This window comes from Akkermansiaceae bacterium (genome assembly GCA_017798145.1).
In the GTDB taxonomy this organism is placed as follows: Bacteria; Verrucomicrobiota; Verrucomicrobiia; order Verrucomicrobiales; family Akkermansiaceae; genus Luteolibacter.
Genome location: CP059069.1, coordinates 3,511,251 through 3,567,952 on the forward strand (window position 1 = coordinate 3,511,251; position 56,702 = coordinate 3,567,952).

Consider the following 56,702-nt stretch of genomic DNA (forward strand, 5'->3'; position numbering starts at 1 on the left):
CGGAAAAAAATCGCGGTTTTCGATCTTCGGGATTGGAGGATGGGTTCCCTTTGTTCAATCTCCCCCCCAGATGCCAACGCCTCAGAAAGACCCACGCCCCTTCAAACGAGCCGTCCTCAAACTCAGCGGCGAAGCCCTCCGCGAACCGGGCTCAACGGATAACATCTCCCCGGAAATCGTCCAGCGCATCGCCTCAGAGATCAAGGAAGCCGTCGAGGCAGGCCTCCAGCTCGCCATCGTTGTCGGCGGCGGGAATTTCTGGCGCGGTGCCGCCGCATCCGCGCGCGGCATGGATCGCGCCACCGCAGACTACGTGGGGATGCTCGCCACCGTGATGAACGCCCTCGCCATGGAAGGGGCTCTCTCCCACATCGGCGTCCGCTGCACGGTCATGTCCGCCATCGAGATGAAAAACGTCGCCGAGCCCTTCATCCGGCGCAAGGCCGAGCACCAGCTAGACAAGGGCACCGTCATCATTTTCGCAGCAGGCACCGGCAGCCCCTTCTTCTCCACCGACACCACCGCCGCCCTACGCGCCAGCGAGATGGGTGCAGATGTCATCCTGAAAGCCACCCAGGTGGACGGGGTTTACGATTCGGATCCCCGGAAAAACCCCGCTGCGAAACGCTTCGAGACCGTCACCTTCCAGCACTGCCTTGAGAACCGCCTCAGCGTCATGGACGCCACCGCCTTCTCCCTCTGCATGGACAACGACATCCCCATCGTCATCTTCGACCTCGGGCCGGCAGGGAACCTCTCCCATGCCCTCCGCTCCCTGCCCATCGGCACACTCGTGCACGGCGAGTGATCGAAATTTCGGCTTTTCAGCTTTTCACTATTCCGGCATTTTCCTCCCCATGTCAGATCCAGCCAAATCACTCAAGGAAACCGAAGCGAACATGCAGGCCGGCATCGAGCACCTCGTCCAGGATTTCCACGGCGTGCGCACCGGGAAAGCATCGCCCGCACTCATCGACAACCTCGATGTGTATGTCCACGCATACGGCGGCGTGCAGAAGCTGAAATCCCTGGCGGTCATCAACTCCCCGGAGCCGCGCATGCTAAACGTCCAGCCCTTCGACCCCTCCACCACCCGCGACATCGAGAAGGCCATCCGCGAGTCCAAGCTGGGCCTCAATCCCGCAGCCGCCGAGCGCTCCATCCGCGTCCCCATCCCGGAACTCTCCGAGGAACGCCGCCGTGATATGGTCAAGCTCATCAAGACCCTCGCCGAGGAAGCGAAGGTGCGCCTCCGCGGTGCGCGCAAATCCGGCATCGACGAAGCGAAGAAGATGAAGGCCGACAACATCCTCACCGAGGATACGCTCAAGGACCAGGAAAAACAGATCCAGGACCTCACCAACAAATACACAAAGCAGATCGACGAATTGGCGGCGGCCAAGGAGGAAGACCTGATGAAGATCTGACCTCCGATTCCCAAGCTCCGGTTCCCGGGCGAGGTGCCTTCGGTGCGAAACACATCCTTCGGAATTTGAGATGAAAAATTGAAAGTTTGGCTTGCGCCTCATCCGCTTCCTCGCCTAAACCTTCGCCCCGCCGCTGCTCCAGCGGCCACCCGGAAGGGGCGTTAGCTCAGTTGGTAGAGCACTTGCATGGCATGCAAGGGGTCAGCGGTTCGAATCCGCTACGCTCCACTTCACGGCGCTGCAGCCTGCTTCGCACAGATGGGCATTTTCACTTCGCAGCCGTTCTCGCGCCGTTGCCATGGGCGGCGTTCCCGGTGATTTTCTTGGCACGCGAAAAACCGGATTTTTTTTGGCCCGGCTAGACATTCAAGTTGATTTAACTATAAATGAACAAAGAAAATAAATCTCTCGTGAAAATTTTACAAAAAACTCTTGTCGGGAGGGGGATTTTCGGTCATAAGACATTCGTTCACGCTACACACCCCCCCAAAAAACATACACCCATGAAAAAGTCAGCTACACCCGGCGTGACGATTTCGATCATGCTACTCGGCATCGCTTCGCTGCCGGCACAAGTGTTCGATTCGTCAGATGTCACCAAATCCGGCGGAAACAAGCCCACCGATCTCGGATTCAACACCAAGGCACCTTTCGCGGCAGACCGCTTACTGAGCGGAGCCCACGAGGTTCCGGTTGTCACGAAAAGCGCCGCCGAACCCTCGGATGCCGCTCCGGTATTCGTCAGCCAGGACGCACTCACCCTTGGCGCTCGACGCAGCGTCACCCACAATGTGGAGAGCATCCTTGATCTTTCCGTCCTGCGTGAGACTTCCGCCTACCGATCTGCGGACCGCATCAAGATCAAGGTTTCCGATGAGGAGGCCTCCGGCATCCAGGCCGGCCTGGCCCAGTTGTCCGCAGCATACCAGAAGCCCGGACAGGACTCCGCCGATTGCGGTTCTGTCTCACTTTCCGTGGAGCAGAGGGTGAAGATGGATTCCTCCAAGGTTCTTGAAATCATCGAGTCGGAAATTTCCGCGAACCCGAATTGCGCTTGCGAGATCGTCAAAATCGCCATCAAGGCCTCCGGTGCGGATGAAAGCCTCGTCGGTGACATCACGGAAGTCGCCATCACTGCGGCGCCTGAATCAATGCGGATGATTTCCCAATGCGCCATCGCAGCCATGCCTGATGCATTGGCTTCCGTGCAAGCGGTCATCGCCAGGCTCGATCCGAATAGCGGCGATTCCTCCGCGAGCTCCAAGAGCGCGAAAAGCGGCAAGGATGCCAAAGCGGCCATCGCCTCAGTGCTGACGCCGCCAGTCGAGCCGCCGAACCCTCTCGATCTGCCGACGCCACCGTTCCTGCCGTTGCCACCACCGCCGCTACCACCTCTAGTCACCAATCCGAATCCCTGATCTGGATTATCCGGCAGATATTTGCGCCCGCCCATGCAAGACATGTGCGGGTGTTTTTGTCTTCGCCCATGGTGATTGAAAAGGTGCCGAATGTTTTCCGCTGAAATCTTGTCGAATGCGGGAAACAGGATACTGTCATACCATGAAGTTTTTAGTAACCGCGTTGCTCACAGCCGCCGCTGCCATCTCCCCGCTGCAAGCACAGGCTCCCGATCCCCAGCAGATCCTCGAAGGCGCGCGTCTTTCCGCGACACTTGTCGAGATGAAGGAAGGACTTAAGGGGAACCTCGTCCAGGGTCGCAAGAAGGTTCCCATCGTCATTTTTCTCAAGGGGAAGGACATCCAGTTCCAGTTCGAGGAAAACAGCAAATGGCGGGTCTTCCACATGCGCCTGGCAGATGACAGCTATCAGCTTTTTGAAATCATCGACGGGAAAACAAGGGATTTTCCCCGCGAGAAACTCTTGGAACCCATCGCCGGCACAGACCTGACCTACGAGGATCTCGCCCTGCGTTTCTTTTACTGGCCGAGCCCTAGGCTTGAGGGCAAGGAAAGCGTTGGCGGACAGGATTGTTACAAACTGCGCCTCGATAAGCCCAAGGGAGCCGCTGGCCGCTACGAGGCCGTCTATGTATGGGTCCATACGAAATTCGGAGCCTTCATGAAGATCCGTGGCCACAATGCCAACGGTGTGCTCGTGAAGGAGTTCCAGGTGGAGGATGTGATGAATGTTGGGAACGGAGTTTACGTTCTGGAAAAAATGCAGGTCGCCACCCACGATTCCAAAACAGGACGCCGCGCATCCATAACCGATCTGACATTCAGCAAGCCTTCCAGCGGCGCTCTCAAGGGCTTGCGCTGATCCGCAATGGCCTATTGATCTTGGGATTTGAAATTCCTGCAAAGCGGGAGAGGCACAATTCCTGCTTGTTCACAGCGCACCCATGTTCTTAATTCCCGCCCCCTTCCCATGATGAATCCGTTCTACCATTCCAGCACTCCGCTTGTCCCCGGCTCGCTCCACAGCCTGTCGAACGAACATGACAACTGCGGCATGGGCGCGATCGCCCACCTGGAAGGGAAACGCTCGTTCACTGTCCTCGACCACGCCCTTACCTCCGTCTCCTGCATGACCCACCGCGGCGCCGTGGATGCGGACATGAAAACCGGGGATGGCTCGGGCATTCTCTCCCAGATCCCCTTCCCTCTCTTCGCGAAAGCCGCGGAGAAACTCGGCACCAAGGTCGCCGACCCGGCGGACATAGCCGTTGGCGTCTTCTTTTTCCCCGAAGGAAACGAAAAGCAGACGGCCTCCATCAAGGAAATCACTGCCAAAACCATCGCCAAGCGCGGGATCTCCGCGATCGGCTGGCGCGAGGTGCCGGTCAACATCGACGCCCTCGGAAAAATCGCCCAGAAGTCCCGCCCGGACATCGAGCACCTTCTCATGCTGCGCCCCGAGGGCATGGAGAAACTGGAGTTCGAACGGAAACTCTACCTATGCCGCCGCGAGATCGAGCACGCGACCAAGGACATCCACGGCTTCTACATGCCGTCGTTTTCCAACCGCCTCATCTCCTACAAGGCGCTGGCCATGCCCGCAGCCCTGCGTGCGTTCTACGGCGATCTCACCGACCCGGATTTTGAGACCGCGATCTGCCTCTACCACCAGCGTTTCTCCACCAACACCTTCCCCGCCTGGCCCCTCGGGCAGCCCTTCCGGATGATGTGCCACAACGGCGAGATCAACACCGTCGAGGGCAACCGCAACTGGATGACCTCCCGCGAGGAGTTCTTCGAGTCCCCTGTCTGGGGTGATGAGATCGACATCGTGAAAAACCTCATCCGCCACGGTGAGTCGGATTCCGCATCGCTCGACCACTGCCTTGAGCTGCTCATCCTTTCCGGCCGCTCGCCGGAGCACGCGATGTGCATGCTCGTCCCCCCCGCCTACCGCAACGATGAGGAAATCTCCGACGAGCTCCGCGCCTTCTACCAGTACGTCCGCTCCTTCTCCGAGCCATGGGACGGCCCCGCCGGACTCGTCTTCACCGATGGCACCAAGCTCTGCGCGTCACTCGATCGCAACGGCCTGCGCCCATCCCGCTACAAGACCACTTCCGACGGATTCCTCTACATCGGTTCGGAAACGGGAGCCGTGATTTTCGACGATGCCCTCGTCACCCGCAAGGGACGCCTCGGCCCCGGCCAGATGCTTTCCGCAGACACCTCCACCGGGATCCTGAAGCACGACACCGAGATCAAGGAGGAACTTGCCCGCCAGAAGCCTTACCGCCGCTGGATCGACGAGAACCGCCTTGAGCTTCGGAAGTTCATCTCGCCCTCCGCCCACGTCCCGGAAATCGAATTCGACTCGCTCGATCTCTCGCGCCGCCAGGTCGCCAACGCAATCTCGCTGGAGGAGATCGACATGGTGTTCCCGCCCATGATCAAGGGCGCCCAGGAAGCCGTCTTCTCGATGGGCGATGACATCCCGCTTGCCATCCTCTCAAGCTACCCGCGCCTGCTCTACACCTATTTCAAGCAACGCTTCGCGCAGGTCACCAACCCGCCCATCGACCCCATCCGCGAATGGGCCGTCATGTCGCTCGCCGCCGGCCTCGGCCCGGAGCGCAACCTGCTCGATGAAAGCCCGGATCACTGCAAGTCCATCTCGCTGGACTCCGCGATCCTCTTCGAGCACCAGCTCGAGAAAATCACCCACATGGCCGAGCACGGCTACCCGTCCCATATCCTCGACTGCACCTGGGATGCCTCGTCCGGCAAGGACGGGCTCAGGGCGCGCATCGACGAGCTTTGCTCAGAGGTGGAGGAGGCGGTAGACCGGAAAATCTCCATCATCATCCTCTCGGATCGCGCCACTTCCCCGCAGCGCATCCCCATCCCGGCGCTGCTTGCCACGGGCTCCATCCACCACCACCTCAACCGCATCCGCAAGCGCTTGCGCGCCTCCCTCGTCGTGGAAACCGGCGAGGCACGAGATGTCCACCAGATCGCCTGCCTGTTCGGATTCGGGGCGACCGCCGTCGTGCCTTACCTCGGCTACGCCACCGTCCGCCAACTCGTCGCCGCAGACAAAGGCAAGGACAGGCTCGGCGATGGCATGACCCCGGAAAAGGCCATGACAAACTACCGAAAGGCGCTTGAAAAAGGCCTGCTCAAGATCATGTCTAAAATGGGGATTTCCGTCCTCAACTCCTACCAAGGCGCACAGACCTTCGAGGCCATCGGCATCGGGAACGAGGTCGTCGATTTCTCCTTCACCGGTGTCCCCTCGCAGATCGGCGGGATCTCCTTCGCGGAGATTGCCGAGGAATCCATGATCCGCCACCAGGCGGCCTACGGCGTGGAAGTGCCGGAGGGCGAAACGCTCGACCTCGGCGATCCCGGCTACAACCGCTACCGTAAATCCGGCGAGCGCCACTCCTTCACCACGGAAGTCATCAAGAATTTCCACCAATACGTGAAATCCGGCAAACCCGAGGACTACGAGGAATACGTCAGGGTCAGCCTGGAGTCGAACCCCGTGGCGATCAAGGATCTGCTTGATTTCGTGCCCTCCGCATCCGGCCCTATCCCCATCGATGAGGTGGAGCCCGTGGAGGACATCCGCCGCCGCTTCACCACCGCCGCGATGTCCCTCGGCGCTCTTTCCCCGGAGGCCCATGAAACCCTCGCCATCGCCATGAACCGCATCGGCGGGAAGTCCGATTCCGGCGAGGGCGGCGAGGATCCCGTCCGCTTCCAGCCCTACCCGAACGGCGATCACGCCCGCTCCTACATCAAGCAGATCGCATCCGGCCGCTTCGGCGTTTCCGCCCACTATCTGGTCAACGCGGACGAGCTCGAGATCAAGATGGCGCAGGGTGCAAAACCCGGCGAGGGCGGCCAGCTGCCCGGCCACAAGGTCAACGCGCTCATCGCCCGCCTCCGCAACACCCAGCCGGGCGTGCAACTCATCTCCCCGCCCCCCCACCACGACATCTACTCGATCGAGGATCTCGCCCAGCTCATCCACGACCTCAAGGAAGTGAACCCGACCGCCAGGATCACGGTGAAACTGGTGGCCGAAGCCGGGGTCGGCACGGTCGCCGCGGGAGTCGCGAAAGCTTCCGCCGACAACATACTCATCTCCGGCCACGACGGCGGCACGGGTGCCTCCCCCCTATCCTCCACCAAGCACGCCGGTTCCCCATGGGAACTCGGCCTTTCCGAGGCCCAGCAGACACTCATCATCAACAACCTCCGCGACCGCGTGATCCTCCGCACCGACGGTGGCATCAAGAACGGCCGCGATGTCGTCACCGCCGCCATCCTCGGCGCGGAGCAGTTCAACTTCGGCACCACCGCCATGATCGCCATGGGCTGCGTGTATGTCCGCAAGTGCCATCTCAATACCTGCCCGGTCGGCGTCGCCACCACCGATCCCAAGTTCCGAGCCAAGTTCAAGGGCACGCCCGAAATGGTCATCAATTATTTCAACGCCGTCGCCCACGAAGCCCGCGAGATCATGGCCAGGCTCGGCATCCGCAAGCTCGACGACCTCATCGGCCGTCCGGAATTCCTGGTCCAGCGCGAAGTCCCCACCCATCCGAAGGCGAACACCCTCGATTTCTCGCGCCTGCTCAAGGACGTCGTCCCGGCGGTTGCCGAGGCCATGGAGAAAAAGGAATCCGAGATCGCCCGCATCTGCACCAAGGGGCGCAATGACGGCATCGCCAAGATCGCCCTCGACATCGAGATCCTCAGCGACCTCGCCGCTCACGCGGGAACCGGAAAATCAGAGACACCGGAATACGGCGACGGAGCGATCACGGCTGAAATGCTCGAAGCGATCCGCGTCCTCCCGGATCGCGCACCCGCCAAGCTTGCCTACGAAGTGGTCAACACCGACCGCAACATCGGCACCCGCCTCTCCGGGCGCATCGCCCAGGTATACGGCAACCACGACCTCCCCGCAGGCACGATCCACATCACTTGCCACGGCACCGCCGGGCAATCGTTCGGCACCTTCCTCGTCAACGGCATCACCCTCGAACTCATCGGCGAGGCGAACGACTACGTCGGCAAGGGCATGGCCTCCGGCGAGATCATCCTGCGCGTCTCCCCGGGCGCGAAGTTCGAGGCCGCGAAAAACTCCATCGCCGGCAACACCTGCCTCTATGGCGCCACCGGCGGTTTCCTGTTTGCAAACGGCCGCGCCGGCGAGCGCTTCGCCGTCCGCAACTCCGGCGCCACCGCCATCGTCGAGGGCGTGGGCGACCACGGCTGCGAATACATGACCAACGGCACCGTCGCCATCCTTGGCAAGACCGGGAAAAACTTCGGAGCAGGCATGTCCGGCGGCACCGCTTTCGTCTATGACGTCGATGGGAAATTCTACTCCCGCGTCAACACCGAGATGGTCGTCGCATTGCCCATCACCCGTCCGCAGGACATCGCCGAGGTGAAAGCCCTCATCGAGCTCCACGCCGCGAAAACCGGCTCCAAGCAAGCCGCCGCCCTTCTCGCCGACTGGGAAACCACCGTCCGCAAGCTCGTCCGCGTGATCGCCAAGGAACGCGCCGACCTTGAGGCAGCCGAGGAGAAGCACGAAGCGGCATCGACCCCGAAGTGACTCGTTGGCCAAAGGCAGGATCTCACTCCTTCCACCAGTCCCCGTCCTTCTCCCAGGCCTCCCGCTTGTCCTCCGTGCGGCTGGCCGCCTTGACCTGTTTGGCGGATTTCTCATCCCTTTCCAATTCATCGAGCAGGTTGTCCACGCCGGCATCCCGCCTCGAGGCATTCCGCGCCATGCAGGCAAACAGTATCAGAATGACGCTGAAGCTGAGGAAAATCGTTCCCAGCATGGCGACCGCAAACACATCGGCAACTGTCATTCCCGGCGACATTCAGGCCGGATGGTTGCACAGCCGGTTGCAGTGCACAAGCGGCCTGGCCCGCATTTCCTGAAAATGACGGTTGCACCGGTTCCGCCGCCGCCCTACCACTTTCCCATGAGCACACTACTCGAGAAAACATCCATCGTTTCCAAGACCAAGGAACTCTGCGCCCAGATCGCGGAAGACTCGCAATTCATCAAGCTCCAGGCCGATGTCGAACGCTTCCTCTCCGACGATGCCGCGAAGCTGCAATACCAGTCGGTCCACGAGAAGGGCGAGGAGCTGCACCACAAGCAGCACGCAGGAGTGGAACTCGGTGCCGCCGAAATCAAGGCTTTTGAGGATGCCCGCGACGCACTGTTCGATAACAAGGTCGCCGCTGACTTCATGGACGCCCAGCGCGCGCTGGAGAGCATCCAGAAGCAGATCGGGAAATATGTCAGCATGACCCTCGAGCTCGGCCGCGTCCCTACCGACGAGGAAGTGGAGGAAGCCCAGAACGGCGGCGGTTGCTGCGGTGGCGGCGGCGGCGGTGGTGGTTGCTGCGGCTGATCCCTCGCTCCGCGAAATACGTGTCTCTGGACGCCGCATACCTGACTTTCCTCGGCACCGGCACCTCCGTCGGAGTCCCCGTCATAGGATGCAACTGCCCGGTCTGCAAATCCCCCGACCCGCGCAACAACCGCACCCGCGCCTCCATCCTGGTCAGTACCGGGGAAACCACTGTCCTCGTCGATTCCGGGCCCGACCTCCGAGAGCAGGCGCTGCGGGAAGGGATTTCGATGATCGACGCGGTCATCTACACCCACTCCCACCTCGACCATGTCGCGGGCTTCGATGAGATGCGCGCCTTCTGCTGGGGGAAAGATGAGCCGCTGCCGCTTTATGCCACCGTATCCTGCATCGGCGTCCTCAAATCCATGTTCGGCTGGGCTTTCCTCCCGGACAACACGCACAGGGGCTATATCCGCCCGGCACCGCACCCCATCTCCGGGGAATTCCGCATCGGCGATCTGACAGTCCGTCCTTTGCCAGTGCTCCACGGCTCCGTCGAGACCATAGGCCTGCTTCTCGAAACGGATGCCGGTTTCCGCCTCTCCTATCTCCCGGATGTGAAATCCATCCCGGAGACCACCATGGCGATGATGGGAAACCTGGACCTGCTCATCATCGACGCCCTCCGGGACACACCCCATCCGACGCATCTTTCGCTCCCGGAGGCGATCGAGATTTCCGAAAAGCTAGCTCCCCGCAAAACCCTGCTCACCCACATCAGCCACGATCTCGATCACGCAAGCCTTGCCGCAATGCTCCCGGAAGGGGTATCACCCGCCCATGACGGCCTGCGCGTGAAACTCGGGCTGCCCTGAAGCCTATGAAACTCATCTCCTGGAACGTCAACGGCATCCGCGCCGCCCTGAACAAGGGCTTGGCCGATTTCCTCTCCGCCGAAAACCCCGATATCCTCTGCCTGCAGGAAACCAAGGCGCGCGAGGAGCAGGTGGAGCTGCCGCTGGAATTCGGCGCCTACAAATCCTACTGGAACTCCGCCGAGAAACCGGGCTACTCCGGCACCGCGATCTTCACCAAAGCAGCTCCACTTTCCTGCACCCACGGCTTCGGCATCGCCGAGCATGACAAGGAAGGCCGGGTCATCACCCTGGAGTATCCGGATTTCCACCTCGTCAACGTTTACACCGTCAACGCCCAGGACGAGCTGCGCCGCCTGCCCTACCGCCTCCAATGGGACGCCGCATTCCGCAAGCACCTCATCACCCTTGCGGAAACCAAGCCGGTGATTTTCTGCGGAGACCTGAACGTCGCCCACAAGGAGATCGACCTCGCCCGCCCGAGGGAAAACCGCAAGAGCGCCGGTTTTTCCGACGAGGAGCGCGCCAGCTTCACCGAGCTGCTCGAAAGCGGCTTCATCGATTCCTTCCGCCATCTTTATCCCGACAGAACCGAGGCCTATTCCTGGTGGTCATACCGGGGCGGGGCGCGGGAGCGAAACGTCGGCTGGAGGATCGACTACTTCGGGCTCTCACCCGCCCTGATCGACCGTCTTGCGGAGGCCACGATCCATCCGCATGTATTGGGATCGGATCATTGCCCGGTGGGGCTTGTACTGAAGTGAGCGGGACGCGAGATATTCCCTCTTGCATGCGTATGGGTGAGGGCTTTCCGGGTTCATTTCCCCGGGTGTCGGCAGGTATGCTGCATGTCGGTGCCGGAAACGCATTGAAAGTTGACGCCATGCGTGCAAGTTTCGCCCGTGATTCCGCCTTCCGCAGCCGCCTCCAAACCCGCCAAGACCAAGCCAGCCAAGGGCTGGTCCACCGAAAAATCCGCCGAGCTCTACGGCGTGGAGGCTTGGGGGCATAAGTTTTTCCATGTCAACAAGGACGGTCACGTGACCGTGAAGCTCGAGGACGGCGAGAACAGCGCCAAGGTTTCCCTGCACGATGTCGTCGAGGGCTTGCGCGACCGGGGCACCCACCTGCCGGTGCTGCTCCGTTTCCGCGATCTCCTCCATTCCCGCATCACCGAGATCAACGAAGCCTTCCGCGAGGCGATCAAGGTCACCAAATACCATGGCAACTATCGCGGCGTCTATCCGATCAAGGTCAACCAGCAGCGCCAGGTCATCGAGGAGATCGCCGAGTTCGGGAAAAAATACCACTACGGCCTCGAGGCCGGATCGAAGCCGGAGCTTATCGCCGCGCTCGCGCACATGCACGATCCCGAGGCCTACATCATCTGCAACGGCTACAAGGACGAGGAGTTCATCGACCTCGCCCTGCACTCCCAGAAAATGGGCATGAAGATCATGCTTGTCCTGGAAATGCCCAGCGAGCTCGGCCTCATCCTGGAGCGTTCCCGCAAGATCGGCGTGCTGCCCAACCTCGGCATCCGCATCCGCCTTTCCACCAAAGGATCCGGCCACTGGCAGGAATCGGCGGGCGACAAGTCCGTCTTCGGCCTCAATGCCGCGCAGGTCATCGAGGTCGTGGATTCGCTCAAGGAATCCGGCCACCTCGCCTGCCTGAAAATGCTCCACTACCACCAGGGCAGCCAGATTCCGAACATCGCCGCCATCCGCGAGGGTTGCACCGAGGCGGTGCGCATGTATTGCGACCTTGTCAAGGAAGGCGCACCCATGGGCGTTCTCGACATCGGCGGCGGCATGGCCGTGGACTACGATGGCTCCCACACGAACTTCGCCTCCTCCTGCAACTACTCCATCCAGGAATACTGCACCGACATCGTAGAGGTCATCGCCCAGCAGTGCGACCGCGTCGGAGTGAAGCACCCGAACCTGATTTCCGAATCCGGCCGCGCCGTGGTCTCCTACTATTCGGTGCTGGTTTTCAACATCCTCGATGTCACCTCCGCCCAGACCACGGACAAGGAGCCGGTCATGCCGGAAAAGGCTCCGCAGAACCTGACGAACCTGTTCCACGTCAACAAGACGCTGAGCAAAAAGAACCTCCAGGAATCGATGAACGACGCGGTCTATTACCGCGACCAGGTGCGGGCCATGTTCCTCTACGGCGCCGCCACCCTCCGCGAGCGCGGCCTTGCCGAGGCGTGGTACTGGCACATCCTCACCCGCATCTCGAACATGATCTCCGACATGGACGACGTGCCCGAGGAGCTCACCGAACTCTCCAACAGCCTCGCCGATTTCTACTACGGGAATTTCTCGCTCTTCCAGTCCCTGCCCGACTCCTGGGCCATCGACCAGCTCTTCCCCGTGCTCCCCATCCACCGCCTCGACGAAAGGCCGAAACACCGCGCCGTCCTCGCCGACATCACCTGCGATTGCGATGGCAAGATCGACCGCTTCATCGACAAGGAGGATGTCGCGAAAGTCCTGCCACTCCATGACCTGAAACCCGACGAGCCCTACTACATCGGCATCTTCCTCGTCGGAGCCTACCAGGAAACCCTCGGCGACCTCCACAACCTGTTAGGCGATACCAATGTCGTCGGCGTCCATTTGGAAAAAGGCAAGCCCGTCTACACCCACGAGGTCGAGGGCGACACCGTCGCCGACGTGCTATCCTATGTGGAGTTCGACCCCAAGGAACTCGTCTCGAGATTCCGCAACTTCGCCGAAAAAGCCGTGAACGACGGCCGCATTTCCCCGAAGGAGCGCAAGGAGATCATGGATCTCTACCGCGACGGGCTGGGCGGATACACGTATTTCGAGAGCTGAGTCGGGGAGATCGCGATGACGGCCATCGCCCTCAGCCACTTCGCCGGAATGCGAGTTGCCCTTTGGGGTGCGGGTGGGGTCATTCTGACGCTGCCGCCATATCGAGAATCGCGGCGGGGGGCAGGCCGCCTTGGCGGAGGCTGCGGATGGATTTCGCGGCATCGCGCTTGGCAAGGCGGATGCCGTTCTCATCGCGGACGAGGGCGTGGTGCAGGTAGGTGGGCTCCGGGAAGCCGAGGATGGCCTGGAGCTGGCGCTGGACGTGGGTGGCCCCTAACAGATCCTCGCCGCGGGTCACGTGGCTGACTTTTTGGAAGGCATCGTCCACGACGACGGCCAGATGGTAGGAGGTGCCTATGTCCTTGCGGGCGAGGACAACATCCCCGTTGACCATGGTGCTGACCGCTGTGGTGGTGCCGTGGCGGAGATCGTGGAATGAGATTTCGCCGTGGAGGGCGGCGGCTTTCGCGGAGTTGAGCCGCCAGGTGTGGGGTTCGCCGGCGGCGATGCGTGCCTTCGTTTCCAAGCCGTCGAGGTCACGGCAGAGGCCGGGGTAGAGCAGCGCTTCGCTGCCATGGGGGGCGGCGAGGATTTTCCCGATTTCCGCCTGGATGTCCTTGCGGGTGCAGAAGCAGGGATAGGCGAGGCCGAGTTCGCGGATGCGATGCAGGGCGGCGGCGTAGGCTTCGAGGCGGTTGCTCTGGCGGATCGGCTCACCGTCCCAGGTGAGGCCTAGCCATTGGAGGTCCTGCTCGATGCGGGTGTAGCATTCCTCCTTCACGCGGGTGTCATCGATGTCCTCGTGGCGGAGCAGGAAGGTGCCGCCGGATTTCCTGGCGAGTTCGCGGGCGACCTTGGCGGCCAGGATGTGGCCGAGGTGGAGATCACCGGTGGGGCTGGGGGCGAATCTGGTGGTGACGATCATGTCAGGAATGGTGCTCCCACGAAGACACGAGGGGAAGAGGATGCTATTTCGGGAGGGCTTCGATGGCAGCCTTGATGGCGGGGTCTGTCCATGCGCCGAGGGCGGATTTTTCGGCGGGGGTGAGGGAATCGGGATGGCCGGATTGCTGGAAGAAATCGCGGTCGCTCTGCGTGAACCCGATGGCGATGTCCGGAGCGATGCCCTTGAGGTGTGGGGTGTTTCCGGAAGGGGTGTGGTAGGTGGCGATGGTGAGGCGGAGGGCGGTGCCGCTGCCCATGGGGATGATGTTCTGGACGCTGCCTTTGCCGTAGCTTTTCTCGCCGATGACAGTGGCGCGCTTGAGATCGTGGAGGGAGCCGGCGGTGAGCTCGGAGGCGGAGGCGGAGTTTCGGTCGATGAGGACGGCGATGGGATAATCGCGTTTGCGTCGCTGGCGATCCGGGGTTTTGAGGAATTCCTCGGGCTTTCCGCGCTCGCGGACGGAGACGACGGCGGTGGCGGGCGGGACGAAGAGGCCGAGGATTTTCACGGTCTGGTGGAGATCGCCGCCGCCGTTCTCGCGGAGATCGAGGATCAGGGATTTCATGCCCTTGTCCTCAAGCTCGTCGAGTGCGGCTTCGACTTCCCGGCTGCACTTGGCTCCGAAGGAGGCGAGCCGGATGTAGCCGGTTTCGGCGTGGCCGGGGAGGGGGGCGGCGATGGTGACTGACCTTTCCTCGACGTATCGGTGGGTCAGTTCCATCTCGATCTCGCCGGGGCGTTCGGGGTTGCGGAGGGTGAGTTTGGTTTTCGCCCCGGGGACTCCTTGGAGGCTGGCGAGGGTTTCGGAAAGACCGGCTGCGCCGGGCTCGGCGCCGTTGATTTTCAGAATGGTGGTGCGCGGGACGATACCCGCCTTGGCGGCCGGGCCGGATGGGGCGACGGAGGAGACGAAGGTTTTTCCGGAGTCCATGCCGATGCTGAGCCCGAGTGACTTGATCTCGTTGTCGAGTGTGCCTTCCCCGGTGATCATCTGCCTCATCTCGGGGTGGATGAAAGAGGAGTGCGCGTCGAGGCTGGAGAGCATCCCGTCGAGCGCTTGGTTGATGAGCTGGTCGTAGGTGAGCTTGTCGAGGTCCGGATGGCGGGCGCGGACGGTTTCGAGCACTTCGACGAAGCGTTCGAGGGCGGGGTAGGCAGCTTCCTTGGGATCGGCGGGCGCTGTTTCTGCGTTGGCGGAAAGCAGCGAGGCGAGGAGGATGGATGGCAATCTCACTGGGAATGGAGTACCACCGAAGGGGCGTGTGTGGGAGGAAAATTTCCGGGCGGGATGTTTGCTCGGTGATCCCATCTTTCCGAATGGCTTGCCCTGCGGCGGGATGCGGGTAGCCTCACGCATGGTTGAGCGGCTGAGAGAAGCGGTAAGGGATGTGCAGGGTTTCCCGAAGGAGGGGATCGTTTTCAAGGACATCACCCCCATCCTTGGCGACGGGGAGCTTTTCAGGCTTTCGATCGACATGCTATGCGCGACGGCGGGGAACGAGAAGGTGGACAAGGTGGTGGGGATCGATGCACGCGGTTTCATCTTTGCTGCGGCGGTTGCGGACAGGCTGGGTGCGGGCTTTGTGCCGGTCAGGAAAAAGGGCAAGCTGCCATGGAAGTGCAGCGAGGCGGCCTATGCGCTGGAGTATGGCGAGGCGGTGGTGGAGATCCACGAGGATGCGGTGAAGCCCGGGGAGAAGGTGCTGCTGGTGGATGATCTGCTGGCGACGGGCGGCACGGCGGCTGCGGCGCTGAAACTCCTCGATGGGCTCGGCGCGGAGATCGTGGCGGTGTCTTTCCTGATCGAGCTTTCTTTCCTCAAGGGGCGGGACAAGCTTGCGAAGCATGAGGTGCTGTCTATCCTGGACTACTGAGCCCCGGAGACACGTTTTCTTGCTTTCCAACGCGCACGATTCCTGCTTTCAAGAGCATTGATGGCAGCTGTTCGCAAACCACGCACGTCCCCTCCCGACAACGAACACCCGCTCCGGGATCTACTGCTTGTCGCCGGAATCGTGCTCGCCGCGCTGCAGGTGATCCCTGTCTATGTTTCCTCAAGGACGACCGTGCTGGTGATCGTGGCTGCGGTGGTGGTGGCAAGCGGCTTCGCCTATTTCTTGCTCCGGGTAAGGGGAAGGGTGGAGTTCCCATGGAAGAGGGCGGCACTGCCGCTGGGTGTGGTGGCGCTTTTCGGCGGGGCGACGTTCTTCGGGCAGTACTCGCTGCGCACACAGCTGAACGCCATCGCCGATGCCAATACAGCCGCGAGCATGGAGCCAGATCCGGATCTCAGGAGGTATCTTGATGCGGCATTCGACGAGCACTCTTCCCAGTGGAACGGCCAGTTCGAGCGGCTCTACGCCCGCCCGACGCTCTATCTCCTGACTAGGGTGGGGACTGATGCCAAGCCGACCGAGGTGCAGAACTGCATCTTGCTCTGGCGGTCTGGCAGCGCGGGGATAGGCAAGGAATTCGTGGGTGTGGCGGGGATCGCCGGCGAGACGTTGCCACAGACCGCCAACGACATCGATCACACGGCCCAGCGCTATCTTTCCTACGTGCAGCGCCCCATGGCGGACAGCGACCTGCTGAACCGCAACACGAAGGGAGAGGGGGATTCGGTCTCCACGGTAGATGACATCCCAAGGTGCATCCTTGTGTTGGGTGACCCGGCTTCCGGTAAATCGAGCATGCTGGACCGGATCGACATGATCCAGGCGCGCCGTGCGCGGGGCAGCATGACCGAGCCGATTCCTGTTTTGATCCGACTCAAGGGACTCGCCGGGCCGGATCCGGATCTTCTCCACAAGATGGTATCGGAGCGTCTCGGTGCCTGTTCACCCAAGGTGCTAGGCAAGAGGAACCTCGTGCTTCTGGTCGACGCGCTGGACGAGACGGTGAATCCGGTCGCGACCTCAGAAGCGATCGCGAAGCTGATGAGCCGGGAACCGTATTCAAAAACGGTGGACCGGATCATCGTCACCGGGCGTGTGCTCAACTACACCTCCACGATCCATGGGTATCCGCAAGCCCTCCGCTACAAGGGATTCACGACGGCCATACTTTATGGGCTGGACCAAACCGCGATCGAGAAGCGTATCCTTTCCAGCTCGCTTGCGAGCGACCAGAAATCGAAGATCATGCAGAAACTCGCGGACGATAGCAGCCGTTCCGCGTGGCTGCAGTTCCTGCGCATGCCGATGAACTTCGACCTGATCTCGGAAATCATGGGCGAGCTGGAACCTGGCGACATCGGCCACGGACAGACGGAGATCCTGCGGCGCTTCGTCAAGAACCGCTTCGAGCAGAAGAACATCGTCGGAGCGGAGCGGGATGCAGGCATCTCGCTACTAAGGACGATCGCGCTGAACACTCTTTCGGATGGGGTTTCGGCACGCAGCCGGGAGTTCGGGCTCAAGGATGGGCTCGCGCGCGGAGGGGCGTACGGGTCGATTGATGTGCCGGGTGCGGAGCTTGATGCCATCCGCAGGCGACTCTCCGACCTGCTTCTCACGGGGTTGATCCAGGACAAGGGTGGCGACCGCTACAAGTTCTGCCACCTGAATCTGCAGGACTTTTTCATCTCCGAGGCTTTGCATGACCTTTCGGAAGTGGATCCTTCGGACGTGGCATGGAGGCAGATTATTCTTTTCTTCGCGGGCAGGTCTGATGGGGATCTGGCGCTAAAATTAGTGAAGGAGCACCGGGATGCGAACGCCACGCAATACCTCGAGGAACTACTAAGGCAGGTGAACGGGATACGCGAGAGCCTGCACCAAAACCTTCCGCTTTCGTACGGGGCGAAATGACGGGCGCGGAGGGTTCAGGACCCTTTTTCGCTTGGTTGGCGGCGGTGCGGCGGTCACATTATCCATGCAGGCAAGAATGAAGCCTAGCAGTCGGTCGTTCATCGGCCATGTCAAAATATGAGCTGGAAAAGTTACAACGAGAGTTTGGTGCGATACGATGATCTGGGCTTCACCCTGGATCTCTCGCTGATGGATGTGGATCAGGGATATCGGGATGGTTTGGCGGGAAAGGTTTCCAAGGCCTTCGCCGACATGGTCGCGCTTGAGGGCGGCGCCATGGCAAATCCCGACGAGGGGCGTATGGTGGGGCACTACTGGCTTCGCAACGCGGATCTGGCTCCTTCGCCGGAGATCAAGGCGCAGGTGACCGAGCCGATCAAGGCGCTGAAAAAATTCGCGGAAAAAGTTCACACCGGAAATGTCCGCGCCGCGAACGGCAGCCCTTTCAAAAGCATACTCCTCATCGGCATAGGCGGCTCCGCGCTTGGTCCGCAGCTGGTTTCCCAGGCGATAGGGCAGAAGGCCAAGATGCCCATCCATTTCCTGGACAACACGGATCCGCAGGGCATCGACGACACGCTGGCGGCCATTGAGCTTGAGCGGGCGCTGGTTCTGGTGATCTCGAAATCCGGCGGCACACCGGAGACGCGCAACGGGATGCTTGAGGCCAAGGCGGCCTTCGAGAAGGCCGGGATCGACTTCGGGAAGCACGCGGTGGCGGTGACGGGTGTGGGTTCCAAGCTGGACAAGTTCGCCGTGGAGCAGGGATTCATCGCCCGTTTTCCGATGGAGGATTGGGTGGGCGGGAGAACATCCGTGCTTTCCACGGTTGGACTGGTGCCTGCCGCGTTGCAGGGGCTGGACATCGACGCGATGCTGGCCGGTGCCGCCGTAATGGATGAGAGGACGCGCCAGCAGGATGCCGGGAAAAACGCGGCGATGCAGCTCGCCATCGCCTGGCACAAGGCTACCAACGGCAAGGGCGAGAAGGACATGGTGGTGCTGCCCTACAAGGATTCGCTGGTGCTGTTTTCCAAATACCTCCAGCAGCTGGTGATGGAATCCCTGGGCAAGGAAAAGGATCTCGATGGCAAGGCCGTCAACCAGGGCATCGCGGTCTATGGGAACAAGGGCTCGACGGATCAGCACGCATACGTCCAGCAGCTCCGCGACGGGGTGAACAATTTCTTCGCGACCTTCATCGAGGTGCGCCACGGGCGGAAACGGAAATCCATCGAGGTGGAGCCGGGCAACCTCAGCCAGGATTATCTTCAGGGCTTCATGCGCGGCACCCGCAGCGCCCTGTATGAGAATGGCCGGAAATCGCTCACGATCTCGGTCTATGAGGTGACGCCCCATACGTTGGGCATGCTGATCGCCCTCTTCGAGCGGGCGGTTTCCTTCTATGCCTCGCTCGTCAACATCAACGCCTACCACCAGCCGGGCGTTGAGGCGGGGAAGGCCGCCGCCGCCACCTTCCTCAATCTCCTGGGACAAGTCCGCAGCCGCCTCGTCTCGGAAGCGAAGAACGCGGAGCAGGTGGCCTTCGAGGTCGATGGCGATCCGGAGGCGGTCTATCACTGCCTCGTCCACCTTGCCAACAACGGCGAGGCGCAGATGTCCATGGGCAAGACTCCGGCGGACGATCTCTTCCAGCTCTGAATCGCGGAACTTTAGGGTTTCATGTTCGGGGTTTGGGGGTAATTTTCCGGCGTGGCCATCATGGAAATTTCGGAAAAGGCTCAGCGGGAGCTTGCCTCTTTGCTGGCGGTCAAGGCGTCATCCCCAACTGCCGGGCTGCGGCTCGGCGTGAGCAAGGGGGGCTGTGCGGGCTGGCAGTACGAGATGAAAGTCGCGGAGCCTGAGGCGGGCGACGAGGTCGTGGAGCGGGGTGGGGTGCGGGTGATCGTCGCGGCGGACAGCTTGGAGAAGCTGCGCGGCTGCGAGGTGGATTACACCGATGATCTGACCGATTCCGGATTCAAGATCAACAATCCCAAGGCGCGGCGCTCCTGCGGCTGTGGGACATCCTTCGAGCCGGAGGATGAGCCGGAAGGCAGCGGTGCGGAGGACGGGGAAGTCTGTGGCGGGGGAGGCGCAGCGTAGGGCGTGGCTGCGAACCGGCGTAGGAAAAATCCGCTCGACGACGAGGCGCCACGCAGGCCCGCGTATTTCTGGTGGTTCCTTGCCAACATCCTTGCGCTCTGCTTCGCGATCTTCAGCTGGGCGATCTGCCTGAACATTTTCGGCATGCCCGAGAACCCGCGCAACTACGCCATCCTCAAAAAGCTCGACCGCCTGCCAAAGCTCAAGCGCTACACAGTGCTCGATGTTCCGAACGGGAACGCCCTCAACCCCAGCGAACTCTACGGAAAATACTTCGGCCTCGATGAGTCGAAGCGCGAGAGCCTCAACTCGCTGCTGATGCGCAACTACATGCGCAACTTCGACAAGGATCTGCTGCTCACCTACGTGGAGGGGGATTTCCAGGTCATCGAGGTCAGGAAGCTTGGCAAGGGCAGCTTCATACAGCCGGGCTTCGCGATCCGCGCCCAGGCCATGGTGAGGCCGGACGATTTCACGGAAGCGGTCGGCTTCCCCGTGGTCATCGAGTACATTTTCCCCACGGATAACGCCGATGCCGCCGATAGGTTCAGCCCCGGCGACATCCTGGAGGTCAGCAAGAACCCGAACTGCGCGGCGGTTGTCAACGTATCCAAGGTCGTCGTGGACGAGGAGCCCGCGCTGCAGCTCACCGTCATCCCCATCGCCTACGGCCCTTACCGGATCGGGAACGAGAAATCGTTTTCCATCGAGCCTCCGGAGGAACTCAGTCCCGCCGCAGGGCTTCCGCTCTGGAAGTGAGTTTTGTTGGGTTCACACGTTCACCTTTATCCCGCCGTTCTGTGCGGATTGGTAGATTGCGCGGATCACCGCGACAGCCTTGCGCGCCTCGCCCGCATGGGTGAAGCACTGGCGGCCTTCCACGATGGATTGGACGACCTCCTCGAAGTTCCGCTGGTGCTGGTAGAAATTGATCGCCGAAGGGTCGTTCGCGCCGAGTCCCGCCCCCTGGCCTTTCATCAGGGTGGACTTGATCTCGGCATCCTCCGGTTTCTCCTCCCGGAAATCCCATAGCTCGAAGGACTCGTCGGCAAGGAACACCGATCCGTCCGTCCCCGCGAGCTGGACGCGGGCGGGATGGCCGTCCTTGGACCAGGTGCAGGTGGAGCATTCGATGACTCCGAGCGCACCGTTCTCGAACTCGACGGTCGCGACAACGATGTCCTCCACCTCGATGCGCTCGTGTGCGAGGCATGCGGTTGTGGCCTGCACGGATTTGATGGGGCCGGCGAGATAAACGAGGGCGTCGACGGTATGGACGGATTGGTTCATCAGTGCTCCGCCGCCATCCAGCGCCCATGTGCCGCGCCAGCCGGCGGAATCGTAGTATGCCTGGTCGCGGTACCATTTCACGTAGCAGGATGCGGAGGTGAGTCTTCCGAAACGGCCTTCGTCTGCGGCTTTCTTGAATGCATCCATGCCCGGGTGGAAGCGGCGGTTGAGGACTGCGGAAAGTGTCCTTCCGTTTTTCTCCGCAGCGGCGATGAGCCGGTCGATGCGCTCCGTGGTGATTTCAAGCGGCTTCTCGCAGATCACGTGCTTGCCGGCGTTGAGTGCGGCGAGGGCTGGATCAAGGTGCGCGCCGGAGGGCGTGCCTATGGTGACGATCTCAAGTTCGGGATCGGCAAGGAAATCCTCCATGTTCGAAAACGCTTTCCCGCCGTATTCCGCAGCGAGTTTTTCCGCAGCCTCACCGCGCAGGTCGAAGACGGAGTGAAGATCCCCGCCCGTCATGGCGGTGATGGCCTTTGCATGGAAGTGGCCGATCATGCCGGCTCCGATGATTCCGAATTTCATGTGGGAAATGGTGTTGTTAGGTTTTCGGGGGCTGATTTCCTCCGCAGCCATCCTTGGCCAAGCTGGGTGGGGCTGGCAAGGGTCTCTTTCCGGGAAAGTTTCATTCCTCGGTGGGGAAACGCTTCCGGGAATGACCCAATCCCGGCTTGCATCGGTGGCTGCAAAGCGTTCATCTCCCCCGTATGGAATCGCACGAATGGAATGAGCGGACGGAGGAGGGGAAGCGGTTTTACCGCGCCAACTTCCATGGCAATGAGTGGAGCATCATCACCACCCTCAAGACCGATCCTGACTGGGAGCCCATCGATCAGCCTTCCGAGGAGCTTTGGCGGGAGCTTCGCGACATCGTCTGGAAAAAATACCAGCGCAAACGCTGCCCTTGGGAGCGCGTGGCGTCCATCGACAAGATCCTCGGGGACGAGGTGCCTGAGTGATCCGTTCCCGCCGTCCGGATTCAAGCGGGGGCAAGCTGCGGCCGCTGGCCCGGGTTAGAGGACATCGTCCATCGCATCGATGAGTTCCTGCATGGTGGCTTCGGTTTCGTTGCCCATGTTGGAGATGCGGAAGGTGCTGCCCTTGATCTTGCCGTAGCCGCCGTTGATGAGGAAATTGTGTTTCGTCTTCAAGGCCTTGATGAAGCCGGAGAGGTCGAAGCCGTCCGGGGTGGCGAAGCAGGTGAGGGCGAAGGAACGGTTGCCCTCCGGCGCGAAGAGCTGGAAGCCGTGCTGCGCTCCCCAAGCATGGATCATCGCGTTGGTCTTAGCATGGCGCGCCTTGCGGGCGGCGAAGCCTTCCCTTGCGATTTCGCCGAGGATGTATTGCAGGCCGAAGAGGGTGGAGATGGCCGGTGTGGTGGGGGTGTTGTTGGCCGCGTGGTTTTTGGCGAACTCGATGAAATCGAAGTAGTAGCCGCGGTTCGGGGTTCCCTTGACGCGCTCCATGGCCGCCTCCGAGACCGCGAAGAGTGCGAGGCCAGGGGGGAGTGCCAGGGCTTTCTGGACACCGGCGAGGCAAACATCGATGCCGTGCTTGTCCATGTCGATATCCACGGTGGAGAGCGAGGAAACGGTGTCCACGATGAGCATGGTGTCCGGGAAGGATTTCACGGCGGAGCAGATTCCTGAGAGGTCGTTGAGGACGCCGGTTGAGGTTTCCGAGTGGATGAAGGTGACGGTGTCGAAGCCGCCTTCGGCGAGTTTGGCACGGACGGTTTCCGGATCGATGGCCTCACCCCATTCCACCTGGACGGCCTCGGCTTCGTAGCCGCATTTCTTGGCGACATCGATCCACTTGTCGGAGAATGCGCCGCAGCAGAGGCAGAGGACTTTTTTGCGGGCGAGGTTGCGCAGTGCGCCTTCCATCACGCCCCATGCGGAGGAGGTGGAGAGAAAAACGGGGCGCTCGGTGCCGAAGATTTCTTTCAGGCCGGGCTGAAGCGAGGCGTAGAGTTCTTCGAAATCCTTTCCGCGGTGGCCGATCATTGTGTGAGACATCGCCGCGAAGGTTTCCGGCGAGACATCGACGGGGCCTGGGTTGAAAAGTTTTGGGGACATAAGGGTGAAAGCTGAAATGCTGGAAAGCTGGAACTAGATGAGGTTGTAGGATCTCAGGAGGGCGCGGAGGGCGACGAGGTTGTCGTCGGACATGGGCGCGAGGGGGAGGCGGAGTTCGTCGGAGCAGTGGCCTTGCATGGAGACGGCGGTCTTGATGGGGACGGGATTCACGTCGAGGGACATGAGGCCGCGCATCAGCGGGTAGTATTGCTTTTGGATGGCGAGGGCTTCCGCGAACTCACCGGCGAGGCAGTGTGCGAGGAGCTTGGACATGACATCCGGGATCAGGTTCGATGCGACGGAGACGAGTCCGTTTGCGCCGCAGGATACGAAGGGCAGGGTGAGCGGATCGTCGCCGCAAAGGATGCCGAAGCCATCCGGCAATGCCTGGACGAGCTGGTTGACGCGATCCACCGAGCCGCCCGCTTCCTTGATGGCGGTGATGTTCTTGCAGTCGGCAGCGAGGCGGGCGGCTGTTTCGGGGGCGATCTCGATGGATGAGCGGCCGGGCACGCTGTAGAGCATGATGGGAAGCGTGGTGGAATCCGCGATGGCCTTGAAATGGAGGTGGAGCCCTTGCTGCGAGGGCTTGTTGTAGTAGGGGCAGACCTGGAGGGAGCCGTCCGCTCCAAGATCTTCGGCGGCCTTGGTGAGCTCGATGGCTTCGGCGGTGGCGTTGGCGCCGGTGCCGGCGATGACCTTGACCCGGCCTTTCGCGAATTCCACGGCGAGGCGGATGACCTCGATGTGCTCCGCGGTGTCGAGTGTCGGGGATTCACCGGTGGTGCCGACCGGGACGATGCCGGTGACGCCTCCGGCGACCTGGCGCTCGATGAGCGCTTCGAAAGCCGGGACATCGACCTTGCCGTCGCGGAAAGGGGTGATGAGGGCGGTGTGGATGCCTGTGAAGTTCATGGGAAGGGCTTAGTGGGAGGGGAGTGGAAAGTAAACAGTGATCAGTGATCAGTGGATTTAAGAACGGCATCGAGGACTTCGAGGGCGCGGGCGTTTTCCTTTTCTGTGCCGATGGATATCCGCACCCAGCCGGGGAGTTTGTAGCCGCCCATGGCGCGGACAATGACTCCCTGTTTGAGCATTTCGGTAAAAACCATATTGCCGTCGCCGACCTCGACGAGGATGAAATTCGCGACCGAAGGGACGAATTTCAGGCGGCGTTGGTCGAAGGCTTTTTCGTAGAAGGCGAGGCCTTCGCGGTTCGCCTGCTTGGTTTTTTCGATGTGGTCGGTGTCATCGAGCGCGGCGAGTGCTGCTGCCTGTGCGAGGGCGTTGGTGTTGAAAGGCTGGCGGGCTTTCTGGAGCAGGGCGGCAATCGGTTCCGGAGCGATGCCATAACCGATCCGAAGGGCGGCGAGGCCGTGGATTTTCGAGCAGGTGCGCAGTACGATGACGTTTTTCCCGGCGCGGACGTGCTTGAGGACATCCGGCGGGGTGTCGAGGAACTCGAAGTATGCCTCGTCGAAAACGGCGATCACATGCGGCGGGAGTTTTTCCACGAAGGTGTCGATGGCCTCCTGGGTCACCTGGGTGCCGGTGGGGTTGTTCGGGTTCGCGATGAAAACGAGGCGGGTGTTGTCCGTGATCGCGGCGGCCATCGCATCGAGATCGTGGATGAAATCCGGGTCATCGACCTCGACGTATTTCGCGCCGAAGAGGGTGGCCATGAGCTTATAGACGACGAAGGCGTGTTTCGCGGCGATGAGTTCCGCATCGCGGTTCAGGAAGGTGTGGCAGAGCAGTTCGATGATCTCGTTCGAGCCATTTCCGAGAATGATGTTCTGGATCCCGAAACCGAGCCTTTCCGCGATTGCGGTGCGCAGCTTGAAGCCGCCGCCATCCGGATAAATATGGGCGGACGGGATGGCATCGCGCATCGCCTGCTGGGCGAGGGGCGAGGGGCCGAGGGGGTTCTCATTGGAGGCGACTTTTACGATGGATGCCGGGTCGAGGCCAAGCTCGCGGGCGGTTTCCTCGATGGGTTTTCCGGGTTCGTAGGCGACGAGGTCGCAGACGAAGGAGTTGGCGAAATCGGAGATGGGCATGGCGGGAAGGTGGGATGGTGGGCAAAAGCTGAAAAGCTGAAACACTGAAAAGCTGAAATCATTTCAGCGCAAGGCGAATGCCAGCCATGGGAGCACGAGAGCCATGCCAGCGGCGGCGAGGAGGCCGGGGAGGAGGAAATCGCCGGAGCTTAGGCGCTCGGTGCTGTGGGCGATGGCGTTGGGAGGTGTGGAAATGGGCAGGGCCATGGCCGCCGAGCAACTTATGGCGATGGAGATGATGATGAGCGAGGGATCGGCGTCGCCCGCGAGGCTGGAGGCCAGGGGGATGAGCAATGCGGCGGCGGCGGTGTTGCTCATCAGGTTTGAGAGAAAGAGCCCGAGCAGGCTGAAGACGGCCGCGATGGAGAGGATGCCTAGATTTCCGGGGACAAGGCTGGCGAACCATTGCGCCAGCCCCGTGACCTCAACGCCGACCCCGAGCGAAAGCCCTCCCGCGAGCAGCAGCAGCACATCCCATGGCAGAACCCGCATGTCGCGCGCACCGATGACGCCGGAGACGGCCAGCGCGACGATGGGGATAAAGGAAACGACGGGCGAGGGGATGCCGGTGAGCGACTCTCCCATCCACATGGCCACGGTGACCGCGAAGACGATCATCACGGTGATGCGGTGGCGCTTCTGGCGGGCGTCGCCTTCGAGGGAGGAGTCGAGGTTGATCGCGGGTTTTTCGCCGCCGCCACGGAGGTAGATGCGCCAGATCAGGAGATAGACAGCCGCCGCGAGAAGCAGGGCGGGAGGGAGTGCGATGGCCATCCATTTCATGAAATCGATCTTGCCCTGGAGCTGGCCCGCCGCGATGGCGTTGGGCGGGGTGCCGATGATGGTGCCGATCCCGCCGAGGTTCGCCCCGGCTGCGACGGCGAGCACCAGGCCTTTCGCGAGGCGGCTTTCCTTCGGCAGGCCTGCGAGGACAGGGGCGGTGACGGCGATCATCATCGCGGCGGTGGCGGTGTTCGACATGAACATGCTGAATAGGAAGGTGATCGCCATCACGCTGGCGACTAGCTTCGCCGGACTGGTGGCGAAGCGGCCCAGGACCATGCCGGCGAGCCATTTGTCGAGCTGTGTCTTCGAGCAGCCGTGGGCGAGGACGAAGCCTCCGAGGAAGAGCCACATGGTGGGGGATGACCATGGCTCGACGAAGGTCGTCCATGCCTTGGTGTCGCCCTCCGGAGCCCATACGCCGCCGGGATTCCCGAGGATTGCGATCTGCAGGCCGATGACGAGGAGAGCGACCGCAAAGGCGGGCATGGCCTCGGTCACCCAGAGCGCGGCGGCAAAGACCATGATGCCCAGCGAGGCCATTGCGCCGGGCGGGAGCGTGGCGAAAATTTCCGAGCCGAGGATGCCGGGCAGGAAAACGACGGCCAGCGCGAGCAGGGCGCAACCGAGCGTTTTGAGCATTCCCTGGCGCTCCGTCCGCTCGAAGGATCCTAACAGTCGCTTCGCCTGTGCCCGCGTGTCCATGAACATGGTCGGGATGATAGGGGTGCGGGGCGGCTTTTCCCAGTCCGTTAGATCGCGAGCGCCTGCTTCCAGGCACCGGGATCGAAGCCGGTGAGCGCCGTTTCGCCGGAAACGAGGAAAGGCCGCTTGATCAGGTTGCCGTTGGAGGAGAGGAGTGCGATGGCCTCTTTTTCGGAAAGGGTGGGCAGGCGTTCCTTCATGTTGAGGGAGCGGTAGTCCTGGCCGGAGGTGTTGAAGAGCTTGCGGATCTCGCCGGTGGCGGCAAGGGCTTGGCGGAGATCGGCTGCGGAGGGCGGGTTTTCCCGGATCGGGATTTCCTCGAAAGGGATGTCGTTTTCCCGGAGGAATTTCGCTGCCTTGCGGCAGGTGTCGCAGCTTTTGAGGGTGTAAATTTCAACTTTCAAAATCAAACTTTCAAGGAAATGGGGAGGCTGGCCGGCTGAAGTCAGCGCTCCTTTGGCCGGAGGGCGCGGAGGCGGCTTTCCTGTGCCCGCTCGGATGTGCCGTCGGGGAGGGAGGCACCCTTGGTATGGATGCGGGCGTAGCCCTTTTCGACCAGCAATTCGTGGAGGAAGCGGGTTTTGCCGTTGTAGCTGAGCTCGATGAAGCCGTGGTAGCGCTTGTCGTTGAACGGGCTGTCCCATTCGGTGTGGAGGGTGAAAGGTGCTTTGCCGAGATGGGTGAGGGTGAAATCCTTGGCTTTTTTCCCGATCTCGACGGCCTGTTCGGAGGTGATGCCGCCCATGTCAGCCGCCTGGTCGGCGATGCGACCGTGGTTGTTCCGCCCGCCCCCGTAGTTCTTGAACGCGCTTTCGGGGGTGTCCACGAAATAGAGCCGGATGATCTCGGAGCGACCGTCCGGGAGCTTCACCCGGAAACTGTCGCCATCGTTTCCACGGTCTGATACGAGTGTGCAGCCGGCGTAGGTGTCGTAGAGTCCGGTGCGGCTGCTTGCTCCGGCAGGTTCCGAGGACTGAGCCTGCGGGCTCTGCGTTTTTTCCCGCAGACTCCCGAGATCGCCCTGCCTGTAGGCATCGAAACCCCATAGCAGGACTGCCGCGACGAGGATCAGGATGGGGACGATGGATTTCGATTTCGAAGGTTTGCGGGACATGATGGCAGAAAACCCCAAACTCCGGGTTTTACATCCAAGTGAACAGGGAGAGCCTCAAACGTATTTCTTGCTTGGGGTTTGAAGTTTGGGGTTTGAAAGTTTCAAAGGCCTTTGAATCCGGCGTATTCCTTGTAGGTGCCGGTGGGGACGGATACGCTGCGCCACTCGCGGTTCAGTCTGCGGTATTTGTTGATGAACTGGGTCGGATCCGCCCAGTTCGCGAGATCGGACGGCACACCGCTGCGTTGCATTCCGATGGTGATGTTGTGGCGGATCTCGAAGTGGAGGTGAGCCGGATACATGCCGAAGTTGCTGCCTATCGTGCCGACCTGCTGGCCGCGTTTTACGGTCTGGCCTGTCTTGACCATCAGGTTGTGCAGGTGCCCGTAGAGCGAATCCACATACTTCACCTGGCCGCTGGCGGGATCCCGGTAGGCGTGGCGGATGAGCACCACGTTTCCCCAGCCTTTGCGGACATTGTGGGCAAATGTGACGATGCCGTTCGCGCAAGAATACACGGGATCGCCCAGATCCGAATCGCCGCCGCCGCGCCCGTTCCAATCCTCCCCGAAGTGCTGGGGGGAACGCAGGCGGAGTCCGCGCGCCTTGTAGTAGCCCGCCGCATCCGGTTTGCCGACCGGGAAGTCGAAGCCGTCCGCGATGTTGACCTTGGCGGCGGCGTGGGCGGGCACCGACAGGATGAACATGCACAGGGCAAGGCAAGGGAGCGCGACATGCGACCCCAGATTCCAAAAGCCGTGCGGTTCATCGGTTTTATCCATCCGCGCCCATTTCAGTACCGCAGCGCAAGCCGAGGCAAGGGAAAAGAGCAGTCCGGCCAAGGTGGGCGATCATTCGCGGGTTCCTTTCCCTGGCTTGATCGCCGTGCCCGACCCGGGTGTGTCATGGTAGGGTCACCGATCCGATGGGATGCAGTTTGCCGTCCGGATCTCGGTATCTGAGCTCATAGGTGCCGCGAGCCAGCCCCTTGGCCGGGATGTATCCGGGGTAGCTTTTTTTACCAATCAGGCCGTAGTCGGCAGTGATGTGGATCTCATTTCCCTTCACCGAGACATGGACTTTCTTGTTCATCAATGCGGAATGGACGATGTCGGTCTCGAATTTGATCGGGATCCTGAGCTCACCGTCCCCAGCCACGGCAGGGGTGCCCACCACGATTCCTTTTGGAGCGAAGAAATTCCTGGGTTTCTTTTCCGCGAATGCGGTGGCCGGGATGGATGCGGCAAGCATGCAGAGCAGCAGGGTTGCGCCGCTGCGGGGGAATGGGGATTTCCGGTTGGTCGATGTCCTCGGTTCCATAGGGTGCCATTCTTCGGCGCAACCGCCGCGATGTAAGTAAAGGCAATGTAAAAACGATCTTGCCCGTTTCGATGGATTTCCGGATTCGGCTTGGAGATGCGGTGGGTTTCTGGAAAATGGGGCGATGCAAAGCGATTGGGAAAGCAGCAGGGGGATCGCGAAGGCCATCCTCCGCGACCGTGGCATGCGGCGCAGGTGGCTGGGGCGCTTGCTGCTCTTCACCATGGGATGGATGGCGGTCGGGCTATGGGGGATCGCCTCCTGGCTCGGCCAGGAGGCGTGGAGGTTTCTTCTCTGGTGGGGGGGCTGTGCCGTGCTGGCCATGATCCTGATGCTTTTTGCGCTCTATGATGCGCTGGCGGTGGTGCGGGAGGAGAGGGGGAAGATCGATGAGTGATGAAAAAGCGGCGGAACGGGCGGTGATCTATCAGCTGCTGGTGCGGACTTTCGGAAACACCAATCCGAATGGGAAACCGGGCGGGACGATGGGGGAGAACGGTTGCGGGAAATTCAGCGACATCAATGCGGCGGCGCTCGCTTCGATCAAGGCGATGGGTTTCAACCACATCTGGCTCACCGGAGTGATCGAGCAGGCAAGCGCGACGGCGTATCCGGGACGCCCGGCCGATGCTCCGGACATCCTCAAGGGCATGGCCGGCAGCCCGTATGCGATCCGCGATTACTTCGATGTTTGCCCGGACTATGCGGTGGAGCCGGAGAACCGCATCGCCGAGTTCCGCGATCTTGTGGACAGATGCCGGAAGCATGGCTTGCGTGTGATCATCGATTTCGTCCCGAACCATGTGGCGCGGAGCTATGCATCGGATGTGCGGCCGGAGCTTTCCTTCGGCGAGGGCGACCGGAAGGATGTTTTTTTCGACCGCGACAACCATTTCTACTACCTCGGTGAGTCCGATCCGGGAGGCGGCCCGCCGCTGAAAATGCCCACAGCGGACATGCCCGGCTGCACCGGGCTGTTCGCTCCGGAGACGGATTTCGGGCGTGTGACGGGAAACAACGCAATCACCTGGTCGCCCTCGATCCACGATTGGTATGAGACGGTGAAGCTGAACTACGGCCACGATTTCACGAAAGGCAGGGCGACCGGTCATCTCCCGGCGCCGGATACGGCGGAGGACGAGGTGCCGCGCACCTGGCGTACGATGGACAGCATTCTGGCGTATTGGCAGGAAATGGGGGTGGATGGCTTCCGTGCGGACATGGCGCACATGGTGCCGATGGAGTTCTGGGGCTGGGTGGTGAAAAGGGCGCGGAGCCGGGATGCGGATGTTTTTTTCATGGCCGAGGCCTATGACGGCGATCCGGCGAAACTGACCGATGGGGATGTGCTGGACGAGCTTTTGAAAGCCGGTTTCAACGGTGCCTATGAGCACCCGGCCTACAAGGTCCTGCAGGGCATCCACGAACAGGGGAAATGGGCGAACGACCTCGACCCCGAGACTTTTGGCGGCGAACGCTTCCACCGCTGCATCCGCTATCTGGAGAACCACGACGAGGTGCGCATCGCAAACCCCCAGCATTGGGGCGGGGCGGGGATGGATGCGGGAAGGGCGGCGGCGGCGGTGATGTTCGGCATGAGCCGGGCGGCGATCATGCTCTACTCCGGCCAGGAAGTCGGCGAGCCGGCGATCGGCGCGGAGGGTTTCAGCGGCGACGACGGGAGGACATCGATCTTCGACTACACCAGCATGCCTGAGTTCCGGAAATGGGTGAACGGCGGCAGATATGACGGGGCCGGGCTTTCCGCGCAACAGAAGTCCCTGCGTTCATTTTACGCGGAACTGATCTCCATCCTGAGGGAACCGGCCTTTGCGGACGGCGAGTTCTACGGACTGAATTTCGCAAACCGGGGGAATCCGGACTTCGGGCGCATGGCGGGCGAAACGGTTTCCGGCCACTGGCTCTATGCCTTCCTGCGCTACGATGGGAGAAGCGGGCAGGGGTTTCTCTGCATCGCGAATTTCCATGCCTCAGCCACCCTCAGGAACGTGAAAGTCATCATCCCGGATGATGCTCTCCGTTTCATCGGGAAAGGAAAATTCAAGTCGATCGATTGCAGGGGGCGCCTGGGCGATGGCTCCGATATCGAGATGATCTGGGACGGCGAGCCCTCCGCAGAACTCTGCATCGGCGATGTCCCGCCCAGCGGTGTCCGTTATTACGAGTTGAAATGATCGCCGCCTCAGGTTGGACTGGCGGCCATGGATTTCGAAGAAAAGGCGAGGGCTGTCATCGGCATGGAGGCGGACAGCCTGCGGGACATGGCTTCGCGCATCGGCCCCGGTTTTGGTGAGGCCGTCCGGCTGATCCAGGAATCGCTGGAAGCAAGGGGCAAGGTGGTCATCGTCGGCGTCGGGAAATCCGGGAACGTCGGCCACAAGATCGCCGCGACCCTCAACTCCACCGGCGCGACCTCCGTCGTCCTCAATTCCCAGAACGCGCTCCATGGCGATCTCGGCCTGCTCTCCGACGGCGATGTGGTGCTGGCGCTTTCCTATTCCGGCGAGACCGATGAGTTGCTGGGATTGCTGCCGTTTCTGCGCAGCTTTGATGTCAAGGTCATCGCGCTCTGTGGCAAGGCGGACTCCTCCCTCTCGCGCTCTGCGGATGTTTTTCTCGATACCTCGGTCTCCCGCGAGGCCTGCCCGATGAACTTGGCCCCGACCTCCTCCTCCACCGCGATGATGGTGATGGGCGATGCGCTGGCCATGGTGCTGCTCGAAGCGCGCGGTTTCACCGAACACGATTTCGCCCGCTACCACCCCGGCGGTTCGTTGGGCCGGGCGCTGCTGCTCAAGGTGGGCGATGTGATGCGCCGCGAGGAAAAAATGCCCACCGTCCCGCTTTCCGCGCAGGTGATCGATGCCGTGGCGGAAATGAACCGCAGCCGCGCCGGAGCCTGCCTCATCCTCGGAGAGCAGGGCACCCTGGCCGGGATTTTCACCCACGGGGATTTCGCCCGCGGCTACGAGAAAAATTCCGGTCTCGGCGCATTGCCCGTGGCCGATCTGATGACGCGCGACCCGATCTCCCTCACCGAGGATTCGCTCGCGGTGGAGGCCGTGAAAAAGGTCGGCGAGAAACGCATCGACGATATCGTGGTCGTCAACGCCGAGGGCAAACCCGTCGGCCTGATCGATGCCCAGGATCTCGCCCGGCTGAAACTCGTCTGAATGGAAGGGATCGACATTGCCATCATCGGCGGTGGCCCGGCGGGGCTGCGTGCGTCCGAGGTGGCGGCGGAAACGGGGCGAAAGGTCGTCGTGTTCGACGGCAAGCCCTCGGTGGGCAGGAAATTCCTCGTGGCCGGAAAAGGCGGGCTGAACCTAACGCATGAGGGGGGCTTGGAAGCTTTCGTCGCGAATTATCAAGGGGCAGGGGATTGGAGGGGCATGATCGCGAATTTCGATAACACCGCACTGCGGGCATGGAGTCACGGGCTGGGGCTGGAAACATTCCAGGCATCCAGCGGCAGGGTCTATCCGAAGGCTCTCAAAGGGGCGCCCGTGCTCCGCGCCTGGCTGGCGAGGCTGAGGGAAAAGGGGGTGGAAATCCGACCGCGGCACCTCTGGACGGAGCTTCTTCCCGGCAACGTGCTCCGCTTCGCGAACGGCGCGGAAGTCCGGGGGACGGCTGTCGTTTTCGCCCTCGGCGGCGGCTCCTGGCCCAAGACCGGATCGGATGGCGGATGGGTCGAGAAATTCCGGGAACTCGGGATAGGTTGTTCACAATTGCTCCCATCGAACTGCGGATGGGAGTGCGGCTGGATGCCCGAAACCCTTGCCGCCGCCGAGGGATTGCCGATCAAGAATATCTCCGTGAGCGCCGGAGAAACGACCGTTTCCGGCGAGCTTTTGCTTACCCGGTATGGCCTGGAGGGCGGAGCCATCTACGCCCTGGGTCGCGAGCTCAGGGCGATGGAGCAGCCGCGTATCCACATCGACTTCAAGCCGACCTTCCGATGTGAACAACTTGTGGAGAAACTTGGCGGCAACTCCGGGGATTTCCTGGAGAGCGCGATCCGCCGCTGGAAACTCGGCAAAGCGGCAGCAGCCATTCTTTCCGAAAAGCACCCGGAATCCCCGGCCGCCCTCGCAGCTTTGGCCAAGTCCTGCCCCATCGCCTTCACCGGATCCCGCCCCCTCGCCGAGGCGATCTCTTCGGCCGGGGGGATTTCATGGGAAGAACTCGATGCGAACCTCATGCTGCGGAAATTTCCCGGAGTCTTCGCATGCGGAGAGATGATCGATTGGGATGCGCCGACAGGAGGATACCTGCTCCAGGCCGCCTTTGCCACCGGAACAAGAGCCGGAACGGCGGCGGGCGTGTTCCCAGGGTAGCCTGCGCGGAGCTCCCTCCTCCGCGCTCCGCGGCTTCGGAGGGCACCCCTGCAAGCCTGGGCCGAATGGCATAAGCCGGGTTGGGCTTGGTCCGGCCATGCGTATTTCAGAAGGACATGAGCGGGGTGCAAGGATGCGGGTCGAAACCCGCATCCCTTGGTGGGCTTAATCCCGCTCTCCATCATCGGCGAATCGGGTTCACCAGCCGAGCAGCCTTGTTACGGCGGCTCGGAGGGCGGTTTCGAGGATGGCTGCATCCGCGTGGCTGAGTGGGATGGTGACTTTCCCGACCGTTTTGTCGCCCGCGTCCTGCCGGGAGAGGGAGACGAGGTAGGGTGCTCGTTCCGGATCGTCGCGGCGGGAGAGGTTGAAGGCGCTGTTGGATTTCTCGGTCTTGTGGAAGAGTTTCGCCTCGTCCTCGCGGCCTTGGAGGACAGAGAGTGCGGCACCGAGATCGGGCATGCCCCATTTCATGATGATCTTGTTTTCCCAGTCGAACTGGCGCTCGCCGGTCTGCGGGGCGGCATCGACGAAGACCGCGCCCTTGGAAGGGTTCAGTCCGAAGCGGATGACCCCGCCGTTGCCGCGGGAGTTCGGTTTGTAAATCGCATGTTCCGGCAGGCGCTCGTAGCCGTTGTTCTCGGTGCGTGTGCTTGTTGGCGTGGTTTCGGTAGGTAGTGCGTTCATGGCTGTGTTTGGTGTTGTTAGGAGTAATCACATGAACATCTTTTTCCGGGGATGGCAAGGAAAATGTTCGGATGAACATTTTTTGGGGATCGCCTAGCCCAGATCGCGCACAAACGGCATGGCCGCGCGGAAGATATCCGCCCCTCAGTCCAGCGCTTTGGCGAAGGCGGCGATGATGGTGTCAACCGGCTCGAGTCCGACGGAGATGCGGAGGAGGTTGGTGGGGACGCCACAGTCCTCGGTCCAGCCGAGTTCCTCGTAGTGGGCGAGGAGGGTGTAGGGGCAGACGAGGGTGAAGGCGGTGCCGAAGGATGGGCCTTTGGAAAGCTCCAGGGCGTCGTACACCTTGGGTGCCTTTTTCGGGTTTGCGAGGGCGATGGAAAGAAGCCCGCCGTGGCCGCCGTTTTTGCGCATCACCGCCTCGTAGCGCGGGGTGTTGGTGAGGGACGGGTGCCAGATGTTCCCGATGGCGGGGTGATCCTTGAGGAAGGCGACGAGGGCGAGGGCGTTCGCGTTGATGGCCTTGTTGCGCTTTGCGTAGCCCTTGAGGTTGGAGAGCAGCACCTCGGCATCGGCAATGTAGAGCGGGGCGCACTCGGCGGCGTCTGTGGAAATGGACTCCGTGAGAACCTCGGCCAACGGGGAATCGGCGGAAACGGTGGCGGCGCCAGCCATGACATCGCCGGCCCCGGAGACCCATTTCGTGAGGGAGGAGGTGAGGATGTCCGCAAAGCGGAGGGCGTCCACATTGAGCGGGCCGGTGGCGGAATCGTCGAGCACGAGGGGGGTGCGGGAGAAGCGGCAGGCTTCGTGGACGCGCTTCGCGTCGATGGTGCGGAGCAGGGGGTTGGATGGGATTTCGGCGAAGACTCCCGCGAATTCGCCGGCGCGGATTCGTTGGAGCGCTTCGTCGAAGGACTCGCCCTCGGCCTCGTTGAGATAGACGACGCCGTTGCCGAAGCGTTCCTGGATTTTGAGGGAATCGACGTAAGGGAACTCGAGCTGGAGGGTCTTTTTGCCCTCCCTGAGGCCGGGTAGGGAGCGGAGGGCGGAGAGGGCGGCGGAGATGCCGCTTGAGAAAAGGAAGGTTTTATCGGGGTCACCGCCGTTGAGCTTGGCGATGGCACGTGAGAGGAGGTGGGATTTCGAGCCCAAGCGGAGCTCGCCGTCCAGGTAGTCCTGGGCTTGGCGGGAGGAGACGCCTTCGCCGGAGAAGCGCCAGTATTGGCTGGCGAGGATTTTGGCTTTTGCGGGGAAAATGAGCGCTTGGAAGCCGTTGTAGGAGGTGCTGCGCACGGCGCTCTCGGAATGCCTCTCCAGCCAGCGGTGGGCGCGCTGTGAGGAGAGTTTCGTTGGCAGAACCAGGACGTCCTCGCCATCGGAGGCGAGTTCGGCGCGGGCGTTGTCGATGAGCCGCTCGACGGTGGGATGTTTGAAAAAGCGGGGGTAGCCGGTGCGCAGCCTTCTGATGATTTTTTCACGGCCTTCCTCATAGCCGACGACCGCCTCCCAGGACGGGAGGCAGACGGAGCAGGCATGGGTGGAATCCGGCAGCGGAATGCCGAGATCCTCCTCTTGCCACGCGGGGTTTGCCAGGAGATCGCGCACAGGTGGTAGATGAACCGGGAGGGCGGCTTGGGCAAGCCTGTTTCGCGACTACGGGCACCTCACCTGCCTGCGGCGGCCAGGGCTTCGGCGACGATGAAATCCGTTAGAGGCTGGGATTGGAACCAGTGGGCGCCCATATCGTGGCCGCCGGCGGGGACCGTCTCAAGCATCCATGGGCCTCCCAGTGCCTTGTAACGTTTCATGAGTTCGCCCGAGTTCGCATCCAATGGAACGGTTTTGTCATTGTCGCCATGGATGTGGAAGAGCGGCACCTTCGCTTTCGCCAGCGGGGCGAGCCGGGAGATGGGATTGTGTTCGCCGAGTTTCGCCTCGAGTTCCGCCGCAGTCATGTGGTAGGCACCGGCCGCACGCCCGACGCCCGGGTAGCTGACGATGTTGCAGACCGGATAGATCCCGGCGATGGCGGCCACCGATTGCGGTTTTTCCACCGCCCAGTTGTAGAGCATCAGGCCACCGCGGCTGCGGGCGAGAAGCACGGGTTTTGCGGAGAGCTTCCGTTTCCCTGTCAGGTAGGCGTGGTAATCGTTGTAGGTTTTCCTCCCATCGGGGCTGCCGTAGGACTCGCCGACATCGATGCCGGCGATAGCGATGCCCTTGGCGAGGAAGCGGCTGAACATCCAGACCTCGGCCTTGGAGGGAAGCCCTTCCAAGGTAGGCGCATACCAGACCCATGGGTTGCCAGGGAAGGGTGTTTCCGGGGAAATCAGGAATGCCTCATGGCCATCGAAAACCAGGCTCTCTCCGGGCAGGGGGAGCTGTTTTGTTCCCGGGGCGACTTCACCGGAAAACGCGCAAATCATGGTGGACGCAGAGAACAGGGCTGCGAGAGGGAAGGGCTTCATGGGCTGGATGCTCTTGGGATGCGAGGGGGTGATGTGAGACGCGGAAAGGGGGGCTGTGCGGGGCGTTTTTCTGGCTGCGGGGTGGGTGCCTACGGGTGCGCTTGGTGGACGGTGACCTGCGTGAATGGGATGACCCAGCCGTTCTCGTTGCAGACCTCCACGCAGATGGCCTGGATTTTCCTCTGGAGGGCATTGTAGCGGTGTGCCACGGAGCCGTCGAAATCGGCGAGCACGGTGTAGTCCAGTGAGGATGCGGATGCGGAAGAGAATTCTGTCTTGATTGAGCGTATCGCATCGCGGCCATAGTCACAAAGCAGACTTGCTTTGAGCGCTTCGCTGAAAACCTCCGGGATCGTGGTGGTGCAGTCCGCCTGATGCCGGTAGTCGATGCCAAACACGATGCTGAGCCGGAAGCCTTTGGAGAGGTTTTCCGGGGCGAGCTCCAGGAAGTCTGCGGTGGGATAGGTTTTCATGCTGCCGCCGAGCCTGAGGACAACCACCTGATCCGGCGTTTGGGTGATGGTTTTGCCATAGGTGCCGTCGGAGAGGATCACCCAATCATCTTCTTCTGTGGGGAACCACACCTCTTTCTGGGTGACCGGGCGCGAGATCATGCCCATGACATCGCGGATGGGGATGCGCATCATGCCACCCTTGAGGTTCGGGTTGGTGAATGTGGTGAAAAACCCGAGGGAGGAGACCTTCCATGGCAGGCCTTGGTAGATGACGCGCTCGCCCTCGCGGACGGAGCCGAGGTTGAGGATCATGCGGATCTGTTCAAGGTAGGGCGGGATTGCGGTTTTTCCCGCCCATGCCACGCCGATGAGGAAAATGACGACGAGGGTGAGCAGCAGCCAGTCGCCACGTGCATAGAACGCGAGGATCACTGCGGCGAGTGCCACGAGGCCGGCGGTGGCTGCCGCGAGGACATCGGAAAGGCGGCTGGTGAAGTTGTTGGCATCCTTTTTGTGGACGGGGCTGATGCGCCGTATCCATGAGTAGATTTTCCGGGTGGCGAGGAAGCCGGACACCCCTGCCAAGAGGGCGATGAGCAGGTTCATTCCCCTGCTCTTGAAAAATTGGCTCAGACCCGTGGAAAGGGTTTCCCAGAGCGAGCGCTGCTCGCGGGTTCGGTTCTCGATCTGGACTTTGCTGACGGCGATCTGGCTGAGAGCCTCCGCCTGGCGGCTGGCCCAGAGGGCGCGGGCGGACTTTAGCTCGGAGGACAGCACCTCGCTGCTGCTGTTTTGGATGAGGGAGTCGATCCGTGCCAGCACGGTGTCCGCCTTGTTTTTCCTATCCTGCCATTTTGCGTTGAGTTTGCGCAGCGCATCCAGCTCGCGGGGTTTTGAGGTGGCATCCCGGATTTCGCTCAGCACCGGTTGCACCAGTTCGCTGATCTGCTCCTGGATGCCCGTACCGGCAGCCGGCTCGCCCTCGTATTCCGCCGCCTCCGAGCCTCCCACGATGTCCCTGAAATTGTCGCGAAGCTGGCCGACCCTCTCGCGCTCGGCATCGATGCGGGACTGGATTTCCTGGCGCGCATCCTCCGTGTCCGCGGCCTTGATCTCCTCCTGGAGCTTGTTCAGCTCGGCGAGCGCGGCGGATAGGGGTTCCGCGATGGTCTTGAGCGATCCGAGGCTCCTCTTGGTCGCTGCGGGCTTGGCGGCTTCACCGGACTGGGTTTCCTGGGCATGGACGGAACCGGATGCCGCCAGGGCAAAGGCAAGAACTAGATACCATCGCATGCCACGAGCATGGCCCGATATCCGGGTGCGTGCAACGCGGAGTTTCCCGGTGTTGGTCAGAGCAGGTTTTGCGGGAGGATCTCGGAGAGTTTCTTGATGGCATCCGCCTGGTGGCGGTTGGCGATGAGCAGGGAGTCCCCGGTTTTCACGACGATGAGATCATCGACGCCGAGCAGTGCGATGTGGATGTCCGGGGTTGCGTTGAAAACGATGTTGTTTTGGGAGTCGATCTGGGAGACGGCGCAGTTGGTGCGGTTGTCGCCGTCCTTTTCCTGGAGGTATTTTGCGATGGAGACCCATGAGCCGACATCGTCCCAATCGAAGGTGGCCTCGATGTTGAGCACGCGGTCGGCGTTTTCCATGAGCGCGTAGTCGATGGAGATGGGGGTGAGCGCGGGGAACTGGGCGGAGACGGTTGCGGATAGATCGGAACTCCTGCGCAGCTCGGAAACGAAGTCCGCCAGCTCCGGCGAGTGTGCGGCGAGCTGCCCGATGACGGTGGGCAATGACCAAACGAACATCCCTGCATTCCAGGAAAATCCGCCTGACTCGAGGAACTGGGCGGCCAGCTCGGGGTTGGGTTTTTCGCGGAAGCGTTTCACCTCATACGGCGGGTGCTGGCCGGTGAACCCGGCGATTACGGCTTTGCCGCCGCGCTCGATGTAACCGTACGACGGGCACGGCCAGGTGGGGCGTATGCCGATGGTTACAAGGCCATCGGAGCCGGCGGCGATGGCGAGCGCATCACGCATCACGGACTGGTAGGCGGCGGTGTCGGTGATGAGCTGGTCTGCCGGCAGCACCATCATCACGGCTTCCGGGTTTCGCGCGGCGACGATGCCAATGCCGAGGGCGACGGCGGGTGCGGTGTCGCGCTTGGCGGGCTCCGCGTAAATGTTTTCCGCAGGCAGCATGGGTACGGCGGCGCGGACGGCATCGACTTGCAGCGAGTTGGTGAGGATGAGTATGTTTTCAAACGGCACAAGCCCTTCGAGGCGCGTGACCGTTTGTTCGAGGAGTGTGCCGGTGCCGAAAAGATCCAGCAGTTGCTTGGGCTTGTCGTTGCGGCTCAGGGGCCAGAAACGGGTGCCGGAGCCGCCGGCGAGGATGAGTGCGTAGGTGTTTTCCGGAGAGGTCATGCGGGCGGAGGCTAGCGGAAGCTGCGGGATGGGAAAGCCACAATTCCAGGGCACATGCTTTTACGAGTTGTCGTCCGTGAAAGGGATGGCTATGATGGCGGCATGGCAGATGCGCACATAGATACGACCCCGGTATGGGTGGAAGGCAGCGCCCTGGCGGCTCCGGTGATCCTTGGGGCGGCAACAGGGCTTTTGGTGGGCAACCTCATGAACTCCGGCGCAAGGCGGGGTCTTGGCGTCGGCCTCGGAATCCTTGGCCTCGCGGCGCTGCTGCCCTTTGCGGCGGATGGTGTCGCCGCCCTCATCACCGGGCCGCGCAGCAAATTCGGGGTGCGCCGCAAGATCCAGAAAATCCGCGATATCGGAATCGGCTCCCCCTTTCACGATGAGGTGGACGAGGAGCTGCGCGAGCGCGGCGTGATCTGATATCGCCCGGGTGACAGAAAGTCCCGGTGCGACGTTTTTGTCACAATCCGTTGTGACAATCCCTGCTTTCCTGCGCTGGGTTGCATTCGCGGAGCACTCATTATCAACGGGTTGGGTCTTAGGTATGGAGTATGCTATGGCATACGTACCTGGATTCCAAGCAGTTGGCCTTTCCGCGAAATCAAAAATAACCAGACGAAAATGGGAATAAAAGACCTCCCTGCGACGTTTACTAGGTAGATACTAACCACTGATAAACCATGTCCTACGAATCCGACTCCAGCCTGAAGCTCTATTTGCGCGAAATTTCCAAGACTCCGCTCCTGACCATCGAGGAGGAAATCGAGCTTGCCGAGCGCATCAAGGATGGCGATGGCGAAGCCCGCGCCCACATGATCCGAGCGAACCTGCGCCTGGTCGTGAAAATCGCTCAGGACTACTCGAACTACGGCCTGCCCGTCATGGACCTAATCTCCGAAGGCAACATCGGCCTGATGAAGGCGGTGGAGCGTTTCGACCCTGAAAAAGGCGGAAAGCTTTCGACCTATGCCGCATGGTGGATCAAGCAATCCATCAAGCGCGCCCTGGCCAACCAATCCAAAACGATACGCCTGCCCGTCCACATGGTGGACAAGATCGCGAAAATGCGCCGCATTTCCTCGATGCTTGCGGAAGCCCTCGGCCGCGAGCCGACCGATGAGGAGCTTGCCGAGGAGGTGGGTCTCCCGCGCCGCAAGATGGCCATGCTCAAGCAGGCATCGCAGCGCCCCACATCCCTGGACGCCCCGATCAATGACGGGGAATCCACGGCCTACGGCGAAATCATCAGCGACGAGCGCGCCGAGAATCCCCTCGATATGCTCGCCGACAAGAACCTTCACGGCGAAATCGACGGCCTGCTCTCCATCCTCGACGAGCGCGAGCGCCGCATCATCGACGAACGCTTCGGCCTCAATGGCAAGAAGCCGCTGACCCTCGAGGAGGTGGGGCGTGAGTTCGGTGTGACCCGCGAGCGTATCCGGCAGCTCCAGAATTCCGCGCTCACCAAGATGCGTCGCGCCCTGCGCAAGAAGGAAAAGCCGGCTCCCAAGCCGGTCACTGGCCTTGCCTGAGTCTCTTACCATCCGAGAAAGGTCGCAGGATTCGTCCTGCGGCCTTTTTCCGTTTTGTCCCTAAAGCCCTGTGCTCTCGATGAGGGCGCGGAGCTGTTTCTGGAATTCCTGGATGTCCTCATTGCTGGGCTGGTAGCCGGGGGTGTTCGGATCGAGGCTGGGGCGTCCGGTCTGATCCAGCATCCAGATCGCCGTCTCCCCGTCCGAGAACTCCGCCCTGCCGCTCACGATGGCTCCCGGAATGGCCACGTTGTCCATGGTGACGGTGACCTTTCCGGTTGGAATGGCCGCAGCCATGGCGGGCTGGGCTTCTTCCTTTTTCTCCTCCAGCAGCTCGATGCCCAGATCGAGCACCAGGAAACGGGTGTCCATGTAAGTCACGGAAATCCCGAACTCCTCCCTCATCCTAAGCTGTATGGCCGGCAGCTGCGCGCCTTCCGCAGCCCATGCGCGGATTGAGGCGACCTGATCTTCCGAGAGTTGCTTGGTGCTGAACATGCGCCGATTCTGCCGAACATTCCGGCTTTGCCCAGACTAATGAGCATGGCGTCCCCACGAAAAAACCGCCGCCCCCACGGACGACGGTTTTTACCGAAACACAACAGACGGATTACTACGAAAATCAATATTTCACGCCGCAGCCATAGGGCTCGTTCTTGGCGTTGGCCACTTCCTTGCCTGCGAGGACGGCGTCAAGCGCATTGGCGAAAAGCGGATCCGCGCCTTCGATGTCTGCGGCGTTGGTGGATGGCTTTGAGTCGATCGCGCCCGAGTAGGCGAGGGTGCCGTCCTTGGCGACGATCATCATGTGCGGGGTGACCTTTGCTCCATAGGCCTTGCCTACGGCACCATCGGCATCCACCAGGACCTGGGTGGCCTTGCTGCCTTCCGCATCGATTTTTTCAGCGAGCTTGGAGGCTTCCATGTAGCCTTGCTTGCCCTCGGCGGAGGAGTTCACCGTGATCCAAACGACATCCTTGCTGGTGTAGTCGGATTGGAGCTTCTGCATGTTCTTCGATGAATAATGTTTCACCACGAACGGGCAACCGAAGTTGAGCCATTCCAATACCACGACTTTGCCCTTGTAGTCCGAGAGGCTGACCTTCTCGTTCTTGACGTTGGTCGCCGTGAAGGCCGGCGCTTCCTTGCCGATTTCAGCGGCATGGCTGAATGCAAGGCTGAATGCTGCTGCGATGGTGGCTGTGATGGAGTATTTCATTGTTTTGGGAAGTTTGTTTTACAGGGACAATAAATCAGCGTCCCCAGCGAAGCGTCCTGTCTCGAAAAATTCGTTTTTTCCGGAAAATGATTTCCGGGCGGCGGACACTCCCGGTTTCTTCAGCGGATGAAGGTGCAGAGCAGTCCGATCGCGGCCTTGATTGAGGCAAGCGATGCGGTTTCCTCCGCAGTGTGGTAGCCGGTCGTGGGGATCTGGAGGGTGGTGCCGTTGATCTGCCCGCCGCTGGCCGCCACCAGCCTGCCGAGCTCCGTTCTACCCAGCGATGAGGGTTTTTCACGCAGAAGGTTCTGCTGCTCGATCCACTCGTCCTTGAAGGTGTGGGAGATGCCCAGCACATCGCAGCGGTTCGCGATCTCCTCGGTGAACCTGGGGTCGAACTCCGCGGACGCGTCCTTGCGGCGGAGCACCAGATCCTGCGCGGCCGCTGCCTCAGGCGTAGGGTAGGGGCTGGTGTCCAGCACCAGGAGGCGGTTGGTGAAAATACCCTCCCTCTGCAGCCAGGCCAGCGCATAGCGCCAGCTCCTGCCAGCCTCTTCCTGCGCCGTGAACAACGCAGTGCCCTTGAACCCGATGCGGTAGAGATAGATGATGAGCGCCACGCTCACGACGTTGTCGAGCTGCGCGGAGATATGGCTCTCCGAGAGGCTGAGCCGATCCAGGAAGGCCACCGGCGTGCCCGGCTCCAGGTAGTCGAGTCCGTCGAGCTCGAAGATCAGGTTCGAGCGCTTCGGGCACAGATAGCCGGAGGAAATCGTGCCCTGGCCGATGTAGGTGCCGGTGTAGGGCAAGTGCGCCTGCACCCGCTGGCCGGTGAAACGGTCCGCGATGGTCGCCACCATCTGCTCGGATACGGAATCCCCCGTCAGCTCCCCCCGGTTCCCGGCGATGAACGCCGCATACTGGAACTCGTTCGGGCCTGTGCAAACGAGGCCGTTCCTGTCGATGTGCGCGGAGAGGATCACGCTATCCGGATCGCTTCCGCGGGCCACGAGGATCCCGCTGTGGCGCTCCACCGAGATGTCGATTTCCTCAAGTTCCCGCCGCAGCACCCGGAAAAAGGAATCCTCCGCGCCCACCACGGAAGGCTCCCGGATCAGGTGGCGCAGAGTGATGAGGAACGCGGAGAGGTCGGCGGTTGGCGAGGGATGCATCTCTGTGCGGGGATCTTTAGCAGGAAATGCGCCGCACCATGCAGGGAAAAATATTCCTCAATCCTCCCCAACCGTCCATGCCGTCCCGTCCTGGGACAGCAGAAGCAACGCGAACTTGCCCGCACTCCCTTCGAGATACTCGCTTTTCTTCGCGGTGGCTTCCCATGTGTTTTTGGCTCCCTTGTGCGGCCCGAAGCTGGGCTTGGATCCCGGGTCGATGACGTTCCGGGTGATGGGAAAGAGCTCGCAGCTTGTGGGGTCGAGGGGATGCCCCGGTGGCAGGGTGAGGAGGATGGAGATGTCATCCGCCGAGTTCCGGGCAACGAGCGAGGAACCCTCCAGCTTCCTTGGGAGCCTTTGGTGGGCGGCATCGACCAAAGCCTTGTCCGGTGCAATGGCAAGCTTGAGCGTTTGCTCTCCGGGGATGCAGCTTTCGTCATTGCAGGCGAGCCATGACAGCGTGGCACTCATGGCAGGCAGGGCACCTGAAAATCCGGCTGGAGGTGTGATCGTGAGCGCCAGGTCGATTTTCCCCTCGTATCCAAAACCGGGCAAATCACCCGTCATGAAACGCTTCGGCGCTGGATGCTGGATTTCCCCGGCAGACCAGCCTTCGGGCAGCGCTGCCTGGAAGGCAATCGGCATTCCGCCCTCGCCCGGATTGACCCAATATGTGTGCCAGCCCTCATCCACGGTCATGCGGATGACGGTGCGGACGGGGGAACCAGCGGTAACATCGCTTTTCTCCGCATGCCAAACCGCGCTGGCATGGCCACCGCCACGGGCACCGGCAATTGGAATCAGGAGCGCGACCAGGAGAGGGATCTGTTTCATGGATCTCACCATGAAGGAGGATGCCGCCCCGCGCAAGCGGTCGCACAAACAAAGCCATCTCGGAAATCATCAAAACTCCGCTTGCCGTGCCCCGCCGCTTTTGCTTCCCTTCCCCCCTCGCACAAGCCATGCGCCGCTGTAGCTCAGGGGTAGAGCAGCTCATTCGTAATGAGCAGGTCGTCGGTTCAAATCCGACCAGCGGCTCCACTTATTTTACGGGATTTTCCTTATGTCTCATAAGGTTTTCCGCTCAGGGCACTCAGAGAGGCTATTCTGTGGGTTTACGCCGGAATCCGCCGAAATCCGACAAAACGGTGCATTTTTGGCAACTGTTTTGGCAACTATTTTAGGTTTCTTAATGAATTGGGGATTTTGATTTCGTCCGATAATTCGTTTGGCATTGTCTTTAGTGGGAGCCGACCCTTGGAGAAATCGTGCGCATGGCCTTGATGATGATCGACCGAGCGGGGATTCACCAACGCTGCTTGCGCTGCTCAATCCAGCAGCTTTTCGAGGTCGGCCAAGAGGGCGTTGACCAACGATGCGCCGCGTAAGCCGGGTTTGGCTTGCATGGCATGAACGCGTCCTGCTTGGGCCAGCGCTGCGGTGCAGTCATAGAGAGCGTCACGCAGTTTCGCAGCTTGGAAGTGCTCGGATGTGTCGTCGAGGCCCGGCTTGCCAATGGTTTCGGCGAAGTGGGTGACGACAGAGAACAGCGGCATCCAATCGACCCACACGGGGAAACCGGCAGCGTCCTCGGTGGCGGGGCAGAGCAGCTCCTGCCAACTCTCGCGACGGGGGACAGAGAAGTGTTTTTCCCTGCCGATGCGTATCGATGCCACCTGTCCGGACTCGGCCATCTCGTTGAGGATCTGTTGGATGGATTTGGAGAAGTAGCCGGTGGAGCGGGCGATGGCGGCGGGGTGGCCCGATTCGTGGGTCAAGAGCCATGCCATGATCTCCGCGCGGGCGTTCACGCCGAGCAGCGCGCGCAAGGTGAAGATCAGGTTCTGTCGGTTCTGAGGATCGGGAGCTTGGCTCATCCCGCGGAGATCGAGAGCCCCGCGCATCAGACCGTGTTTGGAAAAGGTGGGATCCGCATCCATGGAATTGGAAATGGGTTTCCCATCCTTCCCGATGAAGAAGCCTTCCGGCTCGGAGGCTTCCACAGATTCATCGACGAGCACACGCCACTTGCGGTGCGCGACTTGGCGACCGATGACTTCAGCGATGGCAGCAAGCACGCGGGGATCGGCAACCCCCGGCCAGTTCTTGTTGAGTCCCTGCAGGCGTTGCAGGCTGATGCGGTTGCCGAATTTCACCAGCCAGTCGACAGCCTCGTCCATCAGGCGTGAGTCGTGCCGACCGAAGCGGGTCGTGGCCAGGATGAGGGCTTCGGGGTCGATGATGCGCTTGTCATCCGGGCGTGCGTATCCGGCGGCACCTATGGAGGACCATTGGTGCCAGAGCAGGTCGATCATCTTCCGGGTGATCTGACTAAGTGAATGTTGGAATGAGGTCGGCATGTCCGAGTTCCTGGAGCAGGGGATGAAGTTTGTGATGGCTGGAGGTGCCGTGAAGGTGCTGGAGTATCCAACGAAGTGATCCCTCCGTCTCTGCGCGGTTTGGGCTGAGAGAAAGCAGGTCCTCAATGTCGCGGCGCTGGTCGCGGCCGAGAGCTGCGCTGAGTTTGAGGAGTATCAGGCCAGGTCTGCCGATGAAGCTGACCTTGAGGGTCTGACCGTATTCGCGGGTGTCGATGTCTTGCCAGAAACTGGTGGGAAGCAGGGAAAGGTCGAAACCATGGAGCGAAGCAGCTCCGTTGAGCCAATCCGAGTCGAGGCGCAATTCTACAGCGACTTTCGCAGCCGCATCTTTCACGGGTGCTGGCAGCGGGTAGGCGCTAATGACATTGCCCTCCCATTCTCGCAATGCCATGACGTCAACGTCCTTGGTTGGGCGGGTGCTCAGGCGCTGAGCGATCAGGGCGCTGCCACCACCAACGACCAACCAAACGGGTGCAGATCTCCCATCAGCGAGGAATTCGCCAAGGAGATTGAGCGCGCGCGTGAGATTGTCCTCGTTCATGGGAATACTGTCTACACATCCAATAAGGATGTTTCAACGATATTCTAAAAAAGTGCCTCCGTGCAGCGCATTTTGCGTGGGGTGGTCGTGAATTCCACTCAATTTCACTCACCTTATTCACCACAAAATTGGTTGGAATGCGTGGAATGAGCCAAATGCTCGGAAAATGGCCGTTGAGGGTCAACGAGTTACGCGTTTATGACCCCTTCGTAAGGGGTAGATCGTCGGTTCAAATCCGACCAGCGGCTCCATTGGTTTCCCAAGGAAATAACCTTATTCGAAGGGAATTAGCCCACATGAGCGCAGAGAACTTATTCCGTGGGTTTCCGCTCGATTCCGTCAGAATCCGGGAAAACGGTGCGTTTTTGGCAACCGTTTTGGCAACCGTTTAAGGTTTCTTAACTATTTCTCTGCCTGACTTTCTGCGGAAGGCGGCTGACGATTAACAAATGAGCAAGTCTCCTGCAAAGAATGAGACCTCCGGCTACCCGGAGTATGGGGTCAATTCCGGGATCATCCGTGGGTTCTTCGATCCGCCTAGCCTTCCATCTCATCGACCCGGGGCCGCGTTGACTGCTCCAATCCGGTTTGCCAATACAGAGTTGATCGCGATCGCCGACTTTCAACACGCCGAACTGATCGGAGCCCAGCACAGCACCAACCTGGCTGGCTTGGAGAACGACCAACTCAAGACCCACGACCTGCAAGGATTGCTCGACATATCTGAGATCATGGAGATGAACCTGCAGGCGACGGAAGGGTGATGCCTCCTACAACCCCGATGGAAGACTCACCTTCCGTTCACTCCCGGCAGAACGGGCACCTTCGCACCGCCCTGGCACTTCCCGCTGCCTGAGCTGCTGCCAATCAGGCGACCCGAGGCATCGCGCCGTGTGCCGCTGAATGATCCCGAGGGGCTGCCGTTGGTCGTCTGGTTGCCGGTCAGTCGCCCTGATGCGTCACGATACTGCGTGCTGCTGCCAAACCCGGAGTTTCTGCTGGTGTTGGCGCTTCCGGCCAGACGTCCGCTCGCGTCCCGGTAAGTGGTGCGCGACGAACCGGACGAGGAACCCTGGGTCGAGGCGGATCCGGTCAACCGGCCGCTGGCGTCGCGGTAAGTGGTTTGTGAGCTTCCACCGGAGTTCGGCCGGGTGGTGGCGGTGCCAATGATCCGCCCCGAGGCATCCCGGATTGTGGACCGCACCGTCCCACCCGACTGGCTCTGGCGGTCGATGGTCTGGACGATCCGCCCGGAGGAATCGCGAACCACCTCCCGGCAGGTCTGGGCGGGGGACGTTGTGGAGAGGACTAGGACGAACAGGAAGCGGAATAGGAATGTCTTCATGGGGGAGTGGGACGGTGCGGACCGCAGATTCATTCAAAATCCCAAAAGGCTGACCCAAAATTTGTCCCACCCCCTTTGGTAGAAACTGTATTCTTCAAAACGAAACCTCTCCATCGCATGACCCTTGATGAATTCTCCCGCTTGATCTTCCTCAACTCCCATCCCGTGATTCTCGTGGAAGGCCGCAGATCCATCACGGAATCCGCCATGCAGTCAGCCCAAAGGCTGACCGCCGCAATGGCCGGTCGCTTTCCCGACCTGCGCTTCCGCTCGGGCAATGCCTCCGGCGCCGACGAGGCCTTTTCCTCCGGCGTCATCGCCACCGCTCCCGGGCGGCTCGAAATCATCGCCCCTTACGCCAGCCACCGGAAACGCCAACGCCACCCGCTCGTCCAGTACGATTCCCCGGAATCGCTTGAGCCCGCCAACCTCGAATCCATCAAGACCCTCACCGCCGCCGCCACCCCTTCCAACCGCGGCCTGATGAAATGCTACGGGCGCGGCGGCCGGGCCGGCGCACAAGCTGCCTGCCTGATCCGTGACACCCTCAAGGTCACCGGCATCCCCGGTCGCCTCACTCCTCCCGTCGCCGCGCTCTTTTGGGTCGATCCCAACGACCCCGAGGCCGGCGGCACCGGCCACACGATCCGCGTCTGCCACAGCAACGGAGTCCCCACCATCTTCCAGAATCACTGGGAGAGCTGGCTTGAATCCATATAGCTCGCGGCTGTCCGGCTACCGTTCTGCGCCCGGTTTTGAAAATTTCCAACAGCATGCCCCCAAATTTGTCCCACCCCTCCGCATAGGGTTCAATCCCAAGAACTCCGTACCACCGACCCTGCCATGGATACCTTCGCCCCCGGCGACCGCGTCGTCGCCATCAACACGGACCTGTCCGCTCCCATCTGCGGGCCTCCGAATCCTGAGACCCACCAGTTCCGTTTCCCCGACGGCCCGCTGCGCAGGGACGTGATTTACCACGTCAAATCGGTTCATTCCTCAAGGGACGGCAACCAAGGTCTCCACATCACCGGCCTCCGCGTCCAATGGGGTTCCAATGGTGAGATTCCATGGAACTCCAGCCGCTTCCGCAAGGTGGAAACCCTGCACACCCAAGCGCCGAAGAAACGCCGGCTAAAAGTTCTAGAGCCCATTCTCCTCGCGACCCCTTGACCCCCGACACTAATCCAACCATGCCCTCCTCAGCCGCAACCCCCGCGAATGCACCGAGGAAGAGGACAGCCCCGGTTGCATCCGCCACACCTCCATCCACAAGGCCAAGGGACTCGACTCCAAGGCCGTCATCCTCATCGGCATGCCGCCACACGAAAAACTCGCCACCGCCTACGACCACTTCTCCTGGTTCATGGCCGTCAGCCGCGCCCGGCAGTCGCTGGCGATTTTGGAAAATGGCGGACTTTGTTCAGAGGGGAGTTCGACATGACCCCGTAAATGCCCCACCCCTGCTGCTAGGGTTCGGTCATAACAGTTTCCACCAAACCAGTATGCACGCCCAAGATAGACCCCATCCCTTCGCCCCGGGCGACCGAGTCGTCGCGATCGACACCCGGCAAGGCCCCTTGTTGTGGGAAGACCCGCGCGACAAGAACCTGATCACCACTCCCGACGGCCCTCCCCGTAAGGGCGTTGTCTACTATGTGGAACGGATCATGCACACCAAATCCGGCTCTCCCGGTGTCATCATCACGGGATTGCGGAGCTACTGGAATAATCTTGAACTGCCATGGTGCGCATCCCGCTTCAGAAAGGTGGATACCCTCAAAGGCCACGTGCCGAATAAGCGGCGGAGGAAAGAACCGGCCCTCAACTTGCTCTGCCCAGCCTCAATTTCATTGATCCTCTAACGGCAATTTTGTCATATCCGCCTATGAGCCAATTTGAGTCGCCATTCCTCGCCGTTCCAGCGAGTGACTGGCTCTGCTCGAACGACCTCGCCTTCGCCATCTTTGATGGATTCCCAGTCTCACCTGGACATGTCCTTGTCACCACCCGCCGCATTGTCGAAACGTGGTTTGATGCGACGGACGAGGAGCAAGCCGCGCTGATGGCTTTGGTAAAAGAGGCCAAGCGCCTGCTCGACATTCAACTCGCACCGCAGCCCGACGGCTACAACGTGGGCTTCAACTCCGGTGCCGCTTCCGGCCAAACCGTGCCGCACGTGCATATCCATGTGATCCCGCGCTACCTGGGAGATATGCCCGACCCACGCGGCGGTGTGCGCCATGTCATCCCCGAGAAGGGGAACTACCTTACCGATAAATCCAAAAAATCCGGCACTCCTCCAACGCTCACGCTTTCCACCGGCCAACCCCACTCGCCGCTCTGGAAAAGCATAGGACAGCGAGTTTCCTCCGCCGTTGAGGTGGATCTTCTTGCCTCGTTCATCCAGCCCTCCGGACTCGACCTCATCCAGCAATCGATTTTCTCTGCGTTGCGCAGTGGAGGTAGAATCCGGATACTCGTCGGCGATTATCTCTATATCACCTCTGCGGAAGCGTTGCGACGATTGGTTGGTTGGATGTCGCTGGCTGATGAAATTCTGGACAATAGCCCTCTCGAAGTCCGGCTGGCGGAAATCTCGAAACTCCCATCCAAGCCAGCCTCATTCCACCCCAAAGCATGGCGCATCATCGATTCATCCGGCGGCCTTCTCGTCGTCGGAAGCAGCAATCTTTCCAAGGCCGCACTAGAAACCGGAGTCGAATGGAACATGATTGGCCAGACCACCGGCTCCACACCCATCGATCTGGAGCTGGCTCACGCGTTCACCGATCTCTGGCAGCAATCCACTCCACTGGATAATGCGCTAGTCTCCCGATATGCCCTACACGCCAAGGAAGCGTATCGCAAGTTCATCCCGCCCGAGTCCGTCGATATACCCGCGACCCTCTTCCCACCGCGCCCATGGCAGCGTGGAGCCTTGGAGTCCCTCGATCAGATCCGCGCAGATGCATATCGGCGAGCTCTCATTGCCGTCGCCACCGGCCTTGGAAAAACCTGGCTTGCGGCCTTCGATGTGCTGGCCGTCGGGAAATCCCTCAAACGCCAACCCCGCGTTCTGATTATCGCCCACCGCGCTGAAATCCTGATACAAGCCGAAGCCACCATCCGCACAGCGATGAAGTCGGAATGGGACGAAACGCGCGTCACTTGGTATCTCGGCGCGAACAGCGACATGAGCGGTGACCTCGTCGTCGCCTCGGTGCAAAAGCTCACGCGTCCCGAAGGACTCGCTGCATTGGAGAAACAGAACTTCGACTATGTAGTCATCGACGAAGTCCATCACGCCCAAGCCCCCAGCTACAGGCGGGTCATGGCTCGGCTCAACGCCACCTTCACCCTCGGTCTAACAGCGACCCCGGAGCGCACCGATGGCGTGGATGTGGCATCGCTATTTGATGACGTTCTTGCGTGGCAGGCCACCGTCGGCGACGGCATTGCGGAAGGATCGCTGGTTCCCTTCCACTACCTCGGTCTCAAGGACGACGTGGACTTCGAACAAATCCCTTGGCGAAACGGTCGCTTCGATCCCACCGCGCTGGAGGAAAAACTCGAAAACAGCGAACGGATGGAACGGCTGTGGGCTGCATGGCAAACGGATCCCGATGCCCGCACGCTCGTGTTCTGCTGCTCCCGTCGCCACGCGCTCTACACACGCGACTGGCTCCACCGCCGCCATGTCCGTGCCGCCGCCGTTTTCTCCGGTGCCGGCGGCGATCCACGCAGCGACAGCCTCACCGATTTCATTGACGGCAAACTCCAAGCCCTCTGCGTGGTCGATCTCTTCAACGAAGGCCTCGACGTCCCGCACGTGGACCGCGTGGTCATGCTGCGCCCCACCGAATCCAAAGTTATCTTCCTCCAACAACTCGGCCGTGGTCTCCGCGCCGCAGATCACAAGCTGCGGCTGAAAGTCATCGACTTCGTCGGCAATCACCGCGTCTTCACCAGCCGCCTCACCCATCTGCTTTCCCTCGGCAACCAATCCGCCACCTGGACGCACCTGAAAAAATTCCTCCAAGGCGGCACCCCGGATCTCCCCGAGGGCTGCCTGCTAGACCTCGAAGTCGAGGCCAAGGAGCTGATGCTGCGCCTCCTGCCCAACACCGGCTCCGCCGTCGTCGAAGCCTACCGCAGCATGCGCGACGAACGCGGCCGCCGACCCTCGCCCAGCGAGTTGTTCCACCACGGCTACCTGCCCCGCACCCTCGCCGCCCGCTTCGGCTTATGGTTCGGCTTCATCTCCGAGGAAAACGATCTCACCGAACACGAGCGACAGGTCTTCGCCTCCTTCGAGTCCTGGCTCGCCATGCTGGAGGCCACCAGCCTCAACAAATCCTACAAGATGGTCGTCCTCCGCGTGCTGCTGGATCGCGACGCGCTGTGGGACGGCATGGAAATCGAAACCCTCGCCGCCGCCTGCCGCGAGTTCCTCCTTTCCCACCCGACCCTCCGCGAGGACTTGCCACCGACCAAGGAGTTCCCCGATCCCGCCCAGGCACCCATCGAGCGCTGGGCCAAGTGGTGGCTCGAATGGCCGCTGTCCCGCTGGATGGACGAGCAGGCCGGACGTCATTGGTTCAAGCGCGACGGCGACCGCTTCCTCGCCGCCTTCCCGTGCTCGGAAAGCCTCCGTCCCGACTTCGAATCGATGACCGCCGAACTGGTGGACTACCGCCTCGCCCACTACGCGAAGAACCGCCTCCAAGCTGCCGCCGCACCCGGCGCAGGCCGATTCGTCGCCAAGGTCAGCCATTCAGGCGGCAAACCCATCCTGCGCCTCCCCACCGTCGAGGAACTCCCCGGCCGCCCCATCGGCCCGACGACCGCCACCCTGCCCGATGGCAGCCAGTGGGTGTTCAAATTCGTCAAGATCGCCTGCAACGTCGCCTCGCCGCACGGCAGCGAGGAAAATCAGATCCTTCCGCTCCTTCGAGGGTGGTTCGGCGAGAACGCCGGTGCTCCCGGCACAAATTACCAAGTCGCCTTCACCAAGTCCGAGGCCGGATGGACTGTCGAACCTGTCGAAGTCGCCAGCCCATGGCGGACAGTTCCCGTATTGATAGACACCAAGGATCGGAACGAACGGGCGCTGCCTGGCTTCATCGAGCAGCCCGCTGCCAAGGAGCGATTCACCCGTTTCGTTCCTGTTTACAGCCTCGAAGCTGCCGCAGGTCTGTGGGGGCCGGAAATGTCACCTGAGGAGATTGGCTGGGCAGAAACTCCCGGGGTCACCATTAAGCCCGGGATGTTCATCGCCAAGGTTCGGGGCCAATCCATGGAACCGAAAATCAAGGACGGGGCGTGGTGCCTGTTCCGCCCCTGCCCACAAGGTTCGCGGGAAGGACGCATCGTTCTCGTCCAGTTCAACTCCCGCGGCGATCTGGAAGACGGCGGACGTTTCACCATCAAAAAATACCGCTCGGTCAAGAGCGTATCGGAGGATGGCTGGAAACACGAGCGCATTGAACTTCTCCCGCTGAACCCGGACTACAACCCAATCACCGTCGAACCCCATGAGGGATCGGAGATGATGGTGCTTGGGGAATGGGTATCCGTAATCAGTTGATTCATCGGGTCTTGGCACTACAGGAATCGATCCACGAACTGGATTGGTCTGCATCCGGAAATACAGGGACATTCGGAGTGACAAGCGGGACAGGAAGCTTAACCTAACCAAAGTTCCTTGGGTGAGGGGGAATCTGTATCATGATTATCAAAAAAGCTGACGAGAAGAAGGCACAAATTGTAGAGCTAGAGGCATTGGCGGTCGCGCGTAACGCCAGTCCGGACGTCCGCAAGCGGATCGAGCAGGAAATCCGGAACATGCGAGCAGGCATAAAGGGCGAAGAAGAAGCGGCCTACGAAATCGATTTTCACTTCGGAGCAGCAAAGAACTATGCGGTCATTCACGACTTGCGGCTCGAAGTCCAAGGCCGGGTAGCCCAGATTGATCACCTTGTGATTGGGCGGTTCCTCGACTTCTGGGTCTGCGAGACTAAGAATTTCTGCGAGGGGATAGCGATCAACGAACAGGGAGAATGCTCCCGGTTTTTCAAGAACAAGCCCTATGGGATGGCTTCGCCCTTTGAGCAAAACAAGAAGCACATCATGGTTCTGGGCTCTTTGTTCAAGACCGGTATGGTGCAGCTACCGACGAGACTGGGGTTCGCCATCAAGCCGAACATGACCAGCGTGGTGCTGGTGTCCAAAAACGCCCGCATCAGCCGTCCGAAGACGAAAGTTGCTGGTGTGGAGAGCATCATCAAAAGTGATCAGTTCAGGTCAATGATCGAGCGCACCAACGACAGTGACAACAATCCCTTGATCATGGCGAAACTGATCGGCACAGACACGCTGGAAAACCTTGCACGTGCCATCGCGTCACAACACAAGCCGATTGAATTTAATTGGGCCGGCAAGTTCGGATTTTCGGAATCGTCACCCATATCCGCTTTTGCCAACGAAGCTAGAGCACATGCCACGCCCCCACCGCTGCCAATTTCGGATGTCGATTCTATCGGCAGTGATGAACTTAGATCAGCCACAGAGGATCAAAAAACGCTTAAAAAGAAGCTGATCTGTGCCAAGTGTTCAGAGCCAGTGCCTTTTCAGGTGGCGAGGTTCTGCTGGCTCAATAAAGGGAGGTTTGCAGACGGGATCTACTGCCGGGAATGCCAAAAGGCGGTTTAGACCTTACTCGGCATCAATCTTAGTTGATAGCATTCTCGATTTGATCAATTTATCGGGTCTAAGCAGGTGTCTGCTTCAAATCCAATGCTTTTTCCGATGCCATTCTAAGTGCGCCTTTTCCGGCCGGAGTCTGGCGAGGCTGTGGAAGTGGAGCGCCTGACCGTTGAAGGCTGAGAGGAGTCGTCCGTGGGGTGAGCTTTCGGTGAAACGGCTTTTGGCGACGTGAACGAGGAGGTCATCACCCTGTGGAATTACCGTCCACAGCCCTTGGTCGAACATCCAGTGGGCGTCGGGGGTGAGGGCGAGTCCGTTGCGGGGATCGTCGTTGCCGCTGATGGCGTGCTGGTGGATGTGGGCGGCCTGGACGATGGAAGTGGTCTCTGTGTCGAGGCGGTAGCCGGTGAGGGCGCAGGTGAAGTAGTAGCCGCTGAGGACGTCACTCTTGAATCGCGAGTCGCGGCCTTTTTTCTGTTGGGCTTTGAATTCGTCGGCCTGGTCGCGGAGGGCTTTGATTTCAGCGGTTTCCGGCACCGGAAGGCCGAGCCGGGCGCAGAGCATGATCTGTTCCCTGGGCGTAAAGTAAATGGTGACGAGGGTTGTGCGCGCCTTGCGCCGGAAGTCCGCATCCTGAAGGCAGGCGTGGAGGTTAGGATCGAGTGAACAGAGACGGGTGGTGGCCTTGGCAAGCGAGGCTTGGCCATCGGCAGTGAAGCGCTCCCAGATCTTGTCCCGGTCGCCGCCGAGGGCATGGAATGGCATGGGGATGTCCGGTTGGTTCCGCTGGCGTTCGAGGACGAGTTCCCAGTAATCGCGGAAGCGGGAGACGAGTCGGACGTCGAATTTCACCCAGCCGTCGGGAACGTCACCGGCTTCAATCAGGTCGATGACCGTAAGCAACATCAACGGCTTGTGTGGCGCGATGCCGCGCTCTGCCGTGCGAGCGGCATTGAGGTTGGCGAGGTTGCCGAGCCAGTGGATGCAGTTCATCGGAGAGAAGGTGGGCGAAGTGTATCGGACAGATCCGGCAGCCCAGTTGAACCCTGTTCGGCGATGAATTTGCGGGAAGCGGCGGCTTGCATCAAAACCCGTTCGATCGGAGCGTGTTGCATCTGGGCAAGTGCCTTTCGGGCAGCAAGGTCATGAGGGTGGGGCAGAGTGACTTTGCGCGATGGATTCTCCTGTTCGGGCATAGGCTGGATCGTAGCAACAGATGCGGGAGCGCCAAGGCAGGAATCGTCATGGGATCAATTCCGTGGCTTCACGAAATGGATCCCAGCGTAAATCGCGCAGGAAACCGAGAAATGCCTTTGCCGCTGTACGGAGCGGGGTAAACTGCCACTCCCCGCCGGGGATCGCATTCCCGGCCTGACGCCCCGCTTCTCCAGGGCGTTTCTTTTTGGAGAACGCTTCAATATCACCCTCGAATGTGACCATGGATTCCAGATCTTTGACCATTTTCGTGACGTCACGAAAATGGTCAAAGATCTGCCGATCCACGATGGCTTCGCAGCCATGTGATCAAGGCGATGGGCTGCGGCGACGACGAGGCCAACGAGGCGATCCGGCTGAGTTGGTGCCACCTGACGCCGGAGGTGGATTGGGAGGCTGTGGCGGAGCGGGTGAGGGGTTTGCTCTAGGCATGACGAGTGACCCCAATCACTTTTGCCCTATCCTTCGGGATCTTCCAGCAATCGTTCAGGGAGATCGCGTGCTCCGTGCATGACGCGTTCGATGCGGAGGGTGTCGCTTTCGAGATAAAAGAGCAGGTGGCAGTCAAAAGGGCTTTTCACCTGGATGCTGCGAATATGAGCGAGTTCGGGCGCTCGAAAACGGCGGCGGCGTCCTATGCCCGGCCACTCGGCGATCCTCAAAATCGTTTCATGCACTGCCAGCAAATAACGCTCCGCCACGTCGAGGTCGGCATTTTCCAGATACCAGCGGTATTGGAGGGTCATATCCTGCTCAGCCCGCAGGGCAATCGACACTTCCAGGCTCATGCGATGGAGCGAGCGTGCCGGCGGATGCGATCCAAGACAGCGGCATCATAGGGCTGATGCGGGGAAACAACGCCTTCCAAAATGGCAGCTTCGAGGGCAGGAGATTCGTCGAATTCCTGCCGTTCGAGGACGCGCAGCGCCTCACGAACGACATCTCCTTCGTCGGCATAACGACCGGTGTGGACGAGACGATCCACAAGCTGGTTTAACG

53 protein-coding genes and 3 tRNA genes (1 of these 56 only partly in view) are annotated in these 56,702 nt (G+C 61.0%); 29 read left to right on the top strand and 27 right to left on the bottom strand.

Features of this window, described 5'->3' with window-relative positions; translation table 11 throughout:
• Positions 1-70 precede the first annotated feature (70 nt).
• The 6 genes from HZ994_15035 (at position 71) to gltB (ending at position 8,483) form a co-directional block, all read left to right on the top strand.
• The gene (locus HZ994_15035; protein ID QTN33570.1) at positions 71-808 is read left to right on the top strand and encodes a UMP kinase; all 738 of its coding nucleotides are present in this window, start codon (positions 71-73) and stop codon (positions 806-808) included.
• A 49-nt stretch (positions 809-857) separates the two neighbouring features.
• Positions 858-1,427, top strand: a complete 570-nt coding sequence (gene frr / locus HZ994_15040; protein QTN33571.1) for a ribosome recycling factor — start codon at positions 858-860, stop codon at positions 1,425-1,427.
• 155 nt (positions 1,428-1,582) lie between these two features.
• Positions 1,583-1,655, top strand: a tRNA-Ala gene (locus HZ994_15045).
• 275 nt (positions 1,656-1,930) lie between these two features.
• Entirely contained in the window at positions 1,931-2,845 is a 915-nt protein-coding gene (locus HZ994_15050) for a hypothetical protein (protein QTN33572.1), read from the top strand.
• A gap of 142 nt (positions 2,846-2,987) precedes the next feature.
• The gene (locus HZ994_15055; protein QTN33573.1) at positions 2,988-3,707 is read left to right on the top strand and encodes an outer membrane lipoprotein-sorting protein; all 720 of its coding nucleotides are present in this window, start codon (positions 2,988-2,990) and stop codon (positions 3,705-3,707) included.
• Positions 3,708-3,815: 108 nt separating this feature from the next.
• The gene (gltB, locus tag HZ994_15060) at positions 3,816-8,483 is read left to right on the top strand and encodes a glutamate synthase large subunit (GenBank protein QTN33574.1); all 4,668 of its coding nucleotides are present in this window, start codon (positions 3,816-3,818) and stop codon (positions 8,481-8,483) included.
• Between the two features lie 22 nt (positions 8,484-8,505).
• Here gltB and HZ994_15065 read toward each other — a convergent pair whose 3' ends face one another.
• Complete coding sequence (locus HZ994_15065) at positions 8,506-8,745, bottom strand: hypothetical protein (GenBank protein ID QTN33575.1); 240 nt, start codon at positions 8,743-8,745, stop codon at positions 8,506-8,508.
• Positions 8,746-8,862: 117 nt separating this feature from the next.
• On the opposite strand from HZ994_15065, the gene HZ994_15070 reads away from it, so the two are divergent.
• From HZ994_15070 to speA, 4 genes are all read left to right on the top strand, one after another.
• Positions 8,863-9,300: a YlbF family regulator gene (locus HZ994_15070; GenBank protein ID QTN33576.1), complete on the top strand. Its 438-nt coding sequence runs from the start codon at positions 8,863-8,865 to the stop codon at positions 9,298-9,300.
• An 83-nt stretch (positions 9,301-9,383) separates the two neighbouring features.
• A complete protein-coding gene (locus HZ994_15075) occupies positions 9,384-10,118 on the top strand; it encodes an MBL fold metallo-hydrolase (protein ID QTN34416.1) in 735 nt (244 codons plus the stop codon).
• Between the two features lie 5 nt (positions 10,119-10,123).
• Positions 10,124-10,882: an exodeoxyribonuclease III gene (gene xth, locus HZ994_15080; protein QTN33577.1), complete on the top strand. Its 759-nt coding sequence runs from the start codon at positions 10,124-10,126 to the stop codon at positions 10,880-10,882.
• A gap of 141 nt (positions 10,883-11,023) precedes the next feature.
• Positions 11,024-12,967, top strand: coding sequence for a biosynthetic arginine decarboxylase (gene speA / locus HZ994_15085; protein QTN34417.1), 1,944 nt, complete (start codon positions 11,024-11,026; stop codon positions 12,965-12,967).
• A gap of 79 nt (positions 12,968-13,046) precedes the next feature.
• On the opposite strand, the gene gluQRS is transcribed toward speA, so the two are convergent.
• Together gluQRS and HZ994_15095 are read right to left on the bottom strand one after the other, a co-directional pair.
• Positions 13,047-13,892 carry a tRNA glutamyl-Q(34) synthetase GluQRS gene (gene gluQRS, locus HZ994_15090; GenBank protein QTN33578.1) on the bottom strand — a complete coding sequence of 282 codons (846 nt, stop codon included), beginning with the start codon at positions 13,890-13,892 and terminating at the stop codon, positions 13,047-13,049.
• A 43-nt stretch (positions 13,893-13,935) separates the two neighbouring features.
• Positions 13,936-15,147 (bottom strand): S41 family peptidase, encoded by a 1,212-nt coding sequence (locus HZ994_15095; GenBank protein QTN33579.1) that lies wholly within the window; start codon positions 15,145-15,147, stop codon positions 13,936-13,938.
• A 121-nt stretch (positions 15,148-15,268) separates the two neighbouring features.
• Here HZ994_15095 and HZ994_15100 point away from each other — a divergent pair, with 121 nt between their 5' ends.
• The 5 genes from HZ994_15100 to HZ994_15120 all read left to right on the top strand — a co-directional run bounded on the left by HZ994_15100 (position 15,269) and on the right by HZ994_15120 (position 20,587).
• The gene (locus HZ994_15100; protein ID QTN34418.1) at positions 15,269-15,787 is read left to right on the top strand and encodes an adenine phosphoribosyltransferase; all 519 of its coding nucleotides are present in this window, start codon (positions 15,269-15,271) and stop codon (positions 15,785-15,787) included.
• Between the two features lie 60 nt (positions 15,788-15,847).
• Positions 15,848-17,722 carry a hypothetical protein gene (locus tag HZ994_15105; GenBank protein QTN33580.1) on the top strand — a complete coding sequence of 625 codons (1,875 nt, stop codon included), beginning with the start codon at positions 15,848-15,850 and terminating at the stop codon, positions 17,720-17,722.
• Positions 17,723-17,839: 117 nt separating this feature from the next.
• Positions 17,840-19,384, top strand: a complete 1,545-nt coding sequence (locus tag HZ994_15110) for a glucose-6-phosphate isomerase (protein QTN33581.1) — start codon at positions 17,840-17,842, stop codon at positions 19,382-19,384.
• A gap of 57 nt (positions 19,385-19,441) precedes the next feature.
• Entirely contained in the window at positions 19,442-19,828 is a 387-nt protein-coding gene (locus tag HZ994_15115; protein ID QTN34419.1) for an iron-sulfur cluster assembly accessory protein, read from the top strand.
• 3 nt (positions 19,829-19,831) lie between these two features.
• Positions 19,832-20,587, top strand: a complete 756-nt coding sequence (locus tag HZ994_15120; GenBank protein ID QTN33582.1) for a hypothetical protein — start codon at positions 19,832-19,834, stop codon at positions 20,585-20,587.
• Positions 20,588-20,599: 12 nt separating this feature from the next.
• Here HZ994_15120 and HZ994_15125 read toward each other — a convergent pair whose 3' ends face one another.
• Positions 20,600-21,643 carry a Gfo/Idh/MocA family oxidoreductase gene (locus HZ994_15125; GenBank protein ID QTN33583.1) on the bottom strand — a complete coding sequence of 348 codons (1,044 nt, stop codon included), beginning with the start codon at positions 21,641-21,643 and terminating at the stop codon, positions 20,600-20,602.
• 182 nt (positions 21,644-21,825) lie between these two features.
• Between HZ994_15125 and HZ994_15130 the strand changes: the two genes are divergently transcribed.
• Complete coding sequence (locus HZ994_15130) at positions 21,826-22,077, top strand: hypothetical protein (protein QTN33584.1); 252 nt, start codon at positions 21,826-21,828, stop codon at positions 22,075-22,077.
• A gap of 54 nt (positions 22,078-22,131) precedes the next feature.
• Here HZ994_15130 and HZ994_15135 read toward each other — a convergent pair whose 3' ends face one another.
• The 7 genes from HZ994_15135 to HZ994_15165 all read right to left on the bottom strand — a co-directional run bounded on the left by HZ994_15135 (position 22,132) and on the right by HZ994_15165 (position 29,178).
• Complete coding sequence (locus tag HZ994_15135; GenBank protein ID QTN33585.1) at positions 22,132-23,196, bottom strand: alanine--glyoxylate aminotransferase family protein; 1,065 nt, start codon at positions 23,194-23,196, stop codon at positions 22,132-22,134.
• Positions 23,197-23,229: 33 nt separating this feature from the next.
• Complete coding sequence (locus HZ994_15140) at positions 23,230-24,111, bottom strand: 4-hydroxy-tetrahydrodipicolinate synthase (GenBank protein ID QTN33586.1); 882 nt, start codon at positions 24,109-24,111, stop codon at positions 23,230-23,232.
• A 41-nt stretch (positions 24,112-24,152) separates the two neighbouring features.
• On the bottom strand, positions 24,153-25,256 hold the full coding sequence (locus tag HZ994_15145) for a histidinol-phosphate transaminase (protein ID QTN33587.1): 1,104 nt from the start codon (positions 25,254-25,256) through the stop codon (positions 24,153-24,155).
• Positions 25,257-25,319: 63 nt separating this feature from the next.
• On the bottom strand, positions 25,320-26,750 hold the full coding sequence (locus HZ994_15150; GenBank protein ID QTN33588.1) for a DASS family sodium-coupled anion symporter: 1,431 nt from the start codon (positions 26,748-26,750) through the stop codon (positions 25,320-25,322).
• A 41-nt stretch (positions 26,751-26,791) separates the two neighbouring features.
• A complete protein-coding gene (locus HZ994_15155; protein QTN33589.1) occupies positions 26,792-27,388 on the bottom strand; it encodes an arsenate reductase family protein in 597 nt (198 codons plus the stop codon).
• A gap of 571 nt (positions 27,389-27,959) precedes the next feature.
• Complete coding sequence (locus HZ994_15160) at positions 27,960-28,565, bottom strand: M23 family metallopeptidase (protein ID QTN33590.1); 606 nt, start codon at positions 28,563-28,565, stop codon at positions 27,960-27,962.
• A gap of 196 nt (positions 28,566-28,761) precedes the next feature.
• Positions 28,762-29,178 (bottom strand): hypothetical protein, encoded by a 417-nt coding sequence (locus HZ994_15165; protein ID QTN33591.1) that lies wholly within the window; start codon positions 29,176-29,178, stop codon positions 28,762-28,764.
• A gap of 124 nt (positions 29,179-29,302) precedes the next feature.
• Here HZ994_15165 and HZ994_15170 point away from each other — a divergent pair, with 124 nt between their 5' ends.
• From HZ994_15170 to HZ994_15185, 4 genes are read left to right on the top strand one after another with little or no spacing between them, the layout of a single operon-like run.
• Positions 29,303-29,575 (top strand): hypothetical protein, encoded by a 273-nt coding sequence (locus tag HZ994_15170; protein QTN33592.1) that lies wholly within the window; start codon positions 29,303-29,305, stop codon positions 29,573-29,575.
• Entirely contained in the window at positions 29,568-31,373 is a 1,806-nt protein-coding gene (locus HZ994_15175) for an alpha-amylase (protein ID QTN33593.1), read from the top strand. Before HZ994_15170 ends, HZ994_15175 begins: the two co-directional genes overlap by 8 nt.
• 27 nt (positions 31,374-31,400) lie before the next feature.
• The gene (locus HZ994_15180) at positions 31,401-32,372 is read left to right on the top strand and encodes a KpsF/GutQ family sugar-phosphate isomerase (protein QTN33594.1); all 972 of its coding nucleotides are present in this window, start codon (positions 31,401-31,403) and stop codon (positions 32,370-32,372) included.
• Positions 32,373-33,539: a TIGR03862 family flavoprotein gene (locus tag HZ994_15185; GenBank protein ID QTN33595.1), complete on the top strand. Its 1,167-nt coding sequence runs from the start codon at positions 32,373-32,375 to the stop codon at positions 33,537-33,539.
• 198 nt (positions 33,540-33,737) lie between these two features.
• Here the strand turns inward: HZ994_15185 and HZ994_15190 are convergent, their stop codons facing one another.
• The 5 genes from HZ994_15190 to HZ994_15210 all read right to left on the bottom strand — a co-directional run bounded on the left by HZ994_15190 (position 33,738) and on the right by HZ994_15210 (position 39,584).
• Complete coding sequence (locus HZ994_15190) at positions 33,738-34,226, bottom strand: hypothetical protein (protein ID QTN33596.1); 489 nt, start codon at positions 34,224-34,226, stop codon at positions 33,738-33,740.
• Positions 34,227-34,370: 144 nt separating this feature from the next.
• Positions 34,371-35,834 (bottom strand): PLP-dependent transferase, encoded by a 1,464-nt coding sequence (locus HZ994_15195; protein ID QTN33597.1) that lies wholly within the window; start codon positions 35,832-35,834, stop codon positions 34,371-34,373.
• Positions 35,835-35,893: 59 nt separating this feature from the next.
• On the bottom strand, positions 35,894-36,697 hold the full coding sequence (locus HZ994_15200; GenBank protein QTN33598.1) for a prolyl oligopeptidase family serine peptidase: 804 nt from the start codon (positions 36,695-36,697) through the stop codon (positions 35,894-35,896).
• 89 nt (positions 36,698-36,786) lie between these two features.
• Positions 36,787-38,445, bottom strand: coding sequence for a hypothetical protein (locus tag HZ994_15205; protein QTN33599.1), 1,659 nt, complete (start codon positions 38,443-38,445; stop codon positions 36,787-36,789).
• Between the two features lie 56 nt (positions 38,446-38,501).
• Positions 38,502-39,584, bottom strand: coding sequence for an NTP transferase domain-containing protein (locus tag HZ994_15210; protein ID QTN33600.1), 1,083 nt, complete (start codon positions 39,582-39,584; stop codon positions 38,502-38,504).
• Between the two features lie 54 nt (positions 39,585-39,638).
• On the opposite strand from HZ994_15210, the gene HZ994_15215 reads away from it, so the two are divergent.
• On the top strand, positions 39,639-40,010 hold the full coding sequence (locus HZ994_15215; GenBank protein ID QTN33601.1) for a hypothetical protein: 372 nt from the start codon (positions 39,639-39,641) through the stop codon (positions 40,008-40,010).
• A gap of 260 nt (positions 40,011-40,270) precedes the next feature.
• Entirely contained in the window at positions 40,271-41,122 is an 852-nt protein-coding gene (locus HZ994_15220; protein ID QTN33602.1) for an RNA polymerase sigma factor RpoD/SigA, read from the top strand.
• A gap of 60 nt (positions 41,123-41,182) precedes the next feature.
• Here the strand turns inward: HZ994_15220 and HZ994_15225 are convergent, their stop codons facing one another.
• The 4 genes from HZ994_15225 to HZ994_15240 all read right to left on the bottom strand — a co-directional run bounded on the left by HZ994_15225 (position 41,183) and on the right by HZ994_15240 (position 44,347).
• The gene (locus HZ994_15225) at positions 41,183-41,620 is read right to left on the bottom strand and encodes a hypothetical protein (GenBank protein QTN33603.1); all 438 of its coding nucleotides are present in this window, start codon (positions 41,618-41,620) and stop codon (positions 41,183-41,185) included.
• Positions 41,621-41,744: 124 nt separating this feature from the next.
• Entirely contained in the window at positions 41,745-42,341 is a 597-nt protein-coding gene (locus HZ994_15230; protein QTN33604.1) for a redoxin domain-containing protein, read from the bottom strand.
• A gap of 119 nt (positions 42,342-42,460) precedes the next feature.
• Positions 42,461-43,513 (bottom strand): peptidase M42, encoded by a 1,053-nt coding sequence (locus tag HZ994_15235; protein ID QTN33605.1) that lies wholly within the window; start codon positions 43,511-43,513, stop codon positions 42,461-42,463.
• A 57-nt stretch (positions 43,514-43,570) separates the two neighbouring features.
• A complete protein-coding gene (locus HZ994_15240; GenBank protein QTN33606.1) occupies positions 43,571-44,347 on the bottom strand; it encodes a hypothetical protein in 777 nt (258 codons plus the stop codon).
• Between the two features lie 132 nt (positions 44,348-44,479).
• On the opposite strand from HZ994_15240, the gene HZ994_15245 reads away from it, so the two are divergent.
• A tRNA-Thr gene (locus HZ994_15245) sits at positions 44,480-44,554 on the top strand.
• A gap of 287 nt (positions 44,555-44,841) precedes the next feature.
• Here HZ994_15245 and HZ994_15250 read toward each other — a convergent pair.
• A complete protein-coding gene (locus HZ994_15250) occupies positions 44,842-45,828 on the bottom strand; it encodes a hypothetical protein (protein ID QTN33607.1) in 987 nt (328 codons plus the stop codon).
• Between the two features lie 16 nt (positions 45,829-45,844).
• Entirely contained in the window at positions 45,845-46,435 is a 591-nt protein-coding gene (locus HZ994_15255; GenBank protein ID QTN33608.1) for a hypothetical protein, read from the bottom strand.
• Between the two features lie 169 nt (positions 46,436-46,604).
• Here HZ994_15255 and HZ994_15260 point away from each other — a divergent pair.
• Both HZ994_15260 and HZ994_15265 read left to right on the top strand, forming a co-directional pair.
• Positions 46,605-46,686, top strand: a tRNA-Thr gene (locus HZ994_15260).
• Positions 46,687-46,884: 198 nt separating this feature from the next.
• On the top strand, positions 46,885-47,199 hold the full coding sequence (locus tag HZ994_15265) for a hypothetical protein (GenBank protein QTN33609.1): 315 nt from the start codon (positions 46,885-46,887) through the stop codon (positions 47,197-47,199).
• Positions 47,200-47,225: 26 nt separating this feature from the next.
• On the opposite strand, the gene HZ994_15270 is transcribed toward HZ994_15265, so the two are convergent.
• Positions 47,226-47,780, bottom strand: coding sequence for a hypothetical protein (locus HZ994_15270; protein QTN33610.1), 555 nt, complete (start codon positions 47,778-47,780; stop codon positions 47,226-47,228).
• Between the two features lie 117 nt (positions 47,781-47,897).
• Between HZ994_15270 and HZ994_15275 the strand changes: the two genes are divergently transcribed.
• The 4 genes from HZ994_15275 to HZ994_15290 all read left to right on the top strand — a co-directional run bounded on the left by HZ994_15275 (position 47,898) and on the right by HZ994_15290 (position 54,494).
• On the top strand, positions 47,898-48,500 hold the full coding sequence (locus HZ994_15275) for a hypothetical protein (protein QTN33611.1): 603 nt from the start codon (positions 47,898-47,900) through the stop codon (positions 48,498-48,500).
• Between the two features lie 123 nt (positions 48,501-48,623).
• Positions 48,624-48,953 carry a hypothetical protein gene (locus HZ994_15280; GenBank protein QTN33612.1) on the top strand — a complete coding sequence of 110 codons (330 nt, stop codon included), beginning with the start codon at positions 48,624-48,626 and terminating at the stop codon, positions 48,951-48,953.
• A gap of 715 nt (positions 48,954-49,668) precedes the next feature.
• The gene (locus HZ994_15285; protein QTN33613.1) at positions 49,669-53,370 is read left to right on the top strand and encodes a DEAD/DEAH box helicase family protein; all 3,702 of its coding nucleotides are present in this window, start codon (positions 49,669-49,671) and stop codon (positions 53,368-53,370) included.
• A 140-nt stretch (positions 53,371-53,510) separates the two neighbouring features.
• Positions 53,511-54,494, top strand: coding sequence for an NERD domain-containing protein (locus HZ994_15290; protein QTN33614.1), 984 nt, complete (start codon positions 53,511-53,513; stop codon positions 54,492-54,494).
• Between the two features lie 75 nt (positions 54,495-54,569).
• On the opposite strand, the gene HZ994_15295 is transcribed toward HZ994_15290, so the two are convergent.
• From HZ994_15295 to HZ994_15310, 4 genes are all read right to left on the bottom strand, one after another.
• Positions 54,570-55,481, bottom strand: coding sequence for an HNH endonuclease (locus tag HZ994_15295; protein QTN33615.1), 912 nt, complete (start codon positions 55,479-55,481; stop codon positions 54,570-54,572).
• 249 nt (positions 55,482-55,730) lie between these two features.
• A complete protein-coding gene (locus HZ994_15300) occupies positions 55,731-55,991 on the bottom strand; it encodes a hypothetical protein (GenBank protein QTN33616.1) in 261 nt (86 codons plus the stop codon).
• 170 nt (positions 55,992-56,161) lie between these two features.
• A complete protein-coding gene (locus tag HZ994_15305; protein ID QTN33617.1) occupies positions 56,162-56,491 on the bottom strand; it encodes a type II toxin-antitoxin system RelE/ParE family toxin in 330 nt (109 codons plus the stop codon).
• A protein-coding gene (locus HZ994_15310) for a type II toxin-antitoxin system ParD family antitoxin (protein ID QTN33618.1) crosses the window boundary here: on the bottom strand, positions 56,488-56,702 show its 3' portion. 22 nt of this gene lie beyond the right edge of the window; only the last 215 of its 237 coding nucleotides appear in the window; its start codon lies beyond the right edge, outside the window; it ends in the stop codon at positions 56,488-56,490. Before HZ994_15310 ends, HZ994_15305 begins: the two co-directional genes overlap by 4 nt.

What these genes read in the sequence shown, in the direction of transcription:
- HZ994_15200 (QTN33598.1), bottom strand. Translation starts at nt 36,697, where the DNA reads ATGAAGCCCTTCCCTCTCGCAGCCCTGTTCTCTGCGTCCACCATGATT.
- HZ994_15205 (QTN33599.1), bottom strand. Translation starts at nt 38,445, where the DNA reads ATGCGATGGTATCTAGTTCTTGCCTTTGCCCTGGCGGCATCCGGTTCC.
- HZ994_15290 (QTN33614.1), top strand. Translation starts at nt 53,511, where the DNA reads ATGATTATCAAAAAAGCTGACGAGAAGAAGGCACAAATTGTAGAGCTA.
- HZ994_15270 (QTN33610.1), bottom strand. Translation starts at nt 47,780, where the DNA reads ATGAAGACATTCCTATTCCGCTTCCTGTTCGTCCTAGTCCTCTCCACA.
- HZ994_15100 (QTN34418.1), top strand. Translation starts at nt 15,269, where the DNA reads ATGGTTGAGCGGCTGAGAGAAGCGGTAAGGGATGTGCAGGGTTTCCCG.
- HZ994_15235 (QTN33605.1), bottom strand. Translation starts at nt 43,513, where the DNA reads ATGCATCCCTCGCCAACCGCCGACCTCTCCGCGTTCCTCATCACTCTG.
- HZ994_15140 (QTN33586.1), bottom strand. Translation starts at nt 24,111, where the DNA reads ATGAACTTCACAGGCATCCACACCGCCCTCATCACCCCTTTCCGCGAC.
- HZ994_15135 (QTN33585.1), bottom strand. Translation starts at nt 23,196, where the DNA reads ATGTCCCCAAAACTTTTCAACCCAGGCCCCGTCGATGTCTCGCCGGAA.
- HZ994_15055 (QTN33573.1), top strand. Translation starts at nt 2,988, where the DNA reads ATGAAGTTTTTAGTAACCGCGTTGCTCACAGCCGCCGCTGCCATCTCC.
- HZ994_15165 (QTN33591.1), bottom strand. Translation starts at nt 29,178, where the DNA reads ATGGAACCGAGGACATCGACCAACCGGAAATCCCCATTCCCCCGCAGC.
- HZ994_15155 (QTN33589.1), bottom strand. Translation starts at nt 27,388, where the DNA reads ATGGGACAGCCCGTTCAACGACAAGCGCTACCACGGCTTCATCGAGCT.
- HZ994_15220 (QTN33602.1), top strand. Translation starts at nt 40,271, where the DNA reads ATGTCCTACGAATCCGACTCCAGCCTGAAGCTCTATTTGCGCGAAATT.
- gluQRS (QTN33578.1), bottom strand. Translation starts at nt 13,892, where the DNA reads ATGATCGTCACCACCAGATTCGCCCCCAGCCCCACCGGTGATCTCCAC.
- HZ994_15175 (QTN33593.1), top strand. Translation starts at nt 29,568, where the DNA reads ATGAGTGATGAAAAAGCGGCGGAACGGGCGGTGATCTATCAGCTGCTG.
- HZ994_15180 (QTN33594.1), top strand. Translation starts at nt 31,401, where the DNA reads ATGGATTTCGAAGAAAAGGCGAGGGCTGTCATCGGCATGGAGGCGGAC.
- HZ994_15190 (QTN33596.1), bottom strand. Translation starts at nt 34,226, where the DNA reads ATGAACGCACTACCTACCGAAACCACGCCAACAAGCACACGCACCGAG.
- HZ994_15215 (QTN33601.1), top strand. Translation starts at nt 39,639, where the DNA reads ATGCTTTTACGAGTTGTCGTCCGTGAAAGGGATGGCTATGATGGCGGC.
- HZ994_15065 (QTN33575.1), bottom strand. Translation starts at nt 8,745, where the DNA reads ATGACAGTTGCCGATGTGTTTGCGGTCGCCATGCTGGGAACGATTTTC.
- HZ994_15170 (QTN33592.1), top strand. Translation starts at nt 29,303, where the DNA reads ATGCAAAGCGATTGGGAAAGCAGCAGGGGGATCGCGAAGGCCATCCTC.
- HZ994_15305 (QTN33617.1), bottom strand. Translation starts at nt 56,491, where the DNA reads ATGAGCCTGGAAGTGTCGATTGCCCTGCGGGCTGAGCAGGATATGACC.
- HZ994_15150 (QTN33588.1), bottom strand. Translation starts at nt 26,750, where the DNA reads ATGTTCATGGACACGCGGGCACAGGCGAAGCGACTGTTAGGATCCTTC.
- HZ994_15110 (QTN33581.1), top strand. Translation starts at nt 17,840, where the DNA reads ATGAGCTGGAAAAGTTACAACGAGAGTTTGGTGCGATACGATGATCTG.
- HZ994_15255 (QTN33608.1), bottom strand. Translation starts at nt 46,435, where the DNA reads ATGAACGAGGACAATCTCACGCGCGCGCTCAATCTCCTTGGCGAATTC.
- HZ994_15125 (QTN33583.1), bottom strand. Translation starts at nt 21,643, where the DNA reads ATGAAATTCGGAATCATCGGAGCCGGCATGATCGGCCACTTCCATGCA.
- HZ994_15265 (QTN33609.1), top strand. Translation starts at nt 46,885, where the DNA reads ATGAGCAAGTCTCCTGCAAAGAATGAGACCTCCGGCTACCCGGAGTAT.
- xth (QTN33577.1), top strand. Translation starts at nt 10,124, where the DNA reads ATGAAACTCATCTCCTGGAACGTCAACGGCATCCGCGCCGCCCTGAAC.
- HZ994_15240 (QTN33606.1), bottom strand. Translation starts at nt 44,347, where the DNA reads ATGAAACAGATCCCTCTCCTGGTCGCGCTCCTGATTCCAATTGCCGGT.
- HZ994_15230 (QTN33604.1), bottom strand. Translation starts at nt 42,341, where the DNA reads ATGAAATACTCCATCACAGCCACCATCGCAGCAGCATTCAGCCTTGCA.
- gltB (QTN33574.1), top strand. Translation starts at nt 3,816, where the DNA reads ATGATGAATCCGTTCTACCATTCCAGCACTCCGCTTGTCCCCGGCTCG.
- HZ994_15145 (QTN33587.1), bottom strand. Translation starts at nt 25,256, where the DNA reads ATGCCCATCTCCGATTTCGCCAACTCCTTCGTCTGCGACCTCGTCGCC.
- HZ994_15280 (QTN33612.1), top strand. Translation starts at nt 48,624, where the DNA reads ATGGATACCTTCGCCCCCGGCGACCGCGTCGTCGCCATCAACACGGAC.
- HZ994_15295 (QTN33615.1), bottom strand. Translation starts at nt 55,481, where the DNA reads ATGAACTGCATCCACTGGCTCGGCAACCTCGCCAACCTCAATGCCGCT.
- HZ994_15130 (QTN33584.1), top strand. Translation starts at nt 21,826, where the DNA reads ATGGAATCGCACGAATGGAATGAGCGGACGGAGGAGGGGAAGCGGTTT.
- HZ994_15070 (QTN33576.1), top strand. Translation starts at nt 8,863, where the DNA reads ATGAGCACACTACTCGAGAAAACATCCATCGTTTCCAAGACCAAGGAA.
- HZ994_15225 (QTN33603.1), bottom strand. Translation starts at nt 41,620, where the DNA reads ATGTTCAGCACCAAGCAACTCTCGGAAGATCAGGTCGCCTCAATCCGC.
- HZ994_15210 (QTN33600.1), bottom strand. Translation starts at nt 39,584, where the DNA reads ATGACCTCTCCGGAAAACACCTACGCACTCATCCTCGCCGGCGGCTCC.
- HZ994_15250 (QTN33607.1), bottom strand. Translation starts at nt 45,828, where the DNA reads ATGATCGACCTGCTCTGGCACCAATGGTCCTCCATAGGTGCCGCCGGA.
- frr (QTN33571.1), top strand. Translation starts at nt 858, where the DNA reads ATGTCAGATCCAGCCAAATCACTCAAGGAAACCGAAGCGAACATGCAG.
- HZ994_15275 (QTN33611.1), top strand. Translation starts at nt 47,898, where the DNA reads ATGACCCTTGATGAATTCTCCCGCTTGATCTTCCTCAACTCCCATCCC.
- HZ994_15185 (QTN33595.1), top strand. Translation starts at nt 32,373, where the DNA reads ATGGAAGGGATCGACATTGCCATCATCGGCGGTGGCCCGGCGGGGCTG.
- HZ994_15160 (QTN33590.1), bottom strand. Translation starts at nt 28,565, where the DNA reads ATGTTCATCCTGTCGGTGCCCGCCCACGCCGCCGCCAAGGTCAACATC.
- HZ994_15050 (QTN33572.1), top strand. Translation starts at nt 1,931, where the DNA reads ATGAAAAAGTCAGCTACACCCGGCGTGACGATTTCGATCATGCTACTC.
- HZ994_15285 (QTN33613.1), top strand. Translation starts at nt 49,669, where the DNA reads ATGAGCCAATTTGAGTCGCCATTCCTCGCCGTTCCAGCGAGTGACTGG.
- HZ994_15035 (QTN33570.1), top strand. Translation starts at nt 71, where the DNA reads ATGCCAACGCCTCAGAAAGACCCACGCCCCTTCAAACGAGCCGTCCTC.
- HZ994_15105 (QTN33580.1), top strand. Translation starts at nt 15,848, where the DNA reads ATGGCAGCTGTTCGCAAACCACGCACGTCCCCTCCCGACAACGAACAC.